Source organism: Mesorhizobium sp. LSJC285A00 (genome assembly GCF_000503155.1).
Lineage (GTDB): Bacteria > Pseudomonadota > Alphaproteobacteria > Rhizobiales > Rhizobiaceae > Mesorhizobium.
The window spans coordinates 115,344-171,029 of the sequence record NZ_AYVK01000025.1; the positions used below are offsets into that span (position 1 = coordinate 115,344).

At 63.0% G+C, this 55,686-nt stretch carries 50 protein-coding genes, 1 tRNA gene and 2 pseudogenes (1 of these 53 cut by a window edge); 28 read left to right on the forward strand and 25 right to left on the reverse strand.

The features are described 5' to 3' along the window. Positions 1–585, reverse strand: the 5' portion of a protein-coding gene (locus X726_RS149255) for an efflux RND transporter periplasmic adaptor subunit (protein ID WP_023671159.1). It extends 579 nt beyond the left edge of the window; only the first 585 of its 1,164 coding nucleotides appear in the window; the start codon lies at positions 583–585; the stop codon falls past the left edge of the window. 171 nt (positions 586–756) lie between these two features. Continuing rightward, on the reverse strand, positions 757–1,581 hold the full coding sequence (locus tag X726_RS149250) for a MurR/RpiR family transcriptional regulator (RefSeq protein ID WP_023671160.1): 825 nt from the start codon (positions 1,579–1,581) through the stop codon (positions 757–759). Between the two features lie 147 nt (positions 1,582–1,728). Here X726_RS149250 and X726_RS149245 point away from each other — a divergent pair, with 147 nt between their 5' ends. The 15 genes and pseudogenes from X726_RS149245 (at position 1,729) to X726_RS149180 (ending at position 18,582) form a co-directional block, all read left to right on the forward strand. Next, positions 1,729–2,547 carry an N-formylglutamate amidohydrolase gene (locus tag X726_RS149245; protein ID WP_023671161.1) on the forward strand — a complete coding sequence of 273 codons (819 nt, stop codon included), beginning with the start codon at positions 1,729–1,731 and terminating at the stop codon, positions 2,545–2,547. Positions 2,548–2,564: 17 nt separating this feature from the next. Further along, complete coding sequence (locus X726_RS149240) at positions 2,565–4,109, forward strand: amino acid permease (RefSeq protein ID WP_023671162.1); 1,545 nt, start codon at positions 2,565–2,567, stop codon at positions 4,107–4,109. Positions 4,110–4,187: 78 nt separating this feature from the next. Further along, positions 4,188–5,744, forward strand: a complete 1,557-nt coding sequence (locus X726_RS149235) for an amino acid permease (protein ID WP_023671163.1) — start codon at positions 4,188–4,190, stop codon at positions 5,742–5,744. A gap of 79 nt (positions 5,745–5,823) precedes the next feature. Beyond that, positions 5,824–7,194, forward strand: a complete 1,371-nt coding sequence (locus X726_RS149230; RefSeq protein WP_023671164.1) for a glutamine synthetase family protein — start codon at positions 5,824–5,826, stop codon at positions 7,192–7,194. Positions 7,195–7,284: 90 nt separating this feature from the next. Then, complete coding sequence (locus X726_RS149225) at positions 7,285–7,740, forward strand: hypothetical protein (RefSeq protein WP_023671165.1); 456 nt, start codon at positions 7,285–7,287, stop codon at positions 7,738–7,740. Next, positions 7,737–8,156 (forward strand): type II toxin-antitoxin system VapC family toxin, encoded by a 420-nt coding sequence (locus X726_RS149220; protein WP_023804693.1) that lies wholly within the window; start codon positions 7,737–7,739, stop codon positions 8,154–8,156. The genes X726_RS149225 and X726_RS149220 overlap by 4 nt, the downstream gene beginning before the upstream one ends. 13 nt (positions 8,157–8,169) lie before the next feature. Further along, positions 8,170–9,555, forward strand: a complete 1,386-nt coding sequence (locus X726_RS149215) for an aldehyde dehydrogenase family protein (protein ID WP_023671167.1) — start codon at positions 8,170–8,172, stop codon at positions 9,553–9,555. Between the two features lie 18 nt (positions 9,556–9,573). Continuing rightward, a complete protein-coding gene (locus X726_RS149210; RefSeq protein WP_023671168.1) occupies positions 9,574–10,746 on the forward strand; it encodes an iron-containing alcohol dehydrogenase in 1,173 nt (390 codons plus the stop codon). A gap of 239 nt (positions 10,747–10,985) precedes the next feature. Next, positions 10,986–12,092, forward strand: a complete 1,107-nt coding sequence (locus X726_RS149205) for an ABC transporter substrate-binding protein (RefSeq protein WP_023671169.1) — start codon at positions 10,986–10,988, stop codon at positions 12,090–12,092. Between the two features lie 63 nt (positions 12,093–12,155). After that, the gene (locus X726_RS149200; RefSeq protein ID WP_023671170.1) at positions 12,156–13,070 is read left to right on the forward strand and encodes an ABC transporter permease subunit; all 915 of its coding nucleotides are present in this window, start codon (positions 12,156–12,158) and stop codon (positions 13,068–13,070) included. Further along, positions 13,067–13,858, forward strand: coding sequence for an ABC transporter permease (locus tag X726_RS149195; RefSeq protein WP_023671171.1), 792 nt, complete (start codon positions 13,067–13,069; stop codon positions 13,856–13,858). Before X726_RS149200 ends, X726_RS149195 begins: the two co-directional genes overlap by 4 nt. Before the next feature lie 30 nt (positions 13,859–13,888). Continuing rightward, positions 13,889–14,953 (forward strand): ABC transporter ATP-binding protein, encoded by a 1,065-nt coding sequence (locus tag X726_RS149190; RefSeq protein ID WP_023671172.1) that lies wholly within the window; start codon positions 13,889–13,891, stop codon positions 14,951–14,953. Between the two features lie 149 nt (positions 14,954–15,102). Beyond that, a pseudogene (locus X726_RS01000000167145) lies at positions 15,103–16,732 on the forward strand (sodium:proton antiporter). A gap of 88 nt (positions 16,733–16,820) precedes the next feature. Continuing rightward, the gene (locus X726_RS149185) at positions 16,821–17,729 is read left to right on the forward strand and encodes an endonuclease/exonuclease/phosphatase family protein (RefSeq protein WP_023671173.1); all 909 of its coding nucleotides are present in this window, start codon (positions 16,821–16,823) and stop codon (positions 17,727–17,729) included. Between the two features lie 7 nt (positions 17,730–17,736). Further along, complete coding sequence (locus X726_RS149180) at positions 17,737–18,582, forward strand: EamA family transporter (protein WP_023671174.1); 846 nt, start codon at positions 17,737–17,739, stop codon at positions 18,580–18,582. A 26-nt stretch (positions 18,583–18,608) separates the two neighbouring features. On the opposite strand, the gene X726_RS149175 is transcribed toward X726_RS149180, so the two are convergent. The 14 genes from X726_RS149175 to X726_RS149110 form a co-directional block, all read right to left on the reverse strand. Then, positions 18,609–18,914, reverse strand: a complete 306-nt coding sequence (locus tag X726_RS149175; RefSeq protein WP_023671175.1) for an MFS transporter — start codon at positions 18,912–18,914, stop codon at positions 18,609–18,611. An 89-nt stretch (positions 18,915–19,003) separates the two neighbouring features. Then, entirely contained in the window at positions 19,004–19,321 is a 318-nt protein-coding gene (locus X726_RS149170; protein ID WP_023671176.1) for a Dabb family protein, read from the reverse strand. A 20-nt stretch (positions 19,322–19,341) separates the two neighbouring features. Beyond that, positions 19,342–20,970: a choline dehydrogenase gene (locus X726_RS149165; RefSeq protein ID WP_023671177.1), complete on the reverse strand. Its 1,629-nt coding sequence runs from the start codon at positions 20,968–20,970 to the stop codon at positions 19,342–19,344. A 12-nt stretch (positions 20,971–20,982) separates the two neighbouring features. Beyond that, on the reverse strand, positions 20,983–21,744 hold the full coding sequence (locus tag X726_RS149160) for a 3-ketoacyl-ACP reductase (RefSeq protein ID WP_023671178.1): 762 nt from the start codon (positions 21,742–21,744) through the stop codon (positions 20,983–20,985). Continuing rightward, entirely contained in the window at positions 21,741–23,243 is a 1,503-nt protein-coding gene (locus X726_RS149155) for a GMC family oxidoreductase (protein WP_023671179.1), read from the reverse strand. The genes X726_RS149160 and X726_RS149155 overlap by 4 nt, the downstream gene beginning before the upstream one ends. Before the next feature lie 5 nt (positions 23,244–23,248). Further along, the gene (locus tag X726_RS149150; RefSeq protein WP_023671180.1) at positions 23,249–24,364 is read right to left on the reverse strand and encodes an ABC transporter ATP-binding protein; all 1,116 of its coding nucleotides are present in this window, start codon (positions 24,362–24,364) and stop codon (positions 23,249–23,251) included. A 20-nt stretch (positions 24,365–24,384) separates the two neighbouring features. Next, positions 24,385–25,344 carry a carbohydrate ABC transporter permease gene (locus tag X726_RS149145; RefSeq protein ID WP_023671181.1) on the reverse strand — a complete coding sequence of 320 codons (960 nt, stop codon included), beginning with the start codon at positions 25,342–25,344 and terminating at the stop codon, positions 24,385–24,387. Continuing rightward, a complete protein-coding gene (locus X726_RS149140) occupies positions 25,341–26,291 on the reverse strand; it encodes a sugar ABC transporter permease (RefSeq protein ID WP_023671182.1) in 951 nt (316 codons plus the stop codon). The genes X726_RS149145 and X726_RS149140 overlap by 4 nt, the downstream gene beginning before the upstream one ends. Positions 26,292–26,542: 251 nt before the next feature. Continuing rightward, the gene (locus X726_RS149135; RefSeq protein ID WP_027049809.1) at positions 26,543–27,796 is read right to left on the reverse strand and encodes an ABC transporter substrate-binding protein; all 1,254 of its coding nucleotides are present in this window, start codon (positions 27,794–27,796) and stop codon (positions 26,543–26,545) included. A gap of 58 nt (positions 27,797–27,854) precedes the next feature. Then, positions 27,855–29,366, reverse strand: coding sequence for an aldehyde dehydrogenase family protein (locus X726_RS149130; protein ID WP_023671184.1), 1,512 nt, complete (start codon positions 29,364–29,366; stop codon positions 27,855–27,857). A 10-nt stretch (positions 29,367–29,376) separates the two neighbouring features. Then, positions 29,377–30,153 (reverse strand): enoyl-CoA hydratase/isomerase family protein, encoded by a 777-nt coding sequence (locus X726_RS149125; RefSeq protein ID WP_023671185.1) that lies wholly within the window; start codon positions 30,151–30,153, stop codon positions 29,377–29,379. Next, complete coding sequence (locus X726_RS149120; RefSeq protein ID WP_023671186.1) at positions 30,146–31,747, reverse strand: acyl CoA:acetate/3-ketoacid CoA transferase; 1,602 nt, start codon at positions 31,745–31,747, stop codon at positions 30,146–30,148. Before X726_RS149120 ends, X726_RS149125 begins: the two co-directional genes overlap by 8 nt. After that, a complete protein-coding gene (locus X726_RS149115; RefSeq protein ID WP_023671187.1) occupies positions 31,744–32,760 on the reverse strand; it encodes a Gfo/Idh/MocA family oxidoreductase in 1,017 nt (338 codons plus the stop codon). The genes X726_RS149120 and X726_RS149115 overlap by 4 nt, the downstream gene beginning before the upstream one ends. Further along, a complete protein-coding gene (locus X726_RS149110) occupies positions 32,757–33,815 on the reverse strand; it encodes a LacI family DNA-binding transcriptional regulator (RefSeq protein ID WP_023671188.1) in 1,059 nt (352 codons plus the stop codon). Before X726_RS149110 ends, X726_RS149115 begins: the two co-directional genes overlap by 4 nt. A gap of 229 nt (positions 33,816–34,044) precedes the next feature. Between X726_RS149110 and X726_RS149105 the strand changes: the two genes are divergently transcribed. The 7 genes from X726_RS149105 to X726_RS149080 all read left to right on the forward strand — a co-directional run bounded on the left by X726_RS149105 (position 34,045) and on the right by X726_RS149080 (position 39,398). Further along, positions 34,045–35,199, forward strand: a complete 1,155-nt coding sequence (locus tag X726_RS149105) for a dihydrodipicolinate synthase family protein (protein WP_023671189.1) — start codon at positions 34,045–34,047, stop codon at positions 35,197–35,199. A gap of 104 nt (positions 35,200–35,303) precedes the next feature. After that, a complete protein-coding gene (gene gmd / locus X726_RS149100; protein ID WP_023671190.1) occupies positions 35,304–36,374 on the forward strand; it encodes a GDP-mannose 4,6-dehydratase in 1,071 nt (356 codons plus the stop codon). 9 nt (positions 36,375–36,383) lie between these two features. Beyond that, a complete protein-coding gene (locus tag X726_RS149095; RefSeq protein ID WP_023671191.1) occupies positions 36,384–37,352 on the forward strand; it encodes a GDP-L-fucose synthase in 969 nt (322 codons plus the stop codon). Between the two features lie 81 nt (positions 37,353–37,433). Beyond that, entirely contained in the window at positions 37,434–37,640 is a 207-nt protein-coding gene (locus X726_RS1000000169280) for a hypothetical protein (protein ID WP_023710933.1), read from the forward strand. A 406-nt stretch (positions 37,641–38,046) separates the two neighbouring features. Further along, on the forward strand, positions 38,047–38,511 hold the full coding sequence (locus X726_RS149090; protein WP_023671192.1) for an Hsp20 family protein: 465 nt from the start codon (positions 38,047–38,049) through the stop codon (positions 38,509–38,511). Positions 38,512–38,575: 64 nt separating this feature from the next. Beyond that, a complete protein-coding gene (locus X726_RS149085; RefSeq protein ID WP_306413578.1) occupies positions 38,576–38,998 on the forward strand; it encodes a DUF982 domain-containing protein in 423 nt (140 codons plus the stop codon). A gap of 112 nt (positions 38,999–39,110) precedes the next feature. Beyond that, positions 39,111–39,398: a DUF982 domain-containing protein gene (locus X726_RS149080; RefSeq protein ID WP_031197745.1), complete on the forward strand. Its 288-nt coding sequence runs from the start codon at positions 39,111–39,113 to the stop codon at positions 39,396–39,398. Positions 39,399–39,505: 107 nt separating this feature from the next. Here the strand turns inward: X726_RS149080 and X726_RS149075 are convergent. Both X726_RS149075 and X726_RS149070 read right to left on the reverse strand, forming a co-directional pair. Further along, positions 39,506–39,580 (reverse strand) — tRNA-Val (locus tag X726_RS149075). A 114-nt stretch (positions 39,581–39,694) separates the two neighbouring features. Then, positions 39,695–40,057 (reverse strand): response regulator, encoded by a 363-nt coding sequence (locus tag X726_RS149070; RefSeq protein WP_023671195.1) that lies wholly within the window; start codon positions 40,055–40,057, stop codon positions 39,695–39,697. Positions 40,058–40,221: 164 nt separating this feature from the next. Here X726_RS149070 and X726_RS149065 point away from each other — a divergent pair, with 164 nt between their 5' ends. Together X726_RS149065 and hisN are read left to right on the forward strand one after the other, a co-directional pair. Continuing rightward, entirely contained in the window at positions 40,222–41,163 is a 942-nt protein-coding gene (locus X726_RS149065) for an N-formylglutamate amidohydrolase (protein ID WP_023671196.1), read from the forward strand. Between the two features lie 336 nt (positions 41,164–41,499). Beyond that, the gene (gene hisN / locus X726_RS149060) at positions 41,500–42,273 is read left to right on the forward strand and encodes a histidinol-phosphatase (RefSeq protein WP_023671197.1); all 774 of its coding nucleotides are present in this window, start codon (positions 41,500–41,502) and stop codon (positions 42,271–42,273) included. Between the two features lie 12 nt (positions 42,274–42,285). Here hisN and X726_RS149055 read toward each other — a convergent pair whose 3' ends face one another. The 4 genes from X726_RS149055 to X726_RS149045 all read right to left on the reverse strand — a co-directional run bounded on the left by X726_RS149055 (position 42,286) and on the right by X726_RS149045 (position 44,764). Continuing rightward, positions 42,286–43,116, reverse strand: a complete 831-nt coding sequence (locus X726_RS149055) for an AraC family transcriptional regulator (RefSeq protein ID WP_023671198.1) — start codon at positions 43,114–43,116, stop codon at positions 42,286–42,288. 125 nt (positions 43,117–43,241) lie between these two features. Continuing rightward, positions 43,242–43,475 (reverse strand): DUF1127 domain-containing protein, encoded by a 234-nt coding sequence (locus X726_RS149050; RefSeq protein ID WP_023671199.1) that lies wholly within the window; start codon positions 43,473–43,475, stop codon positions 43,242–43,244. 3 nt (positions 43,476–43,478) lie between these two features. Further along, positions 43,479–43,640, reverse strand: a complete 162-nt coding sequence (locus X726_RS1000000171170) for a hypothetical protein (protein ID WP_023671200.1) — start codon at positions 43,638–43,640, stop codon at positions 43,479–43,481. Positions 43,641–43,804: 164 nt separating this feature from the next. Continuing rightward, positions 43,805–44,764, reverse strand: a complete 960-nt coding sequence (locus tag X726_RS149045; RefSeq protein WP_023671201.1) for an alpha/beta hydrolase — start codon at positions 44,762–44,764, stop codon at positions 43,805–43,807. Between the two features lie 458 nt (positions 44,765–45,222). Between X726_RS149045 and X726_RS149040 the strand changes: the two genes are divergently transcribed. Then, positions 45,223–45,690 (forward strand): Hsp20 family protein, encoded by a 468-nt coding sequence (locus X726_RS149040; RefSeq protein ID WP_023671202.1) that lies wholly within the window; start codon positions 45,223–45,225, stop codon positions 45,688–45,690. A 157-nt stretch (positions 45,691–45,847) separates the two neighbouring features. After that, positions 45,848–46,612 carry a sulfite exporter TauE/SafE family protein gene (locus X726_RS149035; RefSeq protein ID WP_023671203.1) on the forward strand — a complete coding sequence of 255 codons (765 nt, stop codon included), beginning with the start codon at positions 45,848–45,850 and terminating at the stop codon, positions 46,610–46,612. On the opposite strand, the gene X726_RS149030 is transcribed toward X726_RS149035, so the two are convergent. Together X726_RS149030 and X726_RS149025 are read right to left on the reverse strand one after the other, a co-directional pair. Then, entirely contained in the window at positions 46,609–47,505 is an 897-nt protein-coding gene (locus X726_RS149030; protein ID WP_023671204.1) for an MBL fold metallo-hydrolase, read from the reverse strand. The genes X726_RS149035 and X726_RS149030 overlap by 4 nt on opposite strands. 18 nt (positions 47,506–47,523) lie before the next feature. Continuing rightward, positions 47,524–48,573 (reverse strand): low specificity L-threonine aldolase, encoded by a 1,050-nt coding sequence (locus tag X726_RS149025; RefSeq protein WP_023671205.1) that lies wholly within the window; start codon positions 48,571–48,573, stop codon positions 47,524–47,526. A gap of 509 nt (positions 48,574–49,082) precedes the next feature. Here X726_RS149025 and gltB point away from each other — a divergent pair. Both gltB and X726_RS149015 read left to right on the forward strand, forming a co-directional pair. Then, complete coding sequence (gene gltB / locus X726_RS149020) at positions 49,083–53,834, forward strand: glutamate synthase large subunit (protein WP_023671206.1); 4,752 nt, start codon at positions 49,083–49,085, stop codon at positions 53,832–53,834. A gap of 140 nt (positions 53,835–53,974) precedes the next feature. Beyond that, positions 53,975–55,429, forward strand: coding sequence for a glutamate synthase subunit beta (locus X726_RS149015; protein WP_023671207.1), 1,455 nt, complete (start codon positions 53,975–53,977; stop codon positions 55,427–55,429). On the opposite strand, the pseudogene X726_RS0135630 reads toward X726_RS149015, so the two are convergent. Further along, positions 55,426–55,686: pseudogene (locus tag X726_RS0135630) on the reverse strand (DUF459 domain-containing protein); the annotation flags it as partial. The gene X726_RS149015 and the pseudogene X726_RS0135630 sit on opposite strands and share 4 nt — an antisense overlap.

Sequence of the window (55,686 nt, forward strand, 5' to 3'; positions counted from 1 at the left end):
GATAGGGGCGACGATCGAACGACGCTGCAAGGCGAGTTCGGCATCCTGCAGCGCCAGTTTGGCGCCGGCCAGCACCACTTGGGCATCGGCGACGGCGACCGGGGTCGCGGCGTTGGAGGCCCTCAATGATTTCACCCGCTCGAGCTTGTCCTGGGCATCCTGCAAGGCAAGCTTGGCACGATCTTGCGAGATCACCTCGGTCTCGGAATCGAGAACAGCGATGATCTGCCCCTTGTCGACGCGGGTGCCGGATTGGACGAGAAATTCAACGAGGCGCCCAGAGCTGTATGGGTTGACCGTCACCGAGGCGTTGGCGCGGCCGGTGCCGATCGCCTGCAGGCGATCGTTGATGGTGGCGGTGGTCGCCGGCAAGGCGACGACATTTGCCGGGCGGCCGGCAGCGTTGCGGCCGCCTGCCTGTTTTGTCGTGTCGACCGCACCGGTTGTGGCGGGCGCCGAAGCATAGGTCCAGTCGATGCCCCAGCGTGCTAGAACCTCCGGCGCGCCCGGGAAGAATCGCGCCCAGGCGAGGACAGCCGCGACCAGGATCACAAGCGCAAAAACGATCTGTTTCCAGGCGGCCATCGACACTCCGGTTGGCAAAACGTCTACCGGTTTCGCCAAGCAAAAAAACGCGCAGCGACGCACCCGGTATGTGCGAAGCCGCCGCAATATCATGGCTTTATGGCAATTCTGCCGCTTCCATGCACATTAAATCTGCGTAATTTTGCGCACTTGCGGCGGGGATTGAGCGTGTCAGCGCAGGCTTTCGAGGTCGCGGATGCGCCTGGCGCTGTCGGCCTCGAGCTGCCTGGTGACGGCGCCGATCAGCGTCTCGGCGACAACGAACAGAGCGGCGGAAGAGTCCCACGCCGAAGGCACGGCGGTGCGTCCGGCAATGACATGGCGGGCGAAGCGGGCGATCGGCGATAGCCACTGGTCGGTGAACAGCACGATCTGAACGCCGCGCTGATGCGCGGTCTGGGCAAAGCGGACCAGACTGTCCTGATAGCGCCTGATGTCGAAGATCACCAGCACGTCGCGCTTGCCCATGTCGATCAGCCGGTCGCGCCAGATGCTCTCCTGGCCGGCAAGGTGATAGACATCGGGCTGGATGATGGCGAGATGGGCGGCCATGTAGCGTGCCAACGGATCGGTGAAGCGGCCGCCGATCAGGAATGTCTTGCCGCGCCGGTCGGCAAGCCTTGCGGCGATGTCGGCAAGCTGTCTGTCGGAGAGATGCCTGAAGGTCTCGCGCATATTGTCCAGCGTCGCCTCCAGCATTGGCGATACTGCACCGCTTGGGGAGGCCGGGTTGAGCGTGCGCGATGCCGGCGACTGCAATTGCGCCGCCAGTTCGTCCTGCAGCGCCGACTGGAATTCGGGATAGTTCTGGAACCCCAGCCTGGAGACAAAGCGCAGGATGGTCGGCGACGATACGCCGGCGGCGGTCGAGAACTCGGCGACCGTCTTCAGCCCGATCAGCGGATAGTTCGCAATCAGTGTCTGCGCGGCGCGGCGCTCGCCGGCCGGCATCGTGCCGATGCGGTCCGAAATCAGTTCGGCAATGCTGGAAATCATCGTTTTCCCCACCCCTGAGCCCGTCCAGACCGCTTCCCCGAAATCGCATTTGACAAAGCCGGACAAACTGTATGAAATCATCCACAGGGACGCAATGAGGCAAAATACGTAACATAAGATACAGCGCTCCCCAGGGGACGGCAGACTATGGAGAGAGCACGGCCCGCCAGCCTTGCATCGTCTGATACCGTAGGGGTGACGAACCCCGGCGGGTCCAGCCCTTTCGTGCTGACCTGCGACCACGCTTCCAACTTCCTGCCGTCCGAATTCGGCACGCTTGGCCTGCCGGCCGAGGACCTCTCCCGCCACATCGCCTGGGACCCCGGCGCGCTGCCGGTGGCGCGCCGCATCGCGACCGCCCTCGATGCGACGCTCATCGAAACCCGCATCTCGCGCCTGATAATCGACTGCAACCGTCCGCTCGACGCACCGGACCTGGTGCCGCCGGTCAGCGAGACGACGGCCATTCCGGGCAATGCCGGCCTGTCGGACAGTGAGCGCGCCGAGCGCATCGCTTTGTCGTGGCGGCCGTTCCACGACACGATCGCATCGATCATCGACGACCGGCAGGCGCGTGGGCAGGACACCCGGCTGGTGTCGGTGCATTCCTTCACGCCGGTCTACAAGGGCAAGAACCGGCCCTGGCATATCGGCATCATCCATGATGACGACCGCCGGCTGGCGTCGCCGCTGATAGCGGCGCTGCAGCGGCTCTCCGGCGTCACTGTCGGCATCAACGAGCCCTATTCGCCGGCCGACCGCGTATATTTCACTTTGGAGCGCCATGCACGCTCGCGCGGCCTTGCCTGCGCAATGATCGAAATCCGCAACGACGAGATCTCCGGCGAGACCGGGCAGCGGAAATGGGCGGATCTGCTCACGGGCATTTTTTCTGACCTGGAACCCGAGGAGGCCAAGGGTTCCCGGCGACACGCAATGGGAAAGTCAGTTCAATCGGCCAGCTAGAAAAACAGGGGACGAAAATGGCAGGACCGGACAAATCAGACGCTGAAAGATCGGAGGATGTAAAAACCCTCCATAGCATGGGCTATGCCCAGGAGTTGGCTCGCCGCATGAGCGGCTTCTCGAATTTCGCAATTTCCTTTTCGATCATTTGTATTCTGGCGGGCGGCATCACGTCCTTCCCGCTGGCCATGGCGACCGGCAGCGGCTTCGAGGCGACTGTCGGCTGGGTCATCGGCGGCGTCTTTGCACTTGTCGTTGCCGCGTCCCTTGGCCAGATCGGCTCGGCCTACCCAACGGCCGGCGGTCTCTACCACTGGTCGTCAATTCTCGGCGGGCGCGGCTGGGGCTGGGCCACGGCCTGGATCAACTTGCTCGGCCTGGTCTTCGTCGTCGCCTCGGTCAATGTCGGCGTCTACGCGCTGTTCAAGGACCTTGTCTGGTCCGGCGTGTTCGGCAACGACGTCTCCGCGTGGGGCTATCAGGAGCAGGTGATCGGCGTTGTGATCATCACGGTCGCACAGGCGCTGATCAACCATTTCGGTATCAGGCTCACCACCATGCTGACGGATTTCTCGGGCTACCTCATTCTGGTCGTCGCCGTCGTGTTGACCGCGATGTTCCTGATCTGGGGCGCAAGCTGGGATTTCTCGCGGCTCACCACCTTCGTCAACAACACCGGTGATCCAGGCGCAGGCTACGTTCCGACCGCACGGACGGCACTCGTCGCCTTCCTGATCGGCCTGCTCTACCCACTCTACACCATCACCGGCTTCGACGCTTCGGCCCACACGTCCGAAGAGACCCACAATGCCCGCGTGGCGGTGCCGCGCGGCATGATCCATTCGGTCCTGTGGTCGCTGGTGTTCGGCTTCGTCATGGCCGTTTCGTTCGTACTGGCCAGCCCCGATCTGGCAGCGACGGCCAAGGATGGCGCCAATGCCTGGTTCAATCTCTTCAACAAGCTGCCGGCACCATTCCTGCTGAAGAGCATCATTGCCATCGCAATCGTGCTGGCGAACTTCATCTGCGCTCTCGCCGGACTGACGTCGACCTCGCGCATGATCTTTGCCTTCGCGCGTGACGGCGGCCTGCCCGGTTCGTCGGTGTGGAAAACCGTCAGCCCGACATGGCGCACGCCGGTGGCGGCAATCTGGCTCGGAGCGGTGCTCGCGGTCGCAGCGACATTGTACTCGCCGGCTTTTGCCGCACTGGCGGCCGGCTGTGCATTGTTCCTCTACGTGTCCTACGCCATGCCCGTGGCCGCCGGCCTGCTTGCCGAGGGCAAGAGCTGGACCGAATTCGGCCCGTTCCGCCTCGGCATCTGGTCCAAGCCGTTCGCCGTCATCACGGTGCTTGGCGTTCTGGTGCTGATGTATGCCGGCATCCAGCCGCCCTTCGACATCCTGATCAACTATGCCATCGGCCTGATCGTTCTGCTCATGGTGCTGTGGTTCGGCATCGAATCGCGCCGCTTCAAGGGCCCGCCGATCGGCGCCGACATTGCTCGCCGCGCTTCGGAGATCGCGGCCGCGGAAGCAGCCGTCGGCCAGACGGCAGGCTAACAGCAAAGACTAGATGCTCCGGCCGGCGCAAGCCGACCGGGGCAGGGCCGGCCAGCTAAGAATGCAAAGGGGACTACAATGGCAGCACCGGGTTATTCAGACACAGACAAGGCGGAAGACGTAAAGCACCTCCATTCCATGGGCTACGCCCAGGAACTTGAGCGGCGGCTAAGCCGCTTCTCCAACTTCGCCGTTTCCTTCTCCATCATCTGCATCCTGTCGGGCGGCATCAATTCGCTGGCGCAGGCAACGTCGGGCGCCGGCGGTATCGGTATCGGCATCGGCTGGCTGGTCGGCTGCTTCGTTTCGCTCACCTTCGCGGTCGCCATGTCGCAGATCAGCTCGGCCTATCCGACGGCCGGCGGCCTCTATCACTGGGGTTCGATCCTTGGCAATCGCGGCACCGGCTGGGTGACGGCCTGGCTCAACCTGCTCGGCCTGATCACCGTGCTCGGCGCCATCAATGTCGGCACCTGGACGTTCTTCATCGGCGCCTTCGGGCCGACGCTCGGCATCGAGGGTACGCTGACCAATCAGATGATCTTCCTGGTCATCATCACTGGCGCCCAGGCGCTGATCAACCATCTCGGCATCAAGCTGACTGCGAAGTTGACCGACTTTTCGGGCTACCTGATCTTCTTCGGCTCGATCCTGATTGCTGTCGTCTGCCTGTTCTCCGCCGAGACCTGGGATTTCAGCCGGCTCTTCACCTTCCACAACTACTCGGGTGAGGCCGGCGCCAGCGTCTGGCCGTCCGTCTCGAACGCCTGGGTGTTCGCTCTCGGCCTTCTGCTGCCGATCTACACCATCACCGGCTACGATGCTTCGGCACACACTTCCGAGGAAACCATCAAGGCGGCCTCATCGGTGCCGCGTGCGATGGTGATGTCGGTTATCTGGTCGGCGGTCTTCGGCTATTTGTTCCTGGCCGCCTTCGTGCTGATGATCCCCAACATGGACGACGCCGCCAAGCAGGGTTGGAACGTGTTCTTCTGGGCCTTCGACCAGCGCGTCAGTCCCGGCCTCAAGGAGTTCGTCTACCTCGTCGTGTTCATCGCCCAGCTGTTGTGCGGCCTCGCAACCGTCACCTCGGCTTCGCGCATGATCTTTGCCTTCTCGCGTGACGGCGGCCTGCCGGGCTCGTCGGCACTGGCCAAGGTCAGCCCGACCTATCGCACGCCGGTGGCGGCGATCTGGACGGCGTCGGTCCTGTCGGTGCTGTTCGTCTGGGGTTCGACGCTGGTTTCGGTCGCCGGTACTTCGGCCTACACCATCGTCGTGTCCTGCACCGTCATCTTCCTGTTCCTGTCCTTCACCGTGCCGATCGTGCTCGGCATGCTGGCCTGGGGCACGCCGAAGTGGGACAAGATGGGACCGTGGAACCTGGGCCGTGGCATCTTCATGCTGTTCGGGGTCCTTTCCATAGTGTCGATGATCCTGATCTTCATCATCGGCATCCAGCCGCCGAACGACTGGGCGCTGTACATCACCGTCGGCTTCTTCATCCTGACGGCGATTGTCTGGTTCGCCTTCGAGCGCAATCGCTTCCAGGGCCCGCCGCTGGGCGACATCATCGCGGCGCGTCAGGCAGCGATCAAGGCTGCCGAACAGGCTGTCGGCGAAACCGGCCACTGACGTCACCATCATGGCCATGGCCGGCGTGCAGCCGGCTATGGTTTCGTCCTCAACGACCAAGCACTGGAGTGCCAAAGGAATGGCCGGAAATTTCTCGTTCGATCAGTTGAAGAAAGCGGTCTCCAATGGCGAGATCGACACGGTGCTGGCCTGCATCGTCGACATGCAGGGGCGGCTCGCGGGAAAGCGTTTCCTGGCGCAGTACTTTGTGGATTCTGCTCATGACGAGACGCATGGCTGCAACTATCTGCTCGCCGCCGACATCGATATGGAGCCGGTGCCGGGCTACAAGGCGGCAAGCTGGTCGAAGGGCTATGGCGACTTCGTCATGAAGCCGGACCTTGCGACGCTGCGGCGGATTCCGTGGCTGGAAAAGACCGCGCTGGTGATCTGCGACGTGCTCGACCACCACACCCATGACGACCTTCCGCATTCGCCGCGCGCGATGCTGAAAAAGCAGGTCAAGCGGCTCACCGAGCGCGGCTATATCGGCTACTTCGCCTCCGAGCTCGAATTCTACCTGTTCAACGAGACCTACGATTCCGCCCGCAAGAAGCACTGGCAGGGGCTCGACACCGCTTCGCCCTATATTGGCGACTACCAGATCGGCATCACCACCAAGGAAGAAGGCGTCATGCGCCGGCTTCGCAACGAGATGGAAGCGGCGGGCATTCCGATCGAAAACTCCAAGGGCGAATGGGGCCCGGGCCAGGAAGAGATCAATGTGCGCTATGCCGAGGCGCTCGACATGGCGGACCGCCACGTCATCCTGAAGAACGGCGCCAAGGAGATTGCCGAGTCCGAAGGCAAGTCGATTTCCTTCATGTCGAAATACAATTACGGGCTCGCGGGCAACTCCAGCCACATCCACAATTCGCTGTGGAGCGCCGATGGCAAGACGCCATTGTTCTTCGACAAGAAGGCGGACTGGACTTTGTCCACGCTTGGCCAGCAATGGGCGGCTGGGCAGCTCAAATACGCCAGGGAGTTTACCTGGTTCCTGGCGCCCTACATCAACTCCTACAAGCGCTTCCAGGCCGGCACCTTCGCACCGACCAAGATCATGTGGAGCGAGGACAACCGCACCGCCGGCTTCCGCCTGTGCGGTGAGGGCACCAAGGGCATCCGCATGGAATGCCGCATCGGCGGCGCCGACCTAAACCCCTATCTCGCTTTCGCGGCGCTGATCGCCGCCGGCCTTGCCGGCATCGACGAGAAGCTCGAACTGCAGAAGCCGTTCGTCGGCGATGCCTACCAGGCCTCGCGCCTGCCGGAGATCCCGAAAACGCTGCGTGACGCCACCGAGACGCTGGCCAAGTCGAAGATGCTGAAGCAGGCGCTCGGCGACGATGTGCTCGAACATTATGTCCACACCGCAAAGTGGGAGCAGTTCGAATACGACCGCCGCATTACGGATTGGGAACTGCACAGAGGGTTCGAGCGGTACTAAAACTTTATACAGCTTTAATGTTGACAATGTGGTGAAGTTAGTACCATATGGTACCTGTAAACTGCAGTGCGCTACATTGAGGAGTTTGCAATGTCCAAATATGCGCCGCTCAAGGACTTTCTCATTGCCCAGAATGTCGATCGCGTTCCGATGTCGTTCGCCGAAATCGAGAGAGTGCTCAATCTGCCGCTGCCCGCATCGAAGCAATACCCTGCGTGGTGGAGCAACAATCCGAGCAACAATCCCATGACAAGGGAGTGGCTTGAGGCTGGGTTCGAGACCGAATCCGTCAATATAGGGAGTGGGAAACTGGTATTTCGCCGCGTTCGCAAAGAGCCCATTTCGGCGCCGCCCAGTGGTAGCGTGCCTGCCGCGCCAAAGGAGGCGCGCGCGGATCGCCACCCCGGTTTTGGTTTCATGAAGGGCCTGATAACGATCGAAGCCGGATTTGATATCACCAAACCTTTCGATGACGAGCCATGGGACCGGGGCTATCTGGGCGGTGAGGCTGACGCGCGTGACGGCAAACTTGCGGTGCGTAAATGAGCGAAGGGCCAAACCTGCTTCTGGATACATGTGCGATGATCTTTGTCGCCAACGATAGTCTGATCGATCCGCACGCAAGCCGGGAGATTTCGGAAGCGGCCTATGACGGCCGTCTGTATCTTTCGCCGATGTCGGCATGGGAGATCGGAATTGGCGTAGCCAAGGGCCGGCTCAATCTGCCATTGGCGCCACTCGACTTCGTGGAGCGATTCATCGAGCGAATGTCGGCAAAGCTCAGCGCTATCTCACCAGCCATTCTGATTGCGTCATCCAACCTGCCCGGTCCGCCTCATGGTGATCCGATGGATCGGATACTGATGGCAAGTGCGAGAGCGTTGGACATGGTTCTGGTGACGCGTGACGAGCCCATCCTTCGCTATGGCCGCAATGGCCATCTGCGCACCCTAGCCTGCTAAACTGGAGTATCCTTTGGAAACCGTAAAACTCAAATCGCCCATCGATGGTTCGATTTACGCCGAGCGGCCGATCGCGACCGACCAGGCGATCAATGCGGCGGTCGAGCGCGCCAAGGCGGCGCGGGAGAAGTGGGCGCTGACGCCGATCGTCGAGCGCGGCAAATTTATGCTGGCGATGCTCGAATCGCTGGTCGCGATGACCGACGAGATCGTGCCGGAGATCGCCTGGCAGATAGGGCGACCGGTGCGCTATGGCGGCGAGTTCGGCGGCGTCAGGGAACGCACCAACTACATGGTCGAGATCGCTGAACAGGCGCTGAAATCGGTGCCGGCCTCCAACCCGAAGGATGGCTTCCGCCGCTATGTGAAGAAGGATCCGCTCGGCGTGGTCATGGTGATCGCGCCGTGGAACTATCCCTATCTCACAGCCGTCAACACCATCGTGCCGGCGCTGATGGCCGGTAATACCGTTATCCTCAAACATGCGGCGCAGACGCTGCTGGTCGGCGAACGTTTCCAGCAGGCGTTCGACAAGGTTGGGCTGCCCAAGGGCGTGTTCCAGAATGTCGTGCTGAACCATGCCCAGACCGAGAAGCTGCTCGGCTCGGGCAAGATCGACCATGTCAATTTCACCGGTTCGGTCGGCGGCGGCCGCGCCATCGAGAGGGCGGCGGCCGGCACCTTCATGACGCTCGGGCTCGAACTCGGCGGCAAGGATCCGGCCTATGTGCTGCCCGACGCCAAGCTCGACCATGCGGTGGCCAATCTGGTCGACGGCGCCTTCTACAATTCCGGCCAGTGCTGCTGCGGCATCGAGCGCGTCTATGTGCATGAGAAGGTCTACGACCAGTTCGTCGAAGGTTTCATCGCCGAGACGAAGAATTATGTCGTCGGCAATCCGCTGGAACAGGCGACGACAATGGGGCCGATGGCGCAGGCGCGCTTTGCCGACCTGATCCGCGAGCAGAAGGCCGAGGCGCTGCGCAAGGGTGCAATCGCACACATCAATATGAAGGTGGCTAACGACAAGGCCGGCTCGCCCTATCTGGCGCCGGAAGTGCTGACCGGCGTCGACCACCAGATGAGCGTCATGCGCGAGGAAAGTTTTGGCCCGATCGTCGGCATCATGAAGGTGCGCAACGACGAGGAGGCGATCGCGCTGATGAACGACAGCCCCTACGGGCTGACCGCTTCGATCTGGACCGACGATATCGAGCATGCGGTGGCGATCGGCGACCGCGTCGAGACCGGCACCGTGTTCATGAACCGCTGCGACTACCTCGATCCGGCGCTGGTCTGGACCGGCGTCAAGGACACCGGCAAAGGCGTCGCCCTTTCGGCGCTCGGCTACGACAATCTGACCCGGCCGAAATCCTTCCATCTGCGCGAAGCCATCTGATTTTTTGAAAGACAAGACATGTCCAAGCTGATCTCCAAATGGAACTACCCGACCACCGTCCGCTTCGGCGCGGGGCGCATCAAGGAACTGCCTGAGGTGCTCGCTGCCACCGGCATTAAGCGGCCGCTATTCGTCACCGATCCGGGGTTGGCGAAACTGCCGGTCGTCGCTTCGACGCTGAAAATCCTCGACGACGCCAAGGTATCCTATGGCGTGTTCTCCGAGGTGAAGCCGAACCCGGTCGATTCCAACCTCACCGCCGGCATCGCCGTGTTCAAGAAGGGCAAGCATGACGGCGTCATCGCCTTCGGCGGCGGTTCAGCGCTCGATCTCGGCAAGCTGATCGCGTTCCAGGCCGGCCAGACGCGACCGATCTGGGACTTTGAGGATGTCGGCGACTGGTGGACGCGCGCCAATTCGGATGCCATCGCGCCGATCATCGCCGTGCCGACCACTGCCGGCACAGGCTCGGAAGTCGGGCGTGCCGGCGTCATCACCAATGAGGCGACGCACACCAAGAAGGTCATCTTCCATCCGAAGCTTTTGCCGGCAATCGTTATTGCCGATCCGGAACTGTCGGTCGGCATGCCCGGCTTCATCACCGCCGGCACCGGCATGGATGCGCTGGCACATTGCCTCGAAGCCTATTGCGCGCCGGGCTACCATCCGATGGCCGACGGCATTGCCGTCGAAGGTGTGCGCCTGGTGTTCGAGAACCTGCCCAAGGCCTACGCCAACGGCCAGGACCTTGTCGCGCGCGCCCACATGATGAGTGCGGCCGCCATGGGTGCTGCCGCCTTCCAGAAGGGTCTTGGCGCCATCCACTCGCTGTCGCATCCGATCGGCGCGCTCTACGACACCCATCACGGCATGACGAATGCGGTGTTCATGCCCTATGTCTTGGCCTTCAATCGCGACTCCATCGAGGAGCGGATTGCCCGGCTCGCTGCCTATTGCGGCATCAAGGGTGGCTTCGACGGCTTTGCCAAAGCGATCATCAAGCTGCGCAAGGAATTGAAGGTGCCGCATGCGCTGCCCGGCCTGATCAAGGGGCTCGACATGGACAAGAAGCGCAAGGGGCTGATCGCCGACATGGCGGTGGTCGATCCGACAGCCGGCGGCAACCCGGTCAAGCTGACCAAGAAAGCAGCGCTGACGCTGCTCGAGAACACTATCGCCGGCACTGTCTGAGGCGGTTTCTGCGCCGGACGTGATCTAAAAACGAAGGGAAAGGAAGGGCAAGGGGGCAAAAAGCAAGGCAATAAACCATTAGCCGGGAAATTAAGTCGAGGCTAATTGCTACAGCCGGTTAAAAAGAGTTAACTTTTGGTACCGCCGGGGGCCAGTTTCAAAAAGCTTTCATCTGGCTGTCATATGAAACCGATACCGCATCGCAGGCGTCCAGGACGCCAGTTCAACGGAGAGAACACATGTTCAAGTTCACAGGGAAAGTGCTTTCCCTTTCGGCCGTCGCCCTCATGGCGACCTCTGCTATCTCGTCGGCCCAGTCCATGGATGAACTGGTTGCCGCTGCGAAGAAGGAAGGCCAGCTCACGACCATCGCGCTGCCGCATGACTGGTGCGGCTACGGCGCCGTCATCGACGGCTTCAAGGCAAAGTATCCTGAGATCACCATCAACGAACTCAACCCCGATGCCGGCTCCGGCGACGAGGTCGAGGCGATCAAGGCCAACAAGGACAACAAGGGCCCGCAGGCGCCCGACGTCATCGACGTTGGCCTGTCCTTCGGCCCGACCGCCAAGGCTGACGGCCTGATCCAGCCCTACAAAGTGTCGACCTGGGACTCGATCCCCGACAGCGCCAAGGATGCCGATGGTTACTGGACCGGCGACTACTATGGCGTGCTATCCTTCCTGGTGAACAAGGACCTCGTCAAGGAAGCGCCGGCTGACTGGGCTGACCTGCTGAAGCCGGAATTCGCCAACACCGTGGCGCTTGCCGGCGACCCGCGCGCCTCGAACCAGGCCATCCAGGCCGTCTACGCGGCCGGCATTTCCGGTGGTGCGGCTGCCGGCGAAGCTGCTGGCACTGCTGGTCTCGACTTCTTCAAGAAGCTTAACGCCGCCGGCAATTTCGTGCCGGTCATCGGCAAACCGGCGACCCTGGCACAAGGCCAGACGCCGATCCTGGTGACCTGGGATTACAATGCACTTGCCGGTCGCGACACGCTGAAGGGCAATCCGCCCGTCGACGTCGTCGTGCCGAAGACCGGTGTCGTTGCCGGCGTCTATGTGCAGGCGATCAGTGCTTTCGCACCGCATCCGAACGCTGCCAAGCTCTGGCTGGAGTATCTCTACTCCGACGAAGGCCAGATCGGCTGGCTGAAGGGCTATTGCCACCCGATCCGCTTCAACGATCTTGCCAAGAACGGCAAGCTCCCGGCGGACGTGATGGCCAAGCTGCCGCCGGCCGAGGCTTACGCTGCCGCGGTGTTCCCGACGCTGGACGAGCAGGGCAAGGCAAAGGAAGCCGTCACCAAGAACTGGGATGCCGTCGTCGGCGCCAACGTCAAGTAAGGCTTGAAACCAACCGGGCGGCCTCGCGGCCGCCCGGTGTTCCTCGGAGACGGTAGCCGGCGCATGACAGATATCTCGCTTTCCGATCACGCAGTTGCCGGGAAGACCGCGCCCCCCAGCGAGGCGCGTGCAATGCGACTGCCGACGCAATGGCTCGGCGTTGCGCCATTCTTCATCTTCGCCATCATGTTCCTGATCCTACCCACGCTCTATCTGATGCTGGGTGCATTCCAGAACGATGCCGGCGAATTCACGTTCGAAAACATAGCAGCACTGGCGCAGCCATCGATTGTCGCCGCCTACTGGATCTCGCTCAAGGTCAGCCTTTCCTCGTCGCTGATCGGCGCCTTCGCAGGTCTCGGCATCGCCATCGCCATCGTGCGCGGCGGCCTGCCGGAGTGGATACGTTCGGCGACGCTGACATTCTCCGGCGTGGCTTCCAATTTCGCCGGCGTACCGCTGGCCTTCGCCTTCATCGCCACGCTCGGACGCCTCGGTCTCGCCACGGTGCTGCTCAACACCGTGTTCGGCCTCAACATTTATGCGCACGGCTTCAACATCCTATCGTTCTGGGGCCTGACGCTGACCTATGTCTATTTCCAGATTCCCCTAATGGTGGTCATCATCACGCCGGCGATCGACGGCTTGAAGAAGGAGTGGGGCGAGGCTGCGGCGACGCTTGGCGCCACCCAGACGCAATACTGGCGCATGGTGGTCATCCCGGTGATCTGGCCGAGTTTCCTCGGCACGGTCATCCTGCTCTTCGCCAATGCCTTCGGCGCCATCGCCACCGCCTATGCGCTGACCGGCTCTTCACTCAACATCGTGCCGATCCTGCTCTATGCGCAGATACGCGGTGACGTGCTGCACAATGCCCATCTCGGCTATGCGATCGCCTTCGGCATGATCGTCATCACCGGGCTGGCCAATGTCTTCTACATCTGGTTCCGGACGCGCTCGGAGAGGTGGCTGAAATGAAGTCCGGAAAATTCTGGGCCTGGGTCGTCTTCGGGCTGGGCGCGGCCTATTTCTTCATTCCGCTGATCGCGACGGTGGAATTTTCCTTGCGCATGCGGCGCGGCGCTTATTCCTTCGACGCCTATCAGATCGTGCTTGGCGACCCTCGTTTTCAGGCGACCTTTGGCTACTCAGTGCTTGCCGCCATCTTCACCATCATTCTGGGCGTGTTGATCGTGGTGCCCGCCGCCTACTGGATTCGACTGCGCCTGCCGCAACTGCGGCCGATCGTAGAGTTCATCACGCTGCTGCCGCTGGTCATTCCCGCCATCGTCATCGTCTTCGGCTATATCAGGATGTACGGTTCGAATTCGCCGCTGCCGTTCCTGGCGACCGACATGGGCACAAATGCCTTGCTGGTCATCGGCTATGCAATGCTGGCGCTGCCCTACATGTATCGCGCGGTCGATACCGGACTGCGCACCATCGACGTCAGGACGCTGACCGAAGCGGCGCAGATCCTTGGCGCCGGTTGGGGCACGATCATTGGTCGTGTGATCCTGCCCAATGTGCTGATCGCCGTGCTGTCGGGCGCCTTCCTTACCTTCGCCATCGTCATTGGCGAATTCACCATGGCCAGCTTGCTCAACCGGCCCGCCTTCGGCCCCTATCTGCAAAACGTTGGCGCCAACCGCGCCTATGAGCCGGCGGCGCTTGCCATCATCGCCTTCGCCATCACCTGGGGCTGTATGTCGCTGATCCAGATCCTGTCCCGTTTCGCGCCGAGATCGGCGAACCGCCCGAACTGATCGACAAAGTACTGATCGAAAGAAAAAGCCATGGCCGAACCATTCCTCTCCATCCAGCATGTGCGAAAATCCTTCGGCGCCACCACCGTGGTCGAAGATTTCAATCTTGATGTCGAGCCGGGCGAGTTCGTTTCCTTCCTTGGGCCATCGGGTTGCGGCAAGACCACCGTGCTGCGCATGGTCGCCGGTTTCGAAGAGCCGTCGGCGGGCAAGATCGTCGTCGCAGGCAAGGACATCACGAGGCTGAAGCCCAACCAGCGCAATGTCGGTATGGTGTTCCAGGCTTACGCGCTGTTCCCGAACCTGACCGTGGCGCAAAATATCGGCTTCGGCCTGAAGGTCGCCGGCATGGCAAGGGCAGAGATCGATTCCCGGGTCGCCGAGATGCTCGACATCATCAAGTTGCCGCAGATGGCGGACCGCTATCCCTATCAGCTCTCGGGCGGCCAGCAGCAGCGTATCGCGCTGGCGCGTGCCATCGCGCCGAAGCCGAAGCTGCTTCTGCTCGACGAGCCGCTGTCGGCGCTCGATGCCAAGGTACGTGTGTCGTTGCGCGAGGAAATCCGCTCGATCCAGAAGAAGCTCGGCATCACCACCATCTTCGTCACACATGACCAGGAAGAGGCGCTGTCGATCTCCGACCGCATCGCGGTGATGTATGGCGGCAAGGCCGAGCAGGTCGGCACGCCGTTCGAGATCTACAACCGGCCGGCGACCAAGTTCGTCGCCAATTTCGTCGGCACGCTGAACGTGCTCGAAGGCAAGGTCACTGACGCCGCGGCCGGCACGGTGCAAGTCAACACGCAGGAAGTCTCGCTCAAGGGCAAGCTCAACGGCTCGAAGTCGGGCGACACGCTGTCGCTGGCGCTGCGTCCCGAGGCGATCTCGCTCGGACGCCAGCCCGGTCGCGATTCAAGCCTGTCGGGCGAAATCTCCGAAGTGCACTTCCTCGGCTCGGTCATTCGCGTTCGCGTCGGCATCGGCGGCAACACGGTGTCGCTCGACACCTTCAACAGCCCGGCAACGCCACCGCCGGCTGTCGGCGAGAAGGCCGACATATCGTTCTCATCGAGCGATATGCTGGTGCTGCACTAGCAAAGCAGCATCCTGGGGCGACCGAGGCGGTCGATTCAAGCTGGCGCGATGAACGGCCGTATCATTGCCGGACCACGAGCGCTGGACAATCAACAGCATGTTGTCATCCAGCCACTGCCCACGATGCCACTTCGCCGCTACGATAGGCCATGGCGCTATTCGAACTTACCCTCATCCTGCTTCTGGCAGCCGTCGCGCTGACGGCGCTGTCGCGGCGGCTGGAAATCCCCTATCCGTCCCTGCTGGCTCTGGCCGGGGTCGCGATTGCCTTCGTACCCGGTGCGCCGACAATCGAGATCGATCCGGAACTGGCGCTTGCCCTGTTCATCGCGCCGGTGCTTCTCGACGCCGCCTATGACACGTCGCTGCGCGACCTCAAGCGCTACCGGCTGTCGCTCGCGCTGCTGGCGCTAGGCGCCGTCGTCTTCACCACCGTGGTGGTTGCCTTCGTCGGCTGGAAGATGGCCGGCCTGCCGATCGCGGCGGCAATCGCGCTTGGCGCCATCGTCGCGCCACCGGATGCGGTGGCCGCATCCGCCGTGCTCAGCCAGTTCAAGGTACCGCACCGCATCACCGCCATCCTGCAGGGCGAGAGCCTGCTCAACGATGCCACGGCGCTGCTGATCTACCGGCTGGCGGTTTCGGCCGCGCTTGGCACCATCATGCTCAGCAACGCCGTTCCGGTGATCCTGCTGGCAACAATCGGCAGTCTGGTCGCGGGCTATCTGTTTGGCCGCGTCTCGCTGCTGGCGCTCGGCCGCATCGAGGATGCGGCGAGCAGCACGGTGGTGCAGTTTGCCGGAACCTTCGCCGTGTGGATCATCGCCGACAGGCTCGGCCTTTCCGCCATCATCACCATCGTCGTCTATGCCATGACCATTGCGCGCAGGGCGCCGCGCCAGTCGTCGGCGAGACGCCGCGTCAGCACCTATTCGGTCTGGGAGTCGGCCGTGTTCGTGCTCAACGTGCTGGCTTTCGTGCTGATGGGCCTGCAGGCACGCACGATCGTCGGCAGGCTGGCCGGCGACGGGCAAGGCGAAGCATTCCTTTTCGCCGCAACGGTGCTGGTCGTCGTTATCGTCGCGCGCCTTGTCTGGGTGGCGAGTTACGTCGCGATCATCCGGTGGCTTGCCCGCTTCGGCAGCCAAGAGGCAAGGCGGGAATTGCCGACATTCGGCGGCGCCGTCATTGTCGGCTGGTGCGGCATGCGTGGGTTGGTGACGCTGGTGGTGGCCATTGCGCTGCCGGCCGATTTTCCCGGCCGCGACCCGATCGTGCTTGCCGCCTTCGCGGTGGTGCTGGGCACGCTGGTGCTGCAAGGCATGACGCTGAAGCCGCNGCGACCCGATCGTGCTTGCCGCCTTCGCGGTGGTGCTGGGCACGCTGGTGCTGCAAGGCATGACGCTGAAGCCGCTGCTGCGCTGGATCAACTTCGACCCCGATAGAACCGTCGACAATGAGGTGGCGCAGGCGCGCGTCGCCATCATGCAGGCAGCACTGGACGTGCTGAGCCGCAAGACATCTGCGGCCGCCGCCGTCGTGCGCGAACAGTATGAAGCGCAGCGCCTGATTGCGGAAAACCCGGAGGACGCTCAGGCCGCGACCGAATACGACCGGCTGCGCCTCTATGCCATCAACCGCCAGCGCGACACGCTCGAGGAGTTGCGCAGCAACGGCACGATCGGCGACGAAGCCTACCACCGGCTGGAGGAAGAGATCGACTGGGCCGAACTGGCGGCATCGCCGGCGGGCCGGTTCCAGCCGCTGACCACATCATAGACGCTGGCCCAGTTCCGCCGTCGTGCCGGTACATTGCAACCCGTCTGCCGAACCGCTACTGCCAAAGCGAAATTGAGCCGGATAAGCAATGAAGCTGGTCAGCTACAACATCCAGTACGGGTTCGGCGGCGATGGCCGTTACGATCTTTCGCGCTGCACCAAGCTGGTCGACGGCGCCGATATCATCGCGCTGCAGGAGGTCGAGCGGCATTGGCAGCGCACCAATGAGGACGACCAGCCGGAGGTCCTGTCCAAGCTGCTGCCTAGCTATTACTGGGTCTATGGCCCGGCCTTCGACATGGACGCCAGTGAGCAGCGCGACGGCCGGGTCGTCAACCGCCGCCGCCAGTTCGGCACCATGCTGCTGTCGAAGCTGCCGATCGCCTGGTCGCGGCTGCACGCGCTGCCCATGCGCCGCACGCTGCGGCCGCTCAACACGCGCAACGCCGCGCTCGAATGCATGATCCGCACGCCGGCCGGACCGGTAAGGGTCCTGTCGCTGCATCTCGCCCATATCGCGGCGGAGGAGCGTCTGGAGCAGATCGACTATCTCTTGGCCGAGCATCGCCGCGCGCCGTCCGAGGGCGGCCCGTGGAGCGGCGCGGACGATGAGCCTTCGCGCAACTGGACCAGTGGCGAGGCCGAGCCGGAAAACCCGACAGCTGCGATCTGGATGGGCGATTTCAACATGGAGCCGGGCAGCGCCGAATACAGCCGCATCGTCGGCAGCACGCCCTATCATCGCGGGGCAGCTTATCTCGACGGCTTTGTTGATGCCGCTGCCGTCGCTAGCGAGCCGGCTGCCGATTTCCACACCCATGTGAAAACGATCGACGGGAAAGTGGCAAAACGCCGGCTCGACCATTGCTTCGTCGGCGGTATGTTCGCGGACCGTGTGCGCTCGGTCAGTGCCGATATAGGCGAGATCGCTTCAGACCATTTTCCGGTCCGGATCGATATCGATCTCGAAACGCCTTTGAGCTCAGGAGATCGGTGAGCCCTCGATGACGCTTTTCGTCTTTTTCGCGGTGCTTGCCGCCGCCGCCATGCACGCGATCTGGAACGCGCTGGTCAAGGTGCATCTCGACCGCTTCCTGTCGATCACGCTGATGACGCTGGGCATGGGTTTTGCCGCGCTGTTCGTGCTGCCCTTCGTCGAGTTTCCGAAGGCTGCGGTATGGCCCTTCATCATCGCCTCGGTGCTCTTTCACATGGGCTACCGGACCTTCCTCATCGGCGCCTACAAGGCAGGCGACTTTGCCCAGACCTACCCGCTGGCGCGCGGCACGGCACCCCTGCTTGCGGCCCTCGGCGGCGTTGTCGTGGTGCAGGAGATCCCCGGCCCATTCGCCATCCTCGGCATCCTCTTGTTGTCGGCCGGCACACTGGTGATGTCGTTTCGCGGCGGCGCGCATCTGGAGCGGATCAATCTGCGCGCAGTCGGCTTTGCGCTCGGCACCTCTATCTTCATTGCCAGCTATACGCTGTCGGATGGCAGCGGCGCGCGGCTGGCGGCGACGGCGCAGAGCTATGCCGCCTGGTTGTTCATCTGCGATGCCTTTGGCGCGCTGGTGCTGTGCCTCATCTTTCGCGGACCCAAGGCGCTACCCGTGCTGGCGCGCGACTGGAAGGCAGGCCTGTTCACCGGCGTGCTCAGCGGCGCGGCCTACTGGATCGTCATGTGGGCGATGACCAAGGCGCCGATCGCCTCGGTGGCGTCGTTGCGCGAGACGTCGATCTTGTTTGCCATGATGATCTCGGTTTTCGCGCTCGGCGAGAAAATGACAGGCTGGCGCGGCGCCGCCGCGCTCAGCATCGTTGCCGGTGTGGTGGCCCTCAGACTGGGCTGAGAGCCTGATACTTCAGCCGAGCACGGTCATCGCCTGTCCGCGCCGTTCCGGACTGAAGCGGATGACGACGATGATGCAGACGGCGACCACGCCGGCAAACAGCGCCAGCGCGTAGCCACGAGATTGGGCGAGAAGGCAGCCAGCGCGCCGATCACCGAATAGCTGACGATGTTGAGCATCAGAATGGGCTTGCGGCCATATTTGTCGGCCAGCCTGCCGAAGAAGAAGGCGCCGATGAAGCGTGTCGTCAGAAGGAAGAAATCAAAAGCGTCGAGCGTCCAGCCGAGGAAGGAGGCAAGGACGGTTTTCTTCTGCTGCGCGGTGAGAGCCACGACGTTCCTCCTAAACGCCCCCGGGGAACGATGTGTTCCTTGGGGCGCAAAAGAGAACAGGCGTCAGCCGGCTTTCGAAAGAAGCGCGGTCACTTTTTCGTAATGTCGAGATCGAACACCATCAGCCCGTCGGTGCCGCCTTCGAGCGCTGCGACCAATCGGGCGCCGGCGCGCTGATGCGCTTCATGCACGAGATAGGCGTCGCGGGCGGCGGCATCGCGGAAGTCGATGGTGAAGGCATGGCTGAAGCCGCGCGCGAACGGCTCCGGGCTGACATTGGTGCTGAAATGGACCGTGTCCATGCCGTCGACGACGGAGCGCAGTGCTTCGAGATCGTCGTGGATTGCCGTGCGCTCGGTGGCGGGCACATCGCTGCGGAAGCGTACGAAGACGCAGTGTCTGATCATTGGTTCGTTCTCCTAAGTGGCTATGCGGCCCGATTGCCGGAGAACACCGCCGGCGGAAGCGGCTCGCGGCCGAGGATGATGTCGGCGCCTTTTTCGCCGACCATGATGGTCGGCGCATTGGTGTTGGAGGAAGGCACGCGCGGCATCACCGAGGCATCGCAGACGCGCAGGCCCTCGATGCCGCGCAGGCGCAGGTCCGGTGTGACCACCGCCATATCGTCATGGCCCATGCGGCAGGTGCCCACGGGGTGATGGTCGGTCTTGGCGGTGCGGCAGGCATAGTCGATCAGCTCGTCGTCGCTGGCGAGCGATGGTCCGGGCAGCACCTCGCGCAACACGTAAGGTGCAAGCGCCTTCTGCCGCATGATCTCGCGCGCAAGCCTGAGGCCCTTGATCGACATGGCGCGGTCATAAGGGTCCGACCAATAGTTGGGATCGATCAGCGGGTGGTCGGCCGGGTCGGCGCTGCTCAGCCGCACCGTGCCGCGCGAGCGCGGGCGCAGGAAGGCCGAGTTCAAGGTCACGCCGGGGTTCTTCAACCTCTCGACGCCGGCCTCGATGCCGGAGCCGAGTCCCAGATGGAACTGGATGTCGGGCGAGGCGGCGGTAGGATCGGCGTACCAGAAGCCGCCGGTCTCGAACAGGCTGGAGGCGACCGGCCCTTTCTTCAGCAGCAGATACTGCAAGCCGGCCCACGCGGTGCGGTGCAGCTTGGCGTAGTTGTCATAGGTGTGGTCGCCGGTGCATTCGGCGATGACGAACAAATCGAGATGGTCCTGCATGTTGGAGCCGACACCGGGCAGATCATGCACCGGCGTCACGCCGACCGATTTCAGGTGATCAGCCGGGCCGATGCCCGACTGCATCAACAGCTTCGGCGAACCGATGGCGCCGGACGAGACGATCACTTCGCGCTCGGCGCGCATGATGGTCTTCTCGCCGCCGGGTTTGTCGACGATCTCGACGCCGGTGGCGCGGCCTTTCTCGACGACGATGCGGGTGACCAGCACATCGGTTCGGACCGTCAGGTTCTTGCGGGCGCGGATGGGCTTCAAATAGGCGACCGAAGCGGATGAGCGCCGGGCGTCCTTCTGGGTCAGCTGGTAGTAGCCGACGCCTTCCTGGCTAGCGCCGTTGAAATCCGGGTTGAAGGGGATGCCCATCTCTTGGCCGGCGCGGAAATAGGCTTCGCAAATCGGCAGCGGCGAAATAGGGTTCGACACGCCGAGCGGCCCCTGGTCGCCGTGAAAATCGTTGGCGAAGCGCTGGTTGTTCTCGGCGCGCTTGAAATAAGGCAGCACGTCGCGATAGCCCCAGCCCGCGAGGCCCTCTTCCTTCTCCCATGCGTCGTAGTCGCGAGCGTTGCCGCGCGTGTATATCTGGGCATTGATGGACGAGCCGCCGCCGACCACCTTCGCCTGCGTATACCAGAAGACGCGGTCCTGCATGTGCCTCTGCGGCACGGTCGACCAGCCCCAGGAAGCGATGCCCTTGGTCATCTTGGCAAAGCCCGCCGGCATGTGGATGTAGGGGTGCCAGTCCTTGCCGCCGGCCTCGAGCAGCAGCACGGAGTTCGCTGGATCCTCGCTCAGCCGGTTGGCCAGAACGCAGCCGGCCGGGCCGGCACCTACGATGATGTAGTCGGTCATAACCCTATCCACCTACAGTCGAGGCACGGAGAGCGCGCCGTCGACATTGATAATCGAGCCTGTGGAAAAGCCGAGCTTGCCGGCGGCAAGCGTCGCCACCACGGCGCCGATGTCCGATGCTTCGCCCCAGCGTTTTGCCGGCACCAGGCCGCTGTCGATAAGCGCGTCGTATTTGGCTGATACGCTCGCGGTCATGTCGGTGCGAATGATGCCCGGCCGCAGTTCGAACACGCCGATGTTTTCCGGCGCAAGCCGTAGCGCCAGGTTCTTCACCCACATCGAAAGGCCGGCTTTCGAGATGCAGTAGTCGGCGCGTTCCGGCGAGGCCATATCGGCGCTGACCGAGGTGATGGTGATGATCGAGCGCGGATGATTGCTGGGAGCCGCCAGCATCGCCTTGGCGACGGCCTGGCTAAGGAAGACTGTGCCGCGCAAATTGACGTCCAGCGCACGGTCGAAATTCTCGGGCTTCAGCTCCAGCAGATCGCCGCGCACCACGGCGCCGATGCCGGCATTGTTGACGAGGCAGTCGATGCGGCTGAAGGCACGTATGGCGGCGTCGACGAGGGCCGTGTGATCCTCGAGGTTGGCGATATCACAACGGACATAGGCGAACTCCGCACCCCGTGCGGTGATGTTGGCGGCCAGTTCGTCCGGCGCTTGTTCGGCAAGGTCGGCGATCAAAATGTCGAAGCCGTCCCCGGCCAGCGCCTCGGCGCAGGCGAGCCCAATGCCGCGCGCACCGCCGGTGACGATTGCTGCGGGGCGGGTCATGCCGCGAGGTCCGTTCGGCGAATATGCTCGGCCACGCGCAGCGCCTGTGCCGCAATCGACAGCGCCGGATTCACGGCGGCCGAGTTCGGCAAAAAACTGGCGTCGACAACGAACAGGTTCGGGTGGTCGAAGGCGCGGCAGAAAGGGTCGAGCGGCGACGTCGCCGGATGGTCGCCCATTTTCACCGTGCCGCACTGGTGCGAGGGCGTGCGCTTGTCGAAGGGACGCGACAGCACGATGGGATAACCGCAGGCGCGGAAGTTCTCACGCATCACCCTGGTCAGCCCGTCCAGCGACTGCATGTTGGAGCGCCGCCATTGCATGACGATGTCCTTGCCGTCGACCATGATGCGGCTTTCCGGATCGGGTAGATCCTCGCACATCAGATACCAGTCGACGGCGTGACCGGCCATGTAATCGAGCGCGAATTTCGGCACGCGTTTGACGTTGGCCTTCAACATGTTGCCGTCGATCTTGCCGAGCAGCTGGACGTTGCCGAGCGGCTTGCCGCCTTTGCCGTCGGAGAGATAGTAGTCATTCAGCATCAGCGTCTTCTGGTAGACGCTGTCGTTCCTGCGGCGCGGATCGATCGCCAGCATGGCGCTCGAATTATGGTTCATGAAATTGCGGCCGACCTGGTCGGAGCTGTTGGCGAGGCCTTTACCGTCTGATGAAGGCGAGCGCAGCAGGATGACGGCGGAATTGACCGCGCCGGCGGACAGGATGACCAGCTTCGGCGCGACTTTCTTCAGCTCGCCATTCTGACGGTAGTGAACGGCAGCGATGCTTTTGCCGTCGGACGACGCTTCGAGATATTCGACATGGCAGCCGGTTTCGAGTCGGATATTGCTGTCCTTGAGTGCAGCCGTCAGCGGTCCGGTCTGCGCATCGACCTTGCCCTGGGCGGTATTGGGGAATGCGTCCCAGCCGGTCTTGCCCTCTTTCAGCCAGTTGTCGATGTCGACGCCGAGCGGCAGCGAGGCCGGATGCAGGCCGAGGGCTTTCAACTCAGCGCGGGCGCGGGCAATCGGCGCTTCGTCGGGCACCGGCTTGAAAGCATAGGGGATCGAGTGGAACGGTTCGGTCGGGTCCTCGCCGAGCGAGCCGCGGACGCGAAACAGCTGCTCGGCTTTCGAATACCAAGGCTCGAATTCATCGTAGGAAAACGGCCATGCCGGCGAGACGCCACCGAAGTGCTCCATGGCGGCGAAATCCTCTTTGCGGTAGCGGATCAGCACCGCGCCGTAGAATTTCGAATTGCCGCCGACATAGTAGTAATTGCCGGGGTTGAAGGCCGCACCGCCGGCCTCGCGCCACATCTCCTTCGGACGGTAGTGGCCGTCGACGAAGATGGAGCGCGTGTCGCGGGCATGCGGCGTTGCCGTCAAGGGCTCACCGCGCTCCAGCATCAGGATCGAGGCACCGCTGCCCGCCAGACCGGAGGCGATCGTAGCGCCGCCGATACCGGAGCCGATGATGACGATATCGGGGCTGACCATCTCGATCAGCGGATGCGGTGTTCGGTCGCCGGATCGAAGAACACGGCCTTGGTCAGGTTGAAGGCGAGCGGCGTGCTGGTGCCCGGCTGGATGTTGGCGTCGGCCCGCAACCGCGCCACCACGCCCTTGCCGCCGAGGTTGGTCACCGCGAACGTGTCGGACCCTGCCGGCTCGACCACTTCGATGTGCAGGTCGGCAGTGGCAATGTTGGAGGCGTTGCGTTCCGCACCTTCCGGATCGGTCAGCGCTTCCGGGCGCACGCCGAAGATGATCGGCTTGCCCTGGAATGCCGAAAGACCCGCTGGCGCGTTGGCCATCGGCAGCGTGATCGGCTCGCGCGCCTCGCGCTCCAACACGACGGACAGCGCATTGCCCGACGTGGCAATGGTCGCCGGGATCAGGTTCATCGCTGGCGAACCCATGAAGTCGGCGACGAACAAATTGGTCGGGTTGTTGTAGATCTCGGCCGGGGTGCCGAACTGCTGCACCTCGCCGTCGCGCATGACGGCGATCTTGGTAGCCAGCGTCATCGCCTCGATCTGGTCGTGGGTGACGTAGACGATGGTTGTGCCGGTGGTGGCATGCAGGCGCTTGATCTCGATGCGCATGTCAACGCGCAATTTGGCGTCGAGGTTGGACAAAGGCTCGTCGAACAGGAACAGCTTGGGGTCGCGCACCAGCGCCCGGCCCATGGCGACGCGCTGGCGCTGGCCGCCGGAAAGCTGGCTCGGCTTGCGCTGCAGGAGGTGGCCGATCTGCAGGACCTTGGCCACCTTGTCGATCGCCTTTTGGCGTTCGTCGGCCGGCACGCCGCGCATCTCCATGCCGAAGGAGATGTTTCCGGCCACCGTCATGTTCGGATAGAGCGCATAGCTCTGGAACACCATGGCGATGTCGCGCTTGGATGGGTGCAGATCGTTGATGGCGCGGCCGTCGACGCGGATTTCGCCCTCGGTGATCTGCTCCAGGCCGGCAATCGTGTTGAGCAAGGTGGACTTGCCGCAGCCGGACGGGCCGACCAGCACCAGGAAGCCGCCCTTTTCGAGCTCGACATCGATGCCCTTCAGGATCTCGACATTCCCGAAGCGCTTCTTCAGCCCATCAATTTCCAGAAAAGCCATGGTCGTTCCTTCCGAATTGATCAGCCCTTGACCGCGCCAGCCATCAGCCCGCGCACGAAATAGCGGCCGGCGACGACATAGACGATCAGAGTGGGCAGAGCCGCGATCATCGCGGCCGCCATGTTGACGTTGTATTCGACGACGCCGGTCGAGGTGTTGACGACGTTGTTGAGCGCCACCGTCATCGGCATGGAGTCGCCTGTGCCGGCGTAAGCCGAAGCGAACAGGAAGTCGTTCCAGATGTTGGTGAACTGGTAGATGACGGTGACGACGAAGATCGGCATCGAGTTCGGCAGCATGATGCGGCGGAAGATCTGGAAGAAGGAGGCGCCGTCGACCTGCGCCGCCTTGATCAGTTCGTTCGGGAACGCCTCGTAATAGTTGCGGAAAAACAGCGTGGTGAAGCCGATGCCGTAGACGACATGGACGAAGACCAGGTTGACCGTCGGATTGCCGAGACCGAAACTCGTACCCGTCGCATTCTGCAGCTTCACGCCGAAACGTCCCAAGCTGCCGAGAATGGTCGCCATCGGCAGCAGCACCGACTGGAACGGAATGAAGCAGGCAAACAGCATCAGCCCGAACACCAGCGTGGCGCCGCGAAAACGCCATTTGGTCAAGACGTAGCCGTTGAGCGCGCCGAGCATGGTCGAGATCAGTACGGCTGGAACCACCATCTTGATCGAGTTCCAGAAATAGCCCTTGATGCCGGCGCAGGTGAGGCCGACGCAGGTCTCGCCCCAGGCCTTCAGCCACGGGTCGAAGGTCGGCGCCGTGGGCAACGCCAGCATGTTGCCGTTCTGGATCTCGTCCATGGTCTTGAACGAGGTCACCAGCATGACGAACAGCGGCATCAGATAAAACAGCGCAAACAGCGCCAGAAGCCCGTAAATGACGATGCGGTTGAGGGTCTTGGTGCTCATGCCGCCGGAGGCCTTTTGGGAAGCAGCGGGGCGGGCAGGGGTGGCGACAGCGCTCATCGCGGCTTCTCCCGCAGTTCGGAATAGAGATAGGGCACGATGATGGCGACGATGGTCATCAGCATGATCACGGCACTGGCCGAGCCGACAGCCATTTCGTTGCGCTTGAACGTGTACTCATACATGAAGTTGGACGGCAGCCAGGCCGAGCCACCGGGGCCGCCGCTGGTCAGCGCCACCACCAGATCGTAGGACTTGATGGCAAGGTGCGCGAGCACGATGAAGGCCGACAGGAAAATTGGCCGCAGCAGCGGAATGACGATGCGGCGATAGAGCTGGAAGGTGGTGGCGCCGTCGATCTGCGCCGCCTTCATGATCTCGCCGTCGATGCCGCGCAGGCCGGCCAGGAACATCGCCATGATGAAGCCGGAGGCCTGCCAGACGCCGGCAATGACCACCGTGTAGATGACGAAATCCTTGTTCTTGATCCAGTCGAAATGGAAGCTCGTCCAGCCCCACTGATGCAAGGTCTGCTCAAGACCGAGGCCGGGGTCGAGGAACCATTTCCAGGCGACGCCGGTGACGATGAAGGACAGCGCCATCGGGTAGAGATAGATCGGCCGCAACACGCCTTCGCCGCGAATCTTCTGGTCGAGCAGGATGGCCAGGAACAGGCCGAGCGCCAGGCAGATGGCGATGTAGAGAAAGCCGAAAATGCCCATATTGACGATCGACGTGTACCAGCTCGATGGCGGGTCGGAGTCGAACGTCCAGCCCCATAGCCGTAGGTAGGCGCGCGGTCCGGTGATGACATAGGACGGAAAAGTCTTGGAATTGGTGAAGGACAGATAGACCGTCCACAGGATGAAGCCATAGACGAAGACGATGGTGATGGCGAAGCTCGGCGCCAGCACGATCTTCGGCAGCGCGTCCTGCAGTCGCGCGCGCACGGAGGGGCGAGACCGCTCGGGCGTCAGCTTGATCTGGGTTGTCGCTACACTGCTCATAGGGCTCCTCCCGTTCGGGTCGTCCGTGCCTGCCGTCAGGCGGCAAGGCGGCCCCGTGCATACGGGTCTCTGGTCGGCATGGTGTTCAAGAGGGTTTCACCGTTTCACGGAAACGGCGAACCTCTCTACTCTTTCTTTTACGCAATTCCGGCCGGAAAACCGCTCACACTTTTCCTGGAATTGCGCCAGCCGGCCAATCCTGAGGCGAACCTTCCCCGCCGAAGCGGGGAAGGTGTCTTGCTGGCCAGGGCTTACTTGGCGTCGTCGATTGCCTTGACCAGTTCGGTCACGGCTTCGTCCGAGGTCTTGATCTGACCGTGGACGAACTTCGAAACGACGTCCTTGTAGGCATTGGCGACCGCCGGAGGCGCGCCATAGCCCTGGGCAAGCGAGCCGAACAGTGTGCCGCCTTCGTTGGCAGCCTTCAGGTCGGCGATGCCCTTCTTGCCGCACGCGTCGAAGTCGGTGTCGGGAACGTCGGTACGGGCGGGAACCGAACCCTTGACGACGTTGAAGGCCGACTGGAAGCTCTTCGACAGGGTGGCGGTGGCCAACGCGACCTGGGCGGCCTTGCGGTCGTCCGGAACGTTGAACATGCCGAACATGTCGGAGTTGTAGACCACCGAGCCTTCCGTGCCCGGGAAGCGATAGCACAGGAAGTCGGTGCCCGGCGTTTTCTTGGCGGCGTTGAACTCGCCCTTGGCCCAGTCACCCATCACCTGCACCAGGGCATCGCCCTTGATGACCATGGCGGTGGCAAGGTTCCAGTCGCGGCCCGAGAAGTTCGGGTCGACATAGGTGACGAGCTTGGCGAGGTTATCGAACGACTTCTTCATCGTGTCCGACTTGAGGGACTCGTCGTCGAGGTCGTTGAAGGCCTTCTTGTAGAACTCAGGTCCGCCGGTCGACAGCACAACCGAGTCGAACATGGTGGCTTCCTGCCAGTTCTGGCCGCCAAGGGCGAGCGGGATGACGCCAGCCGCCTTGGCTTTGTCGAGCAGGGCGACGAAGTCGTCGAAGGTCTTTGGCTCGGTGCCGCCGATCTTGTCCATCACCGCCTTGTTGATCCACAGCCAGTTGACGGAGTGGACGTTGACTGGAGCAGCGACCCACTTGCCGTCATAGACGGAGAACTTCTGCAGGGCTGCCGGAACCGACTTGTCCCAGCCTTCCTTCTTCGCCGTCTCGGTCAGGTCGCCCATCACGCCGGCCGCCGCATAGTCGAGCACGGTGTAGCCGAGCATCTGCGACGCGGTCGGGTAATTGCCGGCCGCGACCATCGCCTTCAGCGCAGTCATGGCGGCGTCGCCGCCACCACCGGCCACCGGCACGTCCTTCCAGGCATAGCCTTCCTTGGCAAGGTCGCCCTTGAGGACATTGAGAGCAGCCGCTTCGCCGCCCGACGTCCACCAATGCAGCATCTGCACTTCCTTGACGTCCTCGGCATGGGCCGAGAAAGCAAAGGCCGTCGCCAGAGCCGTTCCGATAAGCAGTTTGCGCAACATGTTCTACCTCCCTTGTTGCATTACACGACCGGTGGAAGCCCACCGGGTTCTTCCAAACTCAGCCGACCCACCAACCGGTGCGCTGGCCGCGATGAAACTGGATTGTCTTTTCCTCGGTATAATCCTCGACAGCGCGTTTGCCGAGTTCGCGTCCGATGCCGGACTGCTTGTAGCCCCCGAATGGCAACTCGGGAAAGCCTTCCATGAATGTGTTCACCCAAACGGTCCCCGAACGCACACCACGCGCCACCGACATACAAGTGTCGATGCTGGCGCTCCACACCCCTGCAGACAGACCATAGGGCGTGTTGTTGGCGATGTGCAACGCCTTTTCAATCGATCCAAAAGTCAGCACGGAGAGCACCGGGCCGAACACTTCCTCGCGCGCAATAGCCATGTCTTCGGTAACGCCGCGGATGATGGTCGGATCGAGGTACTGGCCGGCATTGGACGCCAATTGGCCGCCACCGCTATAGACATTGCTGCCGTCTTTTGCTGCTGCCGCAACGTAATCTGCGACCTTGGTCAGATGGTCGGCGGAAATCATCGCGCCAACCTTGGTTCGGTCGTCGAGTGGGTCGCCGACCGTTACCTTGGCGGTCAGGGCCTTGACAGTGGCGAGGAAATCGTCGGCGATGGCTTCATGCACGATCAGCCGACTGCCGGCATTGCAGCATTCGCCGGCGTTGAAGAAGCCGCCGAACACTGCTGCGTCAGCGGCCGCCTCGAGATCGGCATCGGGGAAGACGATCTGGCCGTTCTTGCCGCCGAGCTCCATCGAGACTTTCTTCAGCGACTGCGCGGCGGAAGCCATGGTCATCTTGCCGACGCGGGTAGAGCCGGTGAACGACACCATCTCGACCAGCGGATGGCTGACCATCGGCCCCCCGACATCGGCGCCGAGGCCGGCCAGGATGTTGACGACGCCCGCGGGCAGGCCGGCCTGCATCAGGATGTCGCCGAGCACGAAGGTCGAGGCCGAGGTCATTTCGCTCGGCTTGACCACCGCGGTGCAGCCGGCGGCGAGCGCGAAGGGCAGTTTCTGGCTGACGATCAGGAACGGGAAATTCCACGGGGTGATGATCGAGACGACGCCGATCGGCTCGCGCAGGACGACGCCCAGCATGGCGTCGCCGAGATTGGCGTAGCTCTCGCCGTGCAGCGTGCGGGCGAGCGAGGCGGCATAACGCCAGATGTCGACGGCGCCGCCGATCTCGCCACGCGCCTGGGCGATCGGCTTGCCGGACTCCAGCGCATCGAGGCGGGCGATGTCTTCGAGCTGGGCCTCGATCAGGTCGGCCGTCTTGAGCAGGATGGCTGCGCGCTCGGCCGCCTTCGTGCGCGGCCACGGGCCGGTCTCGAATGCCTTGTGCGCGGCCTGCATGGCCGCCTCCACCTCGGCCTCGCCGGCCTGCGCATAGCGCGAAACGGTGAAGCCATGGCCGGGGCTGTTGCGCGCAATCGTGCGGCCGTCACGGGCATCGACATGCTTGCCGTCGATCAGGAGCTTGTAAGCCTTCGGCGCCTTGGACGCCTCGGCCGGCATGGAAATGTTGAGCGGTGCGTTCATCATGCTTTCTCTAGGATCTTGAAAAGGCCGGCTTCTGCTTGGCCTTGAAGGCGCTCACGCCGGCTTTGAGGTCGCCGGTCAGCGCAACGAAGCCGCTGGCGAGCGCCTCGGTGGCGGCCGCACTTTCCTCGCCTTCGGCGACTGCGATCATCAGCTTGGCGGCTTCGGTTGCGAGCGGCCCGCGCCCGGCGATTTTTTCGGCCCAAGTCCTGGCCTCTGCCAGCGCCTGGCCGGTCTCGACCACGCGGTCAACGACGCCGAGGGCAAGCGCGTCGGAGGCGGCAAAGAGCTCGCCGCCGAGTGCCATGCGGCGCACGATCTGCGCACCAAAGCGGCGCACGGCGCGCTGCGTGCCGGACCAACCGGGGACGACGCCGATCGATGTCTCGGGGAAGCCGAGCTTCACCTGCGTTTCGGCGACACGGAAGTCGCAGGCGACCGCCAGCTCCAGCCCGCCACCCAGCGCATGGCCGGAAAGCACCGCGATGGTCGGCTGCCGCAGCCGCGCCAGTCGGTCGAAGACACGGTGCCCGTAGCGCACCCATTGCACCTGAAAGTCGGCAGCGCTCATTTGTGCCCAGGCCTCGACGTCGCCGCCGGCGCAAAAGCCTTTGCCTTCGCCGCGGATCAGCACGACGCGCACGCCTTCAGCCATTTCGGCTTCGTCGAGCGCTGTCTCGAGCGCGCGCAGCATCGGAATGTCCAGCGCGTTGAACTTCTCCGGCCGGCGCAGCGTGACGATGCCGATGGCGCCGTCCTGCTCGAAGGTGACGAGGCGCTCAGCCATGCGCGCCTCCGAGCGAAGCGCCACCATTCAGCGACAGGCCGATCGGCCGGTCCTGATAGAGAGCTGCCGGCGTCACTTTGAGGTCGTTGGCGACTCCGAGCGGTGTTTCGGACTGAGCCAACACATCGCGCTCGAGGTCGACGCCCGGCGCAAGTTCCGTCACCATCAGGCCGTCCGGCGTCAGCTTCATCACGCAACGCTCGGTGACGTAGGTGATGTCCTGCCCTTGTGCGACGGCGCGCTTGCCTGAGAAGGAGATGTGTTCGACCTCGTTGACCACCTTCTTCACCTTGCCTTCCTCGTCGATGCGGATGCCGCCATCGGCGAGCGACAGTTTTGCGCCGGCATTGAAGAAGCCGGAGAAGACGATCTTTTTCGCCCGTGCCGTGATGTCGACAAAGCCGCCGGCCCCGGCGGTGACATGTGGCCGGGCCGAGAGTTTCGACACGTTGACCGAGCCGTGGCGGTCGATCTGCAAGAAGGAGAGCAGCGAGGCATCGAAGCCGCCGGCCTGGAAATAGATGAACTGGTGCGGCGAGGGCATGATCGCCTCGGCATTGGAAGCGCAGCCGAACTTGAAGTCGAGCAGCGGCACGCCGCCGACGGCGCCCTGCTCGATCACCCAGGTGACCTTGCCGTGCTGGCCTTCCTCGAGAAGGATGCGCGGCACGTTGGCCGAGATGCCGAAGCCGATGTTGACCGCCATGCCGTCGCGCAATTCCATGGCGACGCGGCGCGCGATTACTTTCTGGACGTTCATCTCGACGTTGCGGAAGCTGGACAACGGCCGGAAGATTTCGCCCGAAATCGCCGGGTCGTAAGGCGTCAGTGTGGTCTGCAACTGGTCCGGCGCCACCACGATGTGGTCTACCAGCACGCCTGGCACGCGCACGTCATGCGGCTTCAGGGTGCCGTTCTCGACGACGCGCTTGACCTGCGCAATGACGATGCCGCCATTGTTGCGCGCGGCAAGCGCCTGTTCGAGGCCGCCGAGATAGGCGCCCTCATGTTCATAAGTGAGGTTGCCGCGTTCGTCGGCGGAGGTGGCGCGGATGATCGAAATGTTGGGCACGATCGAGCGGAAATAGAGCCATTCCTCGCCGTCGAACTGCTGCACCGAGACGATCGGCTCGCTTGCAGCCGCGTTCATGGCGCAGCCCTGGTGGCGCGGGTCGGCAAAAGTGTCGAGGCCGACCTTGGTCAGCACGCCCGGCCGCTTGGCGGCGGCCTCGCGGTGCATGTCGAACAGGATGCCGGAGGGCACGTTGTAGGCGGCGACCGAATTGTCGCCGATCATCTTCCATATCTGCGGCGGCTCGGACGAGGAGGGGCCCGAGGGATAGGAGCCGCAGAGCGTGCGCTTCAACAGGCCGGGCTTGGCCAGATGGTCGATGCCCTTGATGCCATACATGTCGCCGGCGGCGATCGGGTGCAGCGTGGTGATGTCTTTGGGATGGCCTTCAGCGTCGAAGCGCTCGCCGATGGCGGCCAGCACGGCATCCGGGCAGCCGAGGCCGCTCGATGACGAGACGGAGACGGTCATGCCGTCCTTGATGAGGCTGGCGGCCTGCTGAGCGGAGACGAGCTTGCTCACTTGGCGCTCCCGAGTTTCGGCTCGATGGCAACCGCCTTGCCGGATTTCCCGGACAGCAACGCTGCTTCGGCGCAGGCTAGTGACCAGACGCCGTCCTCGCCGGTGGCGGAGGGCTGGCCCGCGCCGCTAATAGCGGCTTGGAACTGGCGCAGCGACCTGACGTAGAGGTCTTCGCGGTCGAAGCTCAGTTCCTCCTCGCCCTTGGCGGTGCGTAGCAGCACCGAACCGACCGGCTTCTGCGTCATCACATTTTTAGCGATCAGCGAGCCTTCGGAACCATGCACCTCGAAGCCGGTATCGGCGAACTTGGTTGTGAAGCCTTCATGCGACTGGGCAATCAAACCGGACCTGAAGCGCCAGATGCACATGGCACCGTCTTCCAGCCCGCTGCCGGCCATGCCGGCCGACTGGGTGAAGGCCGAAATCTCGATCGGGTCGTCGCCGAGCACGAAGCGCAGCGTGTCGGCATCGTGCACGGTGATGTCGAGCACCACGCCGCCGCCGGCTTCCGGTCTGGTGATGCGCCAGCCCTGCAGGTTCTCCGGCAGATAGACGGCATGGAACACACGCGCGGCAATCGGCTTGCCGATGCGGCCGGCTGATATGGCGTCGCGCATGGCGTGGTGGGCGCCGGCATTGCGCAGATGATGGTTGGTGCCAAGCACCACGCCGGCTGCCTTGGCGGCGGCGACCATTATGCGCGCGTCAGTGCTGTTCAGCGCCAGCGGCTTTTCGCACAGAACGTGCTTTCCCGCCTTGATCGCGGCCAGCGCCTGTTCGAGATGCAGTTCGTTGGTGGTCGAGATGTAGACGGCGTCGATGCCGGCGCCGAGCAGGTCGTCCAGCGTCGAGACGGCAAGCGGAATATTCTGTTCCGCGGCATAAGTCTTGGCGCGCTGCGGGCTGGAGCTCATCACCGCCGCGATCTCGCCACTCTCTTGCGCGCGGATTGCGTTGATCATGAACTGTTTGGCGATCGTGCTGGCGCCGATCAGTCCCCATCTGACGCTCATGCCGCGTCTCCCATTCCTGCTGATGTGTTCTGGGCGCGGCGACCGGGACCGCAGCTGTCCCTGACGACCAGATTGACGGCGCCGATATGGTCCTCGGCATGCGTGGTGCGTGACTGGATCATCTTCAGCATGACGTGGGCGGCGCGTTCGCCGAGGCCGGGTGTGTCGACCGAGACGCTGGTCAGCGCCGGCATATAATGCTCGGCCTCGACCACGTCGTCGAAGCCGACGACGGCAAAGTCCGCGCCGGGCTCCAGCCCGCGCTTGCGCAGCGCCAGCATGACGCCGAAGGCGACGGCGTCGTTGAAGCACAGCGCCGCCGTCGGCGGCTCGGCCATGGCAAGGGCGGTTTCCAGGCACGCGATGCCGCCCCTGCGGCTGGTCTCGCCTTCGACGACAAGCACGTCGCGCCTGGCGATGCCCAATGTTTCGCAAGCTTCACGAAAACCGCCCAGGCGCTCCTGATAGACGACCAGGTCGGAGGTGCCGCCGAAGAAGGCCAGCCGGCGATGGCCCTTGCCGATCAGATGGGCGGCGGCGAGATACGCGCCGCGATGATTGTCAGGCGCGATCACCGGGATGCGGCTGTCCGGCAGGCGGCGCATGGCGAAGACGACCGGCACGCCGGCCGTCTCGATACGGCGGAAGGCACCCGGCGTAGTGCCGCGCGCCGGTGACACGATCAGGCCTGCGACGCCCTGTTCCATCAGGGACTTCAGCACTTCTTCCTGGCGCACCGGGTTCTCCGCCGTGTTGGCGATGAACGGCACGATGCCGGCTGACTGGAAGACGCGCTCCATGCCGACCGCCAGCTCGGCGAAAAAGGGGTTGGTGAGATCGTTGATGACCATGCCGATGACGTTGGAATGGGCTTTGCGCAGATTGGCGGCGCCGCGGTTGTAGACATAGCCGACATCCTCGATCGCCTTGCGAACCTTGACCGCGGTTTCAGGCCGGATCAGCCCTGAGCCTTGCAGCACAAGCGACACCGTCGATTTGGACACACCAGCCTCGCGGGCGATGTCCAGGATCGTTGCCTTGGCCCGGCTGGCCATGTCGGTGGTTTCCTCCGCCTAAATGGGCAAATCTATTGGAACGTTCTAATCACTCTGCCAAACGAGAGTCAATCGGGATTCTTGCGGAGATCGAAAAGGTGATAAATGCGGTTCCCAGCAAGGACTCTTAGCCTTCTTCGGCAGTTGGACCGGTTCAATCGCCGGAATCATAAAGGTTCTTGATTTATTGGAACGTTCCATTTACAGGATGCCGAAAACGGAGGTTGCCATGGATATCACCCTGCCTACGCAGAATGGCGGCCGCGTCAGCTACAAGCTCGCGGGCAGTCCGGTCGAGCCCGTAATCGGTGCGGTTTTCCCGCGCATCGCCTATGCCGCGGCCCATGTCGTCGCCGACCCTTTCGCGATGACCGACCCCTGGTCGAAGCCTGCGGTCGACTGGGACAAGACGATGGCGTTTCGGCATCATTTGTGGCGGCTTGGCTTCCGCATCGCCGAGGCGATGGACACCTCGCAGCGCGGCATGGGTTTCGACTGGGCGAATGCGCAGGAATTGATCCGCCGCTCGATCGCCGAGGCGCGCAGCGTCGAAGGCGCAGACCTCGCCTCGGGCGCCGGCACCGATCATCTGGCGCCGGCCAATTCGAGATCACTCGAAGATGTGATCGCCGCCTATGAGGAGCAGTTCACCTTCATCGAAGGCGAGGGCGGCAAGGCGATCATGATGGCAAGCCGGGCGCTGGCAGCCGTGGCCAAGAGCTCAGATGACTATGTGCACGTCTACGATCGCATCCTCAGCCAGGCATCCGGCAAGGTCATCCTGCATTGGCTGGGCGACATGTTCGATCCGGCACTGAAAGGTTATTGGGGCAGCGGCAATTTCGAGGCCGCGCTCGACACCGTCGTCGCCATCATCGAGCGCCATGCCGGCAAGGTCGAGGGGATAAAGATTTCCCTGCTCGATGCCGGCAAGGAAGTTGCCTTGCGCAACCGGCTGCCGGAAGGCGTCGTCATGTTCACCGGCGACGATTTCAACTATCCCGAACTGATTGCCGGCGACGGGAAGCGGCACTCGCACGCCTTGCTCGGCATATTCGACGCCATCGCGCCGGTCGCCAGCGCGGCGCTGGCGAAACTGGCTGATGGCGACCGCGCCGGCTATGACGCGCTGATGGCGCCGACAGTGCCGTTGTCGCGCAAGATCTTCGAGGCGCCGACCGAGTATTACAAGGCCGGCATCGTCTTCATGGCCTGGCTCAACGGCCATCAGGACCATTTCGCCATGGTCGGCGGCATGCAGTCGGCGCGCGGCATCCTGCACTATGCCGACATCTTCCGCCTTGCCGACCAGGCAGGGTTGCTCGCCGATCCCGAGCTTGCGCTGGCCAGGATGAAGCATTTCTGCGCGGTCGCAGGTGTCTGAGAACAACGCTTCGCCTGGGTGAAAAGTATCTCCCGTACGGGGGATTTGCGTTCTCGCGCCAAATCTGTATTCGGTTGCCGGGATTGGATGCGGACGGAGCGGCAATGACGGAAAAAGTGGCGCTCATCACCGGTGTAACCGGGCAGGACGGGGCCTATCTCGCAGAATTGCTTCTGCAGAAGGGCTATATTGTCCATGGCGTCAAACGCCGCTCGTCCTCGTTCAACACCGAGCGCGTTGACGACATCTATGTCGATCCGCACGAGCGCGGTGCGCGTTTCTTCCTGCATTATGGCGACCTGACCGACGCGACCAACCTCATTCGCCTGGTGCAGGAGACACAGCCCGGCGAGATCTACAATCTCGGCGCCCAGAGTCATGTCCAGGTGAGTTTCGAGACGCCGGAATACACCGGCAATGCCGATGCGCTGGGAACACTCAGGCTGCTCGAGGCGATCCGCATTCTGCGCCTGGAGAAGTCGGTGCGTTTCTATCAGGCCTCGACCTCGGAGCTCTACGGCAAGGCGCGCGAGGTCCCGCAAAGCGAGGCGACGCCCTTCCATCCGCGCTCGCCCTATGCCGCGGCCAAGCTTTACGCCTACTGGATCACGGTCAACTACCGCGAGGCTTACGGCATGTTCGCCGCCAACGGCATCCTGTTCAACCACGAAAGCCCGACACGCGGCGAGACCTTCGTCACCCGCAAGATCACGCGGGCCGTCGCCTCGATCCATCACGGCCTTCAGGCCACGCTCTATCTCGGCAATCTCGACGCCAAGCGTGACTGGGGCCATGCGCGCGACTATGTGGAGGGCATGTGGCGCATTCTGCAGCACAGTGAAGCCGACGATTTCGTGCTGGCGACCGGTGAGGCGCATTCGGTGCGCGAATTCGTCGAACTGGCTTTTGCCGAAACCGGACGCACCATCCGCTGGCAAGGCGAGGGTGTCGATGAAGTCGGTGTCGATGCCGGTTCGGGCACTGTCCTGGTGCGCATCGATGCGCGCTATTTCCGGCCGACCGAGGTCGACCTGCTGCTCGGCGACCCCGCCAAGGCCAAAGCCAGGCTGGGGTGGTCGCACACGACCGGCTTCAGGGATCTGGTGGCGGAAATGGTGCAGGCCGATCTGGCGCGCACCGCCGGCGGCACGCGGCAGAACAGCCGTTCTGCGTGAGGCAGGTTCATGGACGCGACATTTGATCTGAAAGGCGAGCGTGTCTTCGTCGCCGGGCATCGCGGCATGGTCGGTTCGGCCGTCGTGCGCCGGCTGGCGAGCGAGGACTGCGAGATACTCACCGTATCGCGCGACAGGCTCGACCTGCTCGACCAGGCAGGGGTGCGGCGCTGGATGGCCGAGCACAGGCCGGATGCGGTGGTGATGGCGGCCGCCAAAGTCGGCGGTATCCTGGCCAATGACCGGTTCCCTGTCGATTTCCTGCAGCAAAACCTGGTTATGCAGGGCAATGTCATTGACGGCGCCTTTCGCAGCGAGGTCGGCAAGCTTTTGTTTCTCGGCTCGTCCTGCATCTATCCAAAGCTCGCGCCGCAGCCGATCAGGGAAGACGCGCTGCTGACCGGTCCGCTCGAACCCACCAATGAATGGTATGCGATCGCCAAGATCGCCGGGCTCAAACTGTGCCAGGCCTATCGGCGCCAGCATGGCGTCGACTACATCTCGGCGATGCCGGCCAACCTTTACGGTCCTGGCGACAATTTCGATCTCCAGTCCAGCCATGTCGTGCCGGCCCTGATGCGAAAGGCGCATGCGCTGGCGCTGAGCGGCGGCAACAGCCTCGAGGTCTGGGGCTCGGGCACGCCACGGCGTGAATTCCTGCATGTCGACGACGCCGCCGATGCCTTGGTCTGGCTGTTGAAGAATTATGCCGGCGACAGCCACGTCAATGTCGGTTCGGGCGAGGATGTCACCATTGCCGAGCTTGCCCAGACCGTCGCATCGGTCGCCGGCGTCGAGGCTGATATCGCCTTCGATACGACCAAGCCAGATGGCACGCCGCGCAAGTTGATGGATGTTTCGCGGCTGTTTGCGACGGGATGGCGCCCGCGCTACGCGCTTCGCGATGGATTGGAACAGACATATGCGTGGTTTCTCAACCATATTGAGAAGGGTGATGTCCGCCTCGGCGCGGCCTGATTCCAATTTTCCTTGAACCATTTCGCTGCCGCCCGCGACCAAGCGGTGTGTAGCAAACACGGTCCATCAAGGAGAACGTCAATGTTTATCACTTCAAGAAACGCATTTCTCGCCGCCATCGCGGTTTCGGTGCTGGCAGGGTGTCAGACGGCACCGCCGAGGGAATGCGAGAAGACCAAGCCCGGTGTCACCTACAACGGCAAATGCTGCGGCATCGGCACACCGTGCCGTGAAGGCAACAACACCCCTCATGACAAGCCCGACAGGCCCGATCCGCGGCCACAGTGATCCGCGAGCCAGAAACGTCCCGGCACGTGCCGGGACGTTTCGCCCCCGACAGGGTGGATTTACGGATCGCAAGGCCGCTACCCGGTTCCTTGCTGGCCGGCATTTGAATACGAAACGGGACGGCGGGGCAGTAGACGATGCGGTCGCGCAGATCGCGCGAAAACTTCCCGCCGGATCTGTACTTCAAGGGGCTGTTCGACTGTTCGAAGGGAAGGTCCCGTAGAAACTCAGATTTCGCTTTCCGTCGATGCGAAGGATGCTACTAAAAAAAATTCGAGATGCTCTTGAACTCATTTGGGGCGCCTCCTAATTCGATTTCCGCCAAGGCCATAAGGCTCGGCAAAAAATGGCGGCGCCGCACGGGGCGGCGTCCTTGTACCCATGTTGCTTCAAGGAGGATGTGGCTATGAGAACCTTTGATACCCTCTATCGGACCACCGTCGGTTTCGACCGGCTTTTCGACATGCTCGACAGCGGCACGCGTCCAGACTGGCCGCCCTATAACATCGAGAAGGTCGACGAGAACGATTACCGTATCTCGATGGCCATCGCAGGCTTCAGCCAGGATGAGGTTGAGCTGACCCAGCATGGACCCGAACTGGTCGTGGTAGGCCAGAAGGCTGATGATCAGAGCGGACGCCAGCTGCTGCACCAGGGCATCGCCTATCGCAGTTTCAGGCAGACGTTCAAGCTTGCCGACCACATGAAGATCAAGGCAGCCAAACTGGAGAATGGCCTCCTCTCGATCGACATCGTCCGTGAGATTCCCGAAGAGCTGAAACCGCGCCGCATTAGCATCGGCGTCGGCGACACGCCGACGGCCGCCACTCAGATCACGCAAGACACGGACCGCGCGCGTAAAGCCGCGTAATCCTGTCGATCTGTCACACTTTGAACTGCGGGTCCGCCTCCCGGTTCCGGCCGGGAGGCTGTGATTGCGGAGAAACGAAGATGATCACTGCAGGACGTACTGGCGCGCCTCTGTCGCGCGCCTGCAGTTGGCCTGGACCGCGCAAACCATGAAACTCAATGGTTCGTTCAATTTGGAGGATCATATGAACGATCGGATGTTTGACAGCGCCGTTTTCGTGAAAAGCGGCGACAACCTTGTTCAGGAAATCACGTGTCTCGAGGACGCTCTGGAGTTCCTCTATGAATGGCCAAAGGACAGGCGCGGCCCCATTCACCAAACCGCATTGCGGGCCTGCCAGCGAGCTTTCGATAGCGATTATCCGCTTTCCGCAGCCAGAGACGCGTTCAGCGGTTTTGCGAAAGCAGCCAGAATCCTTGAGGAAGTATCCACGACAATGCCGTGGATGATGGGCAGAGGTGGCGAAGGCGGAGGAGTGACTGCCTAAAGCGCGTCGCGAAACGGATTCATGCGACACGCTTTAAGTCTTTGTTTTGATGCATGTCGTTGTCCCAGAACCGCGGCATACTTCTGGGTGACATGCATTAGGAAAGGAGGTCATGATGCTATCGAAACCTTTTGAAAAGCCAGTCCGGGTGTGGGTGGGATTGGGCTTTCCCCGCCAACTCAACACGGTCGCAGATGCCTATCAATTCGCATCCGAATGGTGTGGCAACAGCCCGGAGCAGAGAGCTGCTATTCGCGCTTGCAAAGCCGCTCTGATTGGCGATGTGGAACCCGAGACAGCACGAGGCGTCTTCGTCGCGTTCGCTCGCAAGAAGGATATTCTTATGGAGGACGGCATCGAGCCTGCGCCTTCAAGGACGCTAAGCCCGCACCACGTCTAAAGCGCGTCGCGTTTGAACGAGGCGGCTGCCACAAGCGGTGGCCGCCTTACCGGCTAAGTTGTCGAAGGGGTGCGCCAAAAACGGGCTTGGCCAAGTTATCGAAAGGATGGTGGGCGTGACAGGGATTGAACCTGTGACCCCTGCAATGTCAATGCAGTGCTCTCCCGCTGAGCTACACGCCCATCCGAAGCCGCGCATACACCATTTTTGGTCCAGCGCGTCAATAGCCGGAAAGGGAAAGAAAGGCTCGTTTTGTCGCGCCGCCGACGAAGCGGCGAGATCACACTGTGCGTGCTTCAGGCGGCCTGCAGCATTTTTTCGACCTCGTTGACGAGATCGCGCAGGTGGAAGGGCTTGGACAGCACCTTGGCGTCTTTCGGCGCCTTGGAATCGGGGTTGAGCGCGACGGCCGCGAAACCGGTGATGAACATCACCTTCAGGTCGGGATCGATCTCGGTGGCGCGGCGGGCGAGTTCGATGCCGTCCATCTCCGGCATGACGATATCGGTCAGCAGCAGGGAGAAAGGTTCTTCGCGCAGCCGCTCGTAGGCGCTGGCGCCATTGTCGAAATCGCTGACGTGGTAGCCGGCCCGCTCCAGTGCCTTGACCAGGAACCGGCGCATGTCGTCGTCGTCTTCCGCCAGCAGAATGCGTGCCATCTTGTCCCGTCCGAATCACCCCAGCCAAGCCTGCCGTCCGGCAAGCCCGTTAACCATCCTGTATATGAGGAGCTGACGGTAAACATCAAGTGAACGTTGGCGGCATTAATCCTGATTTGACGGGGTTCCTGACATGCCGAAATGCTGGACATGCGGCCGATGAGGTGGCAGTTTCCCATCATGATGCATTGCTGTTTCCGGGTTCGTTCAAATTGACGACGGCAGCCGAAGATTTTTCGGTCGTTCCACCCTTCGAAATCCGATCGGGCGCCGAGCAGCGCGTTCCCTTCGTCTTCAACTCACCGCATAGCGGCCGCTATTATCCAGACCGCTTCCTGGCCATGGCGCGGCTCGACCGGAACGCCATCCGCCGCTCCGAGGATTGCTATGTCGACGAGCTGTTCGGCAGCGCGGTGGTGCTGGGCGCGCCGATGCTGGCGGCGAATTTTCCGCGCGCCTACCTCGACGTCAATCGCGAACCCTGGGAACTCGACCCGCGCATGTTCGCCGAGCCGGTGCCGTCCTTCTGCAACATCCGCTCGGCGCGCGTTGCCGGCGGGCTCGGCACCGTGCCCAAGCTGGTGGGTGAGGGGCTCGACATCTATTCCGGCCGTCTGCCGCTGGCGGAGGCCGTCCAGCGCATAGAGGCGGTCTACAAACCCTATCACGAGACGCTGAAGCGGCTATTGACCAGAACCCATGCCAGGTTCGGCTATGCCGTGCTGATCGACTGCCATTCGATGCCGGCGAGCATCAGGGTGGGCGACAGCGGCCTGCGGCCGGATTTCATCGTCGGCGACCGTTTCGGCATCTCGGCCACGGCAGCCCTGACCGAGACGGCGATCGGCCTGCTCATCGGCATGGGCTACACCGTCGCCCACAACAAACCCTATGCAGGCGGCTTCATCACCGAGCATTACGGCCGGCCGGCGCGCCATCTGCATGCGCTGCAGATCGAGGTCAATCGCGGCCTCTACATGAATGAGCGGACGTTCCAGAAATCGGCCGGCTTCGATGCGCTGGCCGACGATATGGCGCGCTTTTCGGCCGACCTGATGGCGATGCCCGACCACCACTTCGTCGACCTGCCGCTGGCCGCCGAATGACGCCGGGGCGGCGGCTGTTCATGAGATCCCGCGCTGGCCATCCCGCAGCGTAAAAAAAGACCGCATCGTTTGCACGACACGGTCGAAGTCTAGGGAGGAAACGCCCAAGGAGGGCATGGACAGGAAAACCTGTCCGAGAACAAATTTATTGTGCGATGCACAAATGTCAATCGATCCCACGCTTTTTTAATTCACTCTGATGTGAAAATGCGTTTCGATGGTCCCGATGTGTGACATTTCGGCAACGATGATGTCTCTGATAAATCGATAAACCGGCTTGTTTTGGCGGGAAAGTGCCGCCAGACCGGTTGGCACTCTGCAATGCGGGAGAATCACGTGGACATCAGCATCGATTTCATGCGCCGGATCGCGCAAGCGGCGGCGGCTGAAACCTTGCCGCGTTTCCGCGCACAGGGCGCGGTGGCCAACAAGGAAAAAGGCAGTTTCGACCCGGTCACCGAGGCCGACCGCGAGGCCGAGCGCGCCATCCGGGCGCTGATCTCGGCTGAGTATCCCGATCACGGTATCCTCGGCGAAGAACATGGCAGCGAAAACATCTCCTCAAGGCATGTCTGGGTGATCGATCCGATCGATGGCACCCGCGCCTTCATCTCAGGCTTGCCGGTGTGGGGAACGCTGGTCGGATTGACGGTCGACGGTGACGCCGTCGCCGGCATGATGGCGCAGCCCTTCACCGGCGAGCTGTTCTACGCCAACGCTTCCGGCTCCCACTACGAAGGCCCCGGCGGGCCGCGGAAGCTGTCGACCCGCAAGAGGACGAAGCTTGACGAGGCGACCTTGTTCACCACCACGCCGGCGCTTTTCAAGGGCGAGGCGCGCACCCGCTACGACGCGTTCGAGAAACAGATCCAGCTCGCCCGCTACGGCGCCGATTGCTACGCCTTTGCCATGATTGCCTCGGGCAGCGTCGACATCGTCGCCGATCCCGGATTGAAACCCTACGACATCGTGGCGCTGATCCCGATCATCGAAAAGGCCGGCGGCGTCGTCACCACATTCGAGGGCGGTCCGGCGGAAAAGGGCGGCGACATCCTGGCCGCCGCAACGCCGGAGCTTCACGCGGCTGCAATGGCAGCCCTGCGGGGCTGATAGTCGACCCGATCAGCGCGGCTTGATCGAGCGCTGGAATTCCGCCGGCGTTCGCCCGTAGACCTGCCTGAACGCTGAGCTGAAATGGCTGTGGCTGGAGAAGCCGAGGTCCAGGCCGAGCGTGGTCAGATTGTCGTAGCGGCCAAGCAGGTCGAGCGCGCGCGCCAGCCGCAGGCGCAGATGGTAGCGATAGAGCGGCATCGCCTCGACCTGCTGGAAAACCTGCGTGAGATAAACCGGTGATACCCCGACTTCAGCGGCGATCTCGGCCAGCGTCCAGCGCCGCGAAAGATCCGAGGACAGGACGAGCTTGGCGCGATCGACCAGCTTCTGCCGGCCAGCGCTTGCGCCGGCGGCATGCGAGGTGCGCTCGCCGAGGGAGCGCCGCACCAGCGTCAGCGCCAGGGTTTCGGCCTCCAGCGTTTCGGCAATGTTGCGGCTCAGGCTGTGGCGCAGCACCGCCACCAGCGCCTGAGCCCGCGGGTCAATACGGCGGCGCTGGCGACGAAACGCCACGGCGCTGCCCGAGCGCAACTGCTCCTTCGGCGTCAGCTCCTGCAGTTGCGCCTCCTCGACAACGAGATCGAGGCAGGAATCGCCACCCTCGACGGGATGGCTGATCCGGTAGCCTTCGGCGTTGTTGAAGAACAACAACTGGTTGGCTTCGGCGACCGCATCGTTGCGGCCGACATGGCGCACGAAGACGCCGCGATAGGGAAACACAAGATGCGTGGCAGCGGTGCACTCTTCTTCGCTCTTGTGCCGGCATTCGCCGCTGCACACGACATCCCTCACCCTGACGGTGCCGGTGTCCAGAAGCGTCTGTACCGTGAACTGCGACATGGTGAGCTGAGACATGGCCGTTGCATTCTACCCTTGCGCCGAAAGCTGCTCCGGCACATTAGGCGATTGGCTTGTCCAAACCTGTCAGGACACTTCACCTGTCGGGCCCTTCGTACGGCCATGGCTCAGTCCCACAAACGGCGCATGTATTCGCAGTGAGCGTCGCTGCGCGACAGGCCGATGTCCTTGAGCTGTTCGTCGGTCATTTCGAGCAAGGCAAGGCGGCTTCGGCGCCTTTCCAGTTGACGGCCGATCCAGTTGGCCGCCGCGATGCCTTGTGTCCGCAAGGACCGCCGGAACGTCGCGGTTTGAGTTGTCGGCTGATGTGCGAGGCATTGCGCTGCATGATCGGGGCGCATCGCTCAGGCTTCCCTGTTGCCGGCGCCGGCCACTGAGGCGCCGGCTTCGTTCAGCGCAATCGCGCATTCCTCGCAGCAGACCTCGACGGTCTTGCCGCCGACCTTGACGCGGATCGGATTGGCGTCCAGCTGGCAATCGCAGGCAGCGCAGGTTTTCTCGGTCATGACGTCATCTCCTTGGCGTTCGGTTCGACGCGGAGAGATGGGCATTCCGGGGCGGCACCGGCTGTCAGAATCTTTAGCTCTTTGTGCGCTGCCGGCGCTGCTCCTGACAGAAGGCTGTCAGCAGGCGCAAGCTCAAGGCGCCGCAACATGCAGCGCCGGCGGCATCAGGCTGTGGGGTCGTCGTTGCCGGGTATGAAGGCGTCGAAGGCGGCGAGCAACTGCTCGCGATAGACATCGGCCTCCTGCAGGATCTCGTGTTTCGAGCCATCGATCATCAGCAGCGAGCCGAGGCGCAGACGCCTGGCGTAGGCTTCCACGGCCTTGGTCGAGACGACCTGATCGGCGCCGGCGGCGATCATCAGCAGCGGCACCTGGATCCTGGCCATGAAGTCGGGCTCGCTGATGGCTTCGCCTGCCTTGATTGCCGCCTGCAGCCAGCGGATCGTCGGCCCGCCGAGCGCCAGTTGCGGATAGTGCTCGTAGATTTTCGTGTTGCGCTGATAGCGCTCGGGGTCCGATGTCACCTTGTTGAGGGCGAAGGGCAGGGTTTCCCTGGGACGCGGACCCCAGGCGGCGTAGAGCCGGCCGAGGCCGAGAAAGCACAATACCGAGCAGACGCGGCGCGCCGTTTTTGCCGACACGGGCGAGTCGGGCACCGTCAGGAAAGGCGCAATCAGCACCATGCGACGCACCCGGTTGACCATCGACGGCGCCGCGAGCAGCGCGATCACGGCGCCCATGGAATGGGCGAGGATGTAATACGGGCCGCGGCAGTCGGGCAGCACGATATCCTCGAAGAACTGTTCGAGGTCGCCGGTGTAATCGTAGAAGGAGCGGACATAGCCGCGTTGCGGGTCGGCGATCAGGCGGTCGGAATCGCCCTGGCCGCGCCAGTCGAGCGTGGCGACGCCGAGGCCGCGGTCGGTCAGGTTGCGGATGGTTTCGAAATACTTCTCGATGCACTCGTTGCGGCCGGGCAGCAGCACGACGGTGCCTTTCAGCGGCCGGGTGACCGCGGCAAACAGGCCGTAGCGGATCTTCTTGCCGTCGCGCGTGGTGAAAAAGCCGCTGGCGACATTTTGCGGCGGCGGATTGCCTGGCGTGGGATGGAAGAGATCCGTCATTAGGCGCTTGCGTCTTCGTGGTGTCTCACCCGGCAGGGCGTCGGCATGGTGATAGACGCCAATGGATGAAAAGCAAAGGGAGGACGCCAAGGGGGCGGACGAACGACAAGCAAGGCCGGAAGCAGCCTGCGGCGGCGTGCTTCCGGCCTCTGTCGATCCGGGAGGAAGGGACGTTACACCCGGTCGGCCTCGTCGCGGCGCTTTCATCCGGCGCCGCCTGGTTCTTTATCCTGGGGGCACTCTAGCGCCGGCCGGCTGAACGGGCGCCGAAGCAGCGGTTCATCTGCCGTTCATCGACGCCTCGATTGGCGCTCTTCAAAAATCCTTGAAATGAGCTTTTGCGCTCCCCAAATGTCGGATGCAGCCGCCGATGTCGGGGCTGCTGGTCCACCCGAAACGCCTTTCCAGGGTTTCGCACCGGCCACACGCAAACATGTTGCTCAACAGGAGAACACCTCATGCGTCACGTTGATTTTTCCCCGCTCTATCGCTCGACCGTCGGCTTCGACCGACTGTTCACCATGCTCGACTCGCTGGCCCAGCCTGATGGCGCGCAGACCTATCCGCCCTACAACATCGAGCGCACCGGCGAGGACGCCTATCGCATCTCGATGGCGGTTGCCGGCTTCTCGGACGAAGAGATTTCGATCGAAGCCCACCGCAACGTGCTGACCGTCAAGGGTGAGCGCAAGGAAGAAGGCAATGGCGAAGGCTCCGAGTTGCTCTACCGCGGCATTGCTTCGCGTTCGTTCGAGCGCCGCTTCCAGCTTGCCGACCATGTCGAGGTCGTCGGCGCCACGCTGAAGAACGGCCTGCTTTTCGTCGACCTTAAGCGCAACATCCCCGAGGAGCTGAAGCCGCGCAAGATCGCGATTACCGCCTCTTCGGCCAACGCCAAGCAGATCGAGGCCAAGAACGCCGCGTGATCAAGACGGCGGCGTCACAACGCCCAAGGTTAAAAGCGTCTCCTCCCGAGACGAAAGCGGCGCCGCGAGGCGCCGCTTTTTTTCGCCGCAGCCTCTGTCACCCCAACCGAAGAGTTCTGGCTCTTTTGCGGCGGGCGCCGTCTTCCCATGAAGGGCGATGTCTGATCTCTCGGCTGATTTTTCCCTGGCCCTAACGGCAACCATTGCGGTGCTCTTCCTGCTGGCCGGCATCGTCAAGGGCGTTACCGGTATGGGACTGCCGACGTTGGCGATGGGGCTGCTGGGCACAATCATGCCGCCGGTCGCCGCGGCTTCGCTGCTGATCGTGCCGTCCTTCGTCACCAATATCTGGCAGCTGTTTGCCGGCCCGAGCTTCGGATGGATCCTCAGTCGGCTGTGGCAGATGATGGTCGGCATCGTCGCCGGCACGCTGGCCGGCTCATGGCTGCTGGCCAGCGACAATGTCAAATGGACGACGGCCGGCCTCGGGGCGGTGCTGATCGTCTATGCCGTCTATACGCTGCTGGCGCGGCAGTTGACGGTTCCCGCGTCAGCCGAGCGCTGGTCGCCGCCCATCGTCGGTTTCCTTACCGGCATCGTCACCGGCGGCACCGGCGTGTTCGTCGTGCCCGCTGTACCTTACATTCAGGCGCTGGGCTTGAGCCGTGACGATCTGATCCAGGCGCTCGGCCTGTCCTTCACCGTGTCGACGATCGCGCTCGCTGCCGGCCTTGCCTCGCACGGCGCGTTCCAGGTCGGGCATGTCGCCATGTCGTCGCTGGCGGTTGCGCCGGCCTTGCTCGGCATGTGGCTCGGACAGTTGCTCCGGCAGCGGATCAGCCCGGCGACCTTCCGGCGCTGGTTTCTTATTCTCCTGATCTTGCTTGGCCTCGAGCTTTTGGCGCGGCCTTTCCTTGCTTAGCGACCGGTGCCGGTTGCGAGAACGGCCTCGATGTTTTGCCGGTGGACGGGCTCGTACAGCGCGAAGTACTCGACCGCGCCAGTGGCGAACATGTCGGCGCCGAAGGTTTTCAGATCCTGCTTCGCAAGATCAGGCTCATGCCGGCAGCGAAGCAGTTTTTGAACGTAGGCTTGCGTGGCGGCGACGAGGCCTTTGTCGTAGCCGCCTCGCTCAATCGCTTCGAGCGAGCCGTGATTGGGCAAGATGCGGTCTATCGGCCACCCGCTCATGCGTTCGAGATCGACCAGATGTTGCGCCAGCCGATCCGCCTCGCTGACAAAGGTGATCGGATCCTCGAGCGTGTCGCCTGCCAGCAGCAGGCCGATCCCAGCCATGAAGAGCACCGTGCCGTCATGGCTGTGGATTTCGACCTGACGCAGTTCGACGGCGATTGATCCAACGGCGAGGTCAAGACTGCCTTCGAAGGTCCTGTTCGGCAGCACGAGAGGCTTGATCGGTGGAACACCGCTTTCGATCTCGGCCCGGTTGTTCGCGAGCGCCGAGGCGGTGAGCGTGTTGGCGATAATCTCGCAATCCTGAAACACCTCATTGCCGGCAATATGATCGTCATGCCAGTGGCTGAGCACGACCCGGATCGATGTTGCGCCCATGTCTTCGAGCGTCTGCCTGATGAAGCGCGCGTGAGGCAGCGAAATATGCGTGTCGTAGACAAGCGCCTGCGAACCATCGACGATCGCATAGGTGCAGATGCCGAGGGCATAGGCGCCGTCGTCCAGCCAGTTCGGCTCGTCCGACCAGGCGCGAACGCCGTCAACGCGGCCATCGTAGAAGCCGAGCACGTTTGGCGCCGGACGAACCAGCCGCATGGTTGAGCCGAGAGGTGGCTTTGTCATTGGCGCGGTCTCGCGGGTTCAGGCGATCATCTGGCCGAAGCGATCGACCTCATCTGAAGTCGTGGCAAAGCTGGTGACGAAGCGATAGAGCAACTCGTCGTCGCCGACATGGCCGTCGAAGCCGTGCGGCCTGTGCCAGTCGTAAAAGGCTGCGCCGACGGATTGCAGCCTTTCGGCTTCCGCCTTTTTCATCACCGCGAACACCTCGTTGGCCTGCGGCAACCAGGCGAGCTTCGCCGTTGCCGAATCCTCGATCGCAGCCGCCAGGCGCGCGGCCATGGCATTGGCATGACGGGCCGTGTCCAGCCACAGGCCGTCTGTGAAGTAGGCGTCGAACTGCGCTGCGATGAAGCGCGACTTGGAGAACAGCTGTGCGGCGCGCTTGCGCAGGAAGGACAACTCCTTGGCGCGGTCTAGATCGAACAGCACCACCGCTTCGGCGCACCAGCAGCCGTTCTTGGTGCCGCCGAACGAGACGATGTCGACGCCGCGCTTCCAGGTCATTTCGGCCGGCGTCGTCTCAAGCGCGACCAATGCGTTGGCAAAACGGGCGCCGTCCATATGCAGCGGCAGGGAAAAGCGTTTGGCGATCTCCGAAATGGTGGAAATGTCGTCGAGCCCGTACACTGTGCCGACTTCGGTCGATTGGGTGATCGAGACGGCCGTCGGGCGTCCCCAATGGACGATTTCGGGTGCGAAACGGGCGACGGCGCGTTCAAGATTGTGCGGATCGATCTTGCCCAGGGCGCCGTCGACAGCATGGAGACGCGAGCCGCCGCTGAAATGTTCCGGCGCGCCGCATTCGTCCTCGATGATGTGCGATTCGCGGTGCGCAAAGGAAATGCCGCCGGGCTTGTTGTAAGCGGCCAGGGACAGCGAGTTGGCCGCCGTGCCGGTAGCGACGAAGAACACCGCTACCTCGCGTTCGAAGATCTCGCTGAAACGCTGGTAGACGGCCCGGTCGAGATCGCCATCGCCATAGGCGGTCGAAAAGCCGCCGGCATTGGCTGACAGCCCGGCGGCAATGTTGGAATGGACGCCCGCCCAGTTGTCGGATGCAAAGAACATCAGGAAAGTCCCTGCCTGGTTGAGAAAGTCTGGTTGCGACAAGAGCGCGACCATGGCCGTTTCGGGGTTTGACGCGCAAGGGCCAAGGGCTGAAAAAGCGGTAAAGCCAAAGGCGATCACGAAGGAGTGCCGGGACCGAAATTTCGTTTCAACAGCGCCCGACGTAATTTTCTGTCGCCAAACGTCCAAGAATTTGGTGAATCGGTCTTGTGTGCGCCCAGGATTTCTGCCATAAAAATTTAGGACAGTAGTGCTGTCTTATTTTGTCGCACAAGTCAGGCTGGATTGGCGTATCATTTGGGCCACTCCGGCCGTTGCCGCGAGCGACGGGTAGACGGCTCGGCTGTGGCCTGTACGATACCGGATACGAACCGGCGGTGCACCGCACGGTCCGCCAAGGATTTCGAAAAGACGTGCCGCAAGAATGAGAGCGGAAGCCAGTCGCTTCCCAAGGTAGACCAGCGCCCCAAATGCTAGACGTGCAAGGGGCCGGAACGGAGGACAGGACGATGACGGAACTGACGCCATCTGCGATTATCGGCCAGGCCGCGCAGACGAAAGCAGCAGCCGTTAAAAATACCGTTCTGACCAAAGAAGGCCAGACCACCAACGGCCTGACCACCAATGGCATGGCCGCGCAGGGTCTCTATGATCCGCGCAACGAGCATGACGCGTGCGGCGTCGGCTTCATCGTCAACATGAAGAACGTGAAGTCGCACCAGATCGTCAAGGACGGGCTCTTCGTGCTCGAAAACCTGACGCATCGCGGCGCTGTCGGCGCCGATCCGCTGATGGGCGACGGCGCCGGCGTGCTGGTGCAGGTTCCCGATCATTTCTTCCGCGAAGAGATGGCGGCCCAGGGCGTCGAACTGCCGGCGGCAGGCCAATACGGCGTCGGCCACTGGTTCATGCCGCAGGATGCGGCACTGCGCGCCCATATCGAAGAGATCATCGCCGAATCGGCGCAGTCAGAAGGGCTGCCGCTGCTCGGCTTTCGCGACGTGCCGGTCGACAATTCATCGCTGTCGAAGGCGCCCGATATCGCGGCCTCCGAACCGTTCCATCGGCAGGTCTTCATCGGCCGCACATCAGACATTCCAGATGACGAGGAATATGAGGCCAGGCTGTACCTGCTGCGCAAGGTGATTTCCGGCCGCATCTACGCCGAGAACAACAACAAGGATATCGGCGCCTACTGTGTGTCGCTATCGGCGCGCACCATTGTCTACAAGGGCATGTTCCTGGCCTACCAGGTCGGCGCCTATTACAAGGATTTGTCGGATCCGCGTTTCGAGACCGCGCTGATCCTCGTCCACCAGCGCTTCTCGACCAACACCTTCCCGTCATGGAAGCTCGCGCACCCCTACCGCATGGTCGCGCATAATGGCGAGATCAACACGGTGCGTGGCAACAACAACTGGATGGCGGCGCGCCAGGCCTCGGTCGATTCCGAACTGTTCGGCAACAACATCTCGAAGCTGTGGCCGATCTCCTATGACGGCCAGTCCGACACGGCGTGCTTCGACAATGCGCTCGAATTCCTATTCCAGGGCGGCTACAGCCTCAGCCACGCCATGATGATGCTGATCCCGGAAGCCTGGGCCGGCAACAAGCTGATGGATGCCGACCGCAAGGCTTTCTACGAATACCACGCAGCCCTTATGGAGCCGTGGGACGGGCCGGCCGCGGTCGCCTTCACCGACGGTCGCCAGATCGGCGCCACGCTCGACCGCAACGGTCTGCGCCCGGCGCGCTACATCGTCACCGACGACGACCGCGTCATCATGGCGTCAGAGGCCGGCGTGCTGCCGGTGCCGGAGGAGAGGATCGTCAAGAAGTGGCGGCTGCAGCCCGGCCGCATGCTTCTGATCGACCTCGCCAAAGGCCGCATCATTTCCGACGAGGAGATCAAGTCGGAGATCGCCACCAGGCATCCCTACAAGACCTGGCTCAACAACACGCAGCTGATCCTCGAGGATCTGAAGCCGGTCGAGCCGCGCGCGCTGCGCAAGGATGTCAGCCTGCTCGATCGCCAGCAGGCGTTCGGCTACACGCAGGAAGACACCAAGCTGTTGATGTCGCCGATGGCGACCACCGGCCAGGAAGCGGTGGGTTCGATGGGCACGGACACGCCGATCTCGGCGATGTCGGACAAGTCGAAGCTGCTCTACACCTACTTCAAGCAGAATTTCGCCCAGGTCACCAACCCGCCGATCGACCCAATCCGCGAGGAACTGGTGATGAGCCTTGTCTCGTTCATCGGGCCGCGGCCGAACATCTTCGACCTGGTCGGCAATTCGCGCCGCAAGCGGCTCGAAGTGCGCCAGCCGATCCTGACCAATGGCGATCTGGAAAAGATCCGCTCGATCGGCCACACGGAAGACCGTTTCGACACCAAGACCATCGATATCACCTACGGGTCGAGCGAGGGCGCGTCCGGCATGCAGGGCGCGGTCGAACGTCTGTGCGAGCGGGCGGAAGCCGCTGTCGCCGGCGGCTACAACATCATCATCCTGTCCGACCGCCAGGTCGGTCCCGACCGTATCGCCATTCCGGCACTGCTGGCGACGGCTGCCGTGCACCACCATCTGATCCGCAAGGGTCTGCGCACCGCGGTCGGCCTGGTCGTCGAATCCGGCGAGCCACGCGAAGTGCATCATTTCTGCTGTCTCGCCGGCTACGGCGCCGAGGCGATCAACCCCTACCTTGCCTTCGATACGCTGCTCGACATGCACAAGCGTGGCGAACTGCCGGCTGAGGTTGACGCCTACGAGGTGGTCTCGCGCTACATCAAGTCGATCGGCAAGGGCATCCTCAAGGTGATGTCGAAGATGGGCATCTCCACCTACCAGTCCTATTGCGGCGCGCAGATATTCGACGCCATCGGGCTGAAGTCGGATTTCGTCGAGAAGTACTTCACCGGCACAGCGACGCTGATCGAAGGTGTCGGCCTGGACGAGGTCGCGGCCGAGACGCTCAGCCGCCACACCGACGGTTTCGGCAACGATCCGGTGCTGCGCAACAGCCTCGAGGTCGGCGGCGAGTACATGTACCGCATGCGCGGCGAAGCCCATATGTGGTCGCCCGACGCCGTCGCCACCTTGCAGCACGCCGTGCGCCAGGGCTCGTGGGAGACGTTCAAGGAGTATTCCGCGCAGATCGACAGCGAGACGGCCCGTGCCCAGACCATACGCGGCCTGTTCAGGATCAAGCTTGCGGAAGAGACCGGCCGCAAGAAGGTCGCGATAGAGGACGTGATGTCGGCGGCCGATATCGTCAAGCGCTTCTCGACCGGGGCGATGTCGTTCGGCTCGATCTCGCGCGAGGCACACACGACGCTGGCGCGCGCCATGAACCAGATCGGCGGCAAGTCGAACACCGGCGAGGGCGGCGAAGAGGCAGACCGCTATCTGCCGCTGCCCGGCGGCGGCAAGAACCCCGAACGTTCGGCGATCAAGCAGGTCGCCTCGGGGCGGTTTGGCGTCACCGCCGAGTATCTCGTCAATTCCGATGTCATGCAGATCAAGGTCGCGCAGGGCGCCAAGCCCGGTGAGGGCGGCCAGCTGCCCGGCCACAAGGTCGACGCCACCATCGCCAAGGTCCGGCACTCGACGCCCGGCGTCGGCCTGATCTCGCCGCCGCCGCATCACGACATCTATTCGATCGAGGATCTGGCGCAGCTGATCTACGACCTGAAGAACGTCAACCCGGCGGCCGACGTATCGGTCAAGCTGGTGTCGGAAGTCGGTGTCGGTACGGTTGCGGCCGGCGTCGCCAAGGCACGCGCCGACCACATCACCATCTCCGGCTATGATGGCGGCACCGGCGCGTCGCCGCTGACCTCGCTCAAGCATGCCGGCAGTCCATGGGAAATGGGCCTTGCCGAGACGCACCAGACGCTGGTGCTGAACGGGCTGCGCTCGCGCGTTGCACTGCAGGTCGATGGTGGCTTGCGCACGGGGCGCGACGTCATCATCGGTGCGCTGCTCGGTGCCGACGAGTTCGGCTTCTCGACCGCGCCGCTGATCGCGGCCGGCTGCATCATGATGCGCAAGTGCCACTTGAACACCTGCCCGGTCGGCGTCGCGACGCAGGACCCGGTTCTGCGCAAGCGTTTCAAGGGCACGCCCGAGCATGTCGTCAACTTCTTCTTCTATGTTGCGGAAGAGGTGAGGGGGCTGCTGGCCGAGATGGGCTACACCCATATCGACCAGATCATCGGCGACAGCGACCTGCTGGAGAAGCGCGAGATGATCCAGCATTGGAAGGCGCGTGGGCTCGATTTCGGCAAGATGTTCTTCAAGCCGGACGCGCCGCATGAGGCGGTGCACTGGACCGAACGGCAGAAACACCCGATCGACGATGTACTCGATCGCAAGCTGATCGAACTGGCGACGCCCGCGCTCGAAAGCAAGCAGCCGGTCAAGATCGAGGTCGACATCCGCAATGTCGATCGCTCCACGGGCGCCATGCTGTCGGGCGAAGTCGCCAAGCGCTTCAGGCACAAGGGCCTGCGCGAGGACACGATCCAGGTGAAGCTGACCGGCACCGCCGGCCAGTCGTTCGGCGCCTTCCTGGCGCGCGGCATCTCGTTCGATCTCGTCGGTGCGGCCAACGACTATGTCGGCAAAGGCCTGTCGGGCGGACGCATCGTCATCCGGCCGCCGGAGGAGTCCAGGATCGTCGCGGCGGAATCGATCATCGTCGGCAACACCGTCCTCTATGGCGCGACCGAGGGCGAGGCCTATTTCGCAGGTGTCGCCGGCGAGCGCTTCGCGGTGCGCAATTCGGGCGTCGCCGCCGTCGTTGAAGGCGTCGGCGATCATGGCTGCGAATACATGACCGGCGGCATCGTCGTCGTCATCGGCCAGACCGGTCGCAACTTCGCTGCCGGCATGTCGGGCGGCGTGGCCTATGTTCTGGATGAGGCCGGCGATTTCGCCGCGCGCTGCAACATGGCGATGGTCGAGTTGGAGCCGGTTCCGGAAGAAGACGATCTGATGGAAAGGCTGCTGCATCATGGCGGTGACCTCGACCACAAGGGTCGCGTCGACGTCTCGGGCGACATGACCACCCATGACGAGGAACGGCTTTACCAGCTTATCTCGAACCACGTCCATTTCACCGGTTCGGTACGCGGCCGCGAGATACTCGACGACTGGACGACCTTCCGGCCGAAATTCCGCAAGATCATGCCGGTCGAATACCGCCGCGCGCTGATCGAGATGGAACGCATGCGCATGGGCGTGGCGGCGGAATAGGTTTTTCGACTTGCCGGGAGGCGCAGGCTTCCCGGCGGAACTTTCAGCGACAGTTTGACCTCGGATGCAAGGTTGCCACGGCTGCCTCAAGGGGTTAACGGGTGCGAAAACCGCACCATCTGGACAGCAGGAACTGGACTATGGGCAAGGTAACAGGCTTTCTCGAAATCGACCGGCAGGTGCACAAGTACCAGCCGGCCTCCGACCGCATCCGGCATTTTCGTGAATTCACGCTGCCGATGTCGGACAAGGAGGTCGAGAAACAGGCGGCGCGCTGCATGGATTGCGGCATCCCGTTCTGCCACGGGCCGACCGGTTGCCCGATCCACAACCAGATCCCGGACTGGAACGACCTCGTCTACAATGGCGACTGGGACAATGCGATCCGCAACCTGCATTCGACCAACAATTTCCCCGAGTTCACCGGCCGCATCTGCCCCGCGCCCTGCGAGGAAGCCTGCACGCTGAACCTCGAGGACATTCCGGTTGCCATCAAGACTGTCGAACAGGCAATCGCCGACAAGGCTTATGAAACCGGCCATATCCGGCCTTATCCGCCAGAGAAGAAGACGGGCAAGCGGGTCGCTGTCATCGGCTCCGGCCCGGCAGGGATGGCGGCGGCGCAGCAGCTTGGCCGCGCCGGCCACGAGGTCAGCGTTTATGAGCGTGAGAGCCGTCCCGGCGGGCTGATGCGCTACGGCATTCCCGACTTCAAGATCGAGAAGCACTATATCGACCGCCGCATCGAGCAGATGCAGGGCGAGGGCGTGACCTTCCATTGCGGCGTCAATGTCGGCGTCGACAAGCCGGTGGCAGAGTTGCTCGCCGGATACGATGCGGTGCTCTATTGCGGCGGTTCGGAATCGCCGCGTCCGGCCAACATTCCGGGCGACGATCTCGGCGGCGTCTATGACGCCATGCCCTATCTGGTGCAGCAGAACCGTCGCGTCGGCGGCGAGCCGATCCAGTCGGTGGCCTGGCCGTCGCATCCGATCATCGCCGGCGGCCAGCATGTCGTCGTCGTCGGCGGCGGCGATACCGCGTCCGACTGCGTCGGCACCGCCTTCCGCCAGGGCGCGGTGCGCGTCACCCAGCTCGACATCCGCCCGCAGCCGCCGGAGAAGGAAGACAAGCTTTCGGTCTGGCCTTACTGGGCGACCAAGATGCGCACCTCGTCCTCACAGGCCGAAGGTGCGGAGCGCGAATTCCAGGTGGCGACGCTCGAATTCATCGGCGAGGACGGCCAACTGACCGGCGTCAAATGCTGCGAAGTCGACGAGAAGCGCAAGCCGATCGCCGGCACCGAATTCGTCATCCGTGCAGACCTCGCCTTCATCGCCATCGGCTTTGCCGGACCGGCTGCCGCCGGCGTCGCGAAAGAGCTGGACGGTGAGATGAAAATCACCACCGACAGCCGCCGTTCCCGCAATGTCGAAGCCAACGATCGCGACTACAAGACCAGCGTCGACAAGCTCTACGCCGCAGGTGATGTGCGCCGCGGCCAGTCGCTGGTTGTGTGGGCGATCCGCGAAGGCCGCCAGGCCGCGCGCTCGATCGATGAAGCGCTGATGGGGTCGACGGTACTCCCCCGTTAACGGTTGATCGCCGTCGTCGTATCCGTCGCGGCAGCGGCCTTGGGCGGCCAGGAGAAGTCGTCGGCGCGGCCGGGCGAGGCCTCGGGCGCCTTGCCTTCGAGGATTAGTTTTTCGCCGGGCAGATCCGGATTGGCTTTCGGCGCCGCCGCCGCACCGAGAAGCTCGGTCCCGCCGTCGAGCGCCGGATCGTTGAGCAGCATTGGGACGGTGCGGTCGACCACGATCGGGGCGGCGGGCAGCGACGGCGCCTCGACCGG

What these genes read in the sequence shown, in the direction of transcription:
- X726_RS149210 (WP_023671168.1), top strand. Translation starts at nt 9,574, where the DNA reads ATGTCCAAGCTGATCTCCAAATGGAACTACCCGACCACCGTCCGCTTC.
- X726_RS149095 (WP_023671191.1), top strand. Translation starts at nt 36,384, where the DNA reads ATGGACGCGACATTTGATCTGAAAGGCGAGCGTGTCTTCGTCGCCGGG.
- X726_RS1000000171170 (WP_023671200.1), bottom strand. Translation starts at nt 43,640, where the DNA reads ATGACCGAGAAAACCTGCGCTGCCTGCGATTGCCAGCTGGACGCCAAT.
- X726_RS149135 (WP_027049809.1), bottom strand. Translation starts at nt 27,796, where the DNA reads ATGTTGCGCAAACTGCTTATCGGAACGGCTCTGGCGACGGCCTTTGCT.
- X726_RS149090 (WP_023671192.1), top strand. Translation starts at nt 38,047, where the DNA reads ATGAGAACCTTTGATACCCTCTATCGGACCACCGTCGGTTTCGACCGG.
- X726_RS149170 (WP_023671176.1), bottom strand. Translation starts at nt 19,321, where the DNA reads ATGATCAGACACTGCGTCTTCGTACGCTTCCGCAGCGATGTGCCCGCC.
- X726_RS149125 (WP_023671185.1), bottom strand. Translation starts at nt 30,153, where the DNA reads ATGGCTGAGCGCCTCGTCACCTTCGAGCAGGACGGCGCCATCGGCATC.
- X726_RS149220 (WP_023804693.1), top strand. Translation starts at nt 7,737, where the DNA reads ATGAGCGAAGGGCCAAACCTGCTTCTGGATACATGTGCGATGATCTTT.
- X726_RS149200 (WP_023671170.1), top strand. Translation starts at nt 12,156, where the DNA reads ATGACAGATATCTCGCTTTCCGATCACGCAGTTGCCGGGAAGACCGCG.
- X726_RS149160 (WP_023671178.1), bottom strand. Translation starts at nt 21,744, where the DNA reads ATGACCCGCCCCGCAGCAATCGTCACCGGCGGTGCGCGCGGCATTGGG.
- X726_RS149050 (WP_023671199.1), bottom strand. Translation starts at nt 43,475, where the DNA reads ATGCGCCCCGATCATGCAGCGCAATGCCTCGCACATCAGCCGACAACT.
- X726_RS149040 (WP_023671202.1), top strand. Translation starts at nt 45,223, where the DNA reads ATGCGTCACGTTGATTTTTCCCCGCTCTATCGCTCGACCGTCGGCTTC.
- X726_RS149245 (WP_023671161.1), top strand. Translation starts at nt 1,729, where the DNA reads ATGGAGAGAGCACGGCCCGCCAGCCTTGCATCGTCTGATACCGTAGGG.
- X726_RS149105 (WP_023671189.1), top strand. Translation starts at nt 34,045, where the DNA reads ATGGATATCACCCTGCCTACGCAGAATGGCGGCCGCGTCAGCTACAAG.
- X726_RS149185 (WP_023671173.1), top strand. Translation starts at nt 16,821, where the DNA reads ATGAAGCTGGTCAGCTACAACATCCAGTACGGGTTCGGCGGCGATGGC.
- X726_RS149165 (WP_023671177.1), bottom strand. Translation starts at nt 20,970, where the DNA reads ATGACCGACTACATCATCGTAGGTGCCGGCCCGGCCGGCTGCGTTCTG.
- X726_RS149195 (WP_023671171.1), top strand. Translation starts at nt 13,067, where the DNA reads ATGAAGTCCGGAAAATTCTGGGCCTGGGTCGTCTTCGGGCTGGGCGCG.
- X726_RS149110 (WP_023671188.1), bottom strand. Translation starts at nt 33,815, where the DNA reads ATGGCCAGCCGGGCCAAGGCAACGATCCTGGACATCGCCCGCGAGGCT.
- X726_RS149240 (WP_023671162.1), top strand. Translation starts at nt 2,565, where the DNA reads ATGGCAGGACCGGACAAATCAGACGCTGAAAGATCGGAGGATGTAAAA.
- X726_RS149115 (WP_023671187.1), bottom strand. Translation starts at nt 32,760, where the DNA reads ATGAGCGTCAGATGGGGACTGATCGGCGCCAGCACGATCGCCAAACAG.
- X726_RS1000000169280 (WP_023710933.1), top strand. Translation starts at nt 37,434, where the DNA reads ATGTTTATCACTTCAAGAAACGCATTTCTCGCCGCCATCGCGGTTTCG.
- X726_RS149205 (WP_023671169.1), top strand. Translation starts at nt 10,986, where the DNA reads ATGTTCAAGTTCACAGGGAAAGTGCTTTCCCTTTCGGCCGTCGCCCTC.
- X726_RS149230 (WP_023671164.1), top strand. Translation starts at nt 5,824, where the DNA reads ATGGCCGGAAATTTCTCGTTCGATCAGTTGAAGAAAGCGGTCTCCAAT.
- X726_RS149025 (WP_023671205.1), bottom strand. Translation starts at nt 48,573, where the DNA reads ATGTTCTTTGCATCCGACAACTGGGCGGGCGTCCATTCCAACATTGCC.
- X726_RS149080 (WP_031197745.1), top strand. Translation starts at nt 39,111, where the DNA reads ATGATGCTATCGAAACCTTTTGAAAAGCCAGTCCGGGTGTGGGTGGGA.
- X726_RS149015 (WP_023671207.1), top strand. Translation starts at nt 53,975, where the DNA reads ATGGGCAAGGTAACAGGCTTTCTCGAAATCGACCGGCAGGTGCACAAG.
- X726_RS149030 (WP_023671204.1), bottom strand. Translation starts at nt 47,505, where the DNA reads ATGACAAAGCCACCTCTCGGCTCAACCATGCGGCTGGTTCGTCCGGCG.
- X726_RS149045 (WP_023671201.1), bottom strand. Translation starts at nt 44,764, where the DNA reads ATGACGGATCTCTTCCATCCCACGCCAGGCAATCCGCCGCCGCAAAAT.
- gmd (WP_023671190.1), top strand. Translation starts at nt 35,304, where the DNA reads ATGACGGAAAAAGTGGCGCTCATCACCGGTGTAACCGGGCAGGACGGG.
- X726_RS149150 (WP_023671180.1), bottom strand. Translation starts at nt 24,364, where the DNA reads ATGGCTTTTCTGGAAATTGATGGGCTGAAGAAGCGCTTCGGGAATGTC.
- gltB (WP_023671206.1), top strand. Translation starts at nt 49,083, where the DNA reads ATGACGGAACTGACGCCATCTGCGATTATCGGCCAGGCCGCGCAGACG.
- X726_RS149055 (WP_023671198.1), bottom strand. Translation starts at nt 43,116, where the DNA reads ATGTCGCAGTTCACGGTACAGACGCTTCTGGACACCGGCACCGTCAGG.
- X726_RS149235 (WP_023671163.1), top strand. Translation starts at nt 4,188, where the DNA reads ATGGCAGCACCGGGTTATTCAGACACAGACAAGGCGGAAGACGTAAAG.
- X726_RS149250 (WP_023671160.1), bottom strand. Translation starts at nt 1,581, where the DNA reads ATGATTTCCAGCATTGCCGAACTGATTTCGGACCGCATCGGCACGATG.
- X726_RS149130 (WP_023671184.1), bottom strand. Translation starts at nt 29,366, where the DNA reads ATGAACGCACCGCTCAACATTTCCATGCCGGCCGAGGCGTCCAAGGCG.
- X726_RS149180 (WP_023671174.1), top strand. Translation starts at nt 17,737, where the DNA reads ATGACGCTTTTCGTCTTTTTCGCGGTGCTTGCCGCCGCCGCCATGCAC.
- X726_RS149140 (WP_023671182.1), bottom strand. Translation starts at nt 26,291, where the DNA reads ATGAGCAGTGTAGCGACAACCCAGATCAAGCTGACGCCCGAGCGGTCT.
- X726_RS149145 (WP_023671181.1), bottom strand. Translation starts at nt 25,344, where the DNA reads ATGAGCGCTGTCGCCACCCCTGCCCGCCCCGCTGCTTCCCAAAAGGCC.
- X726_RS149070 (WP_023671195.1), bottom strand. Translation starts at nt 40,057, where the DNA reads ATGGCACGCATTCTGCTGGCGGAAGACGACGACGACATGCGCCGGTTC.
- X726_RS149035 (WP_023671203.1), top strand. Translation starts at nt 45,848, where the DNA reads ATGTCTGATCTCTCGGCTGATTTTTCCCTGGCCCTAACGGCAACCATT.
- X726_RS149155 (WP_023671179.1), bottom strand. Translation starts at nt 23,243, where the DNA reads ATGGTCAGCCCCGATATCGTCATCATCGGCTCCGGTATCGGCGGCGCT.
- X726_RS149190 (WP_023671172.1), top strand. Translation starts at nt 13,889, where the DNA reads ATGGCCGAACCATTCCTCTCCATCCAGCATGTGCGAAAATCCTTCGGC.
- X726_RS149225 (WP_023671165.1), top strand. Translation starts at nt 7,285, where the DNA reads ATGTCCAAATATGCGCCGCTCAAGGACTTTCTCATTGCCCAGAATGTC.